General features: G+C 71.0%; 47 protein-coding genes and 2 pseudogenes (1 of these 49 only partly in view). 18 read left to right on the top strand and 31 right to left on the bottom strand.

The window, feature by feature from the left end:
• A pseudogene (locus ACZ3OF_RS32415) lies at positions 1-167 on the top strand (2-oxoacid:ferredoxin oxidoreductase subunit beta); the annotation flags it as partial.
• Positions 168-215: 48 nt separating this feature from the next.
• Here the strand turns inward: ACZ3OF_RS32415 and ACZ3OF_RS32410 are convergent.
• The 4 genes from ACZ3OF_RS32410 to ACZ3OF_RS32395 all read right to left on the bottom strand — a co-directional run bounded on the left by ACZ3OF_RS32410 (position 216) and on the right by ACZ3OF_RS32395 (position 6,010).
• Positions 216-2,417 carry a bifunctional serine/threonine-protein kinase/ABC transporter substrate-binding protein gene (locus ACZ3OF_RS32410; RefSeq protein WP_361677575.1) on the bottom strand — a complete coding sequence of 734 codons (2,202 nt, stop codon included), beginning with the start codon at positions 2,415-2,417 and terminating at the stop codon, positions 216-218.
• Between the two features lie 3 nt (positions 2,418-2,420).
• Complete coding sequence (locus ACZ3OF_RS32405) at positions 2,421-4,691, bottom strand: bifunctional serine/threonine-protein kinase/ABC transporter substrate-binding protein (RefSeq protein ID WP_361677572.1); 2,271 nt, start codon at positions 4,689-4,691, stop codon at positions 2,421-2,423.
• On the bottom strand, positions 4,688-5,461 hold the full coding sequence (locus ACZ3OF_RS32400) for a hypothetical protein (protein ID WP_467308343.1): 774 nt from the start codon (positions 5,459-5,461) through the stop codon (positions 4,688-4,690). Before ACZ3OF_RS32400 ends, ACZ3OF_RS32405 begins: the two co-directional genes overlap by 4 nt.
• A 141-nt stretch (positions 5,462-5,602) precedes the next feature.
• Positions 5,603-6,010, bottom strand: a complete 408-nt coding sequence (locus ACZ3OF_RS32395; protein WP_361677566.1) for a winged helix-turn-helix transcriptional regulator — start codon at positions 6,008-6,010, stop codon at positions 5,603-5,605.
• A gap of 96 nt (positions 6,011-6,106) precedes the next feature.
• Here ACZ3OF_RS32395 and ACZ3OF_RS32390 point away from each other — a divergent pair, with 96 nt between their 5' ends.
• Together ACZ3OF_RS32390 and rarD are read left to right on the top strand one after the other, a co-directional pair.
• Positions 6,107-6,967 carry an NAD(P)H-binding protein gene (locus ACZ3OF_RS32390; RefSeq protein WP_467308341.1) on the top strand — a complete coding sequence of 287 codons (861 nt, stop codon included), beginning with the start codon at positions 6,107-6,109 and terminating at the stop codon, positions 6,965-6,967.
• A gap of 148 nt (positions 6,968-7,115) precedes the next feature.
• Positions 7,116-8,174, top strand: a complete 1,059-nt coding sequence (gene rarD / locus ACZ3OF_RS32385) for an EamA family transporter RarD (protein WP_467308339.1) — start codon at positions 7,116-7,118, stop codon at positions 8,172-8,174.
• A gap of 25 nt (positions 8,175-8,199) precedes the next feature.
• Here the strand turns inward: rarD and ACZ3OF_RS32380 are convergent, their stop codons facing one another.
• Positions 8,200-8,535 carry a DUF6401 family natural product biosynthesis protein gene (locus ACZ3OF_RS32380; protein WP_361677557.1) on the bottom strand — a complete coding sequence of 112 codons (336 nt, stop codon included), beginning with the start codon at positions 8,533-8,535 and terminating at the stop codon, positions 8,200-8,202.
• Between the two features lie 26 nt (positions 8,536-8,561).
• Positions 8,562-9,974 carry an MFS transporter gene (locus ACZ3OF_RS32375; protein WP_467308350.1) on the bottom strand — a complete coding sequence of 471 codons (1,413 nt, stop codon included), beginning with the start codon at positions 9,972-9,974 and terminating at the stop codon, positions 8,562-8,564.
• Between the two features lie 108 nt (positions 9,975-10,082).
• Between ACZ3OF_RS32375 and ACZ3OF_RS32370 the strand changes: the two genes are divergently transcribed.
• Both ACZ3OF_RS32370 and ACZ3OF_RS32365 read left to right on the top strand, forming a co-directional pair.
• Positions 10,083-10,541 (top strand): winged helix-turn-helix transcriptional regulator, encoded by a 459-nt coding sequence (locus ACZ3OF_RS32370; protein ID WP_361677555.1) that lies wholly within the window; start codon positions 10,083-10,085, stop codon positions 10,539-10,541.
• Positions 10,542-10,630: 89 nt separating this feature from the next.
• Positions 10,631-11,086, top strand: a complete 456-nt coding sequence (locus ACZ3OF_RS32365; RefSeq protein ID WP_361677552.1) for a VOC family protein — start codon at positions 10,631-10,633, stop codon at positions 11,084-11,086.
• A 117-nt stretch (positions 11,087-11,203) separates the two neighbouring features.
• Here the strand turns inward: ACZ3OF_RS32365 and ACZ3OF_RS32360 are convergent, their stop codons facing one another.
• Positions 11,204-11,704 carry a DUF1203 domain-containing protein gene (locus ACZ3OF_RS32360; RefSeq protein ID WP_361677549.1) on the bottom strand — a complete coding sequence of 167 codons (501 nt, stop codon included), beginning with the start codon at positions 11,702-11,704 and terminating at the stop codon, positions 11,204-11,206.
• A gap of 280 nt (positions 11,705-11,984) precedes the next feature.
• Here ACZ3OF_RS32360 and ACZ3OF_RS32355 point away from each other — a divergent pair, with 280 nt between their 5' ends.
• Positions 11,985-13,298, top strand: a complete 1,314-nt coding sequence (locus tag ACZ3OF_RS32355) for a M28 family metallopeptidase (RefSeq protein ID WP_361677546.1) — start codon at positions 11,985-11,987, stop codon at positions 13,296-13,298.
• Positions 13,299-13,377: 79 nt separating this feature from the next.
• Here the strand turns inward: ACZ3OF_RS32355 and ACZ3OF_RS32350 are convergent, their stop codons facing one another.
• Together ACZ3OF_RS32350 and ACZ3OF_RS32345 are read right to left on the bottom strand one after the other, a co-directional pair.
• A complete protein-coding gene (locus ACZ3OF_RS32350) occupies positions 13,378-14,583 on the bottom strand; it encodes a LolA family protein (RefSeq protein WP_467308335.1) in 1,206 nt (401 codons plus the stop codon).
• A gap of 220 nt (positions 14,584-14,803) precedes the next feature.
• The gene (locus ACZ3OF_RS32345) at positions 14,804-15,814 is read right to left on the bottom strand and encodes a polyprenyl synthetase family protein (RefSeq protein WP_361677540.1); all 1,011 of its coding nucleotides are present in this window, start codon (positions 15,812-15,814) and stop codon (positions 14,804-14,806) included.
• Between the two features lie 187 nt (positions 15,815-16,001).
• Between ACZ3OF_RS32345 and ACZ3OF_RS32340 the strand changes: the two are divergent.
• Both ACZ3OF_RS32340 and ACZ3OF_RS32335 read left to right on the top strand, forming a co-directional pair.
• Positions 16,002-16,385: pseudogene (locus ACZ3OF_RS32340) on the top strand (POT-type proton-dependent oligopeptide transporter); the annotation flags it as partial.
• A 60-nt stretch (positions 16,386-16,445) separates the two neighbouring features.
• Positions 16,446-18,446 carry a CocE/NonD family hydrolase gene (locus tag ACZ3OF_RS32335; protein WP_361677537.1) on the top strand — a complete coding sequence of 667 codons (2,001 nt, stop codon included), beginning with the start codon at positions 16,446-16,448 and terminating at the stop codon, positions 18,444-18,446.
• Positions 18,447-18,507: 61 nt separating this feature from the next.
• Here the strand turns inward: ACZ3OF_RS32335 and ACZ3OF_RS32330 are convergent, their stop codons facing one another.
• Positions 18,508-19,773, bottom strand: a complete 1,266-nt coding sequence (locus tag ACZ3OF_RS32330; RefSeq protein WP_467308332.1) for an LPXTG cell wall anchor domain-containing protein — start codon at positions 19,771-19,773, stop codon at positions 18,508-18,510.
• 301 nt (positions 19,774-20,074) lie between these two features.
• Here ACZ3OF_RS32330 and fahA point away from each other — a divergent pair, with 301 nt between their 5' ends.
• Complete coding sequence (gene fahA / locus ACZ3OF_RS32325) at positions 20,075-21,301, top strand: fumarylacetoacetase (protein WP_361677530.1); 1,227 nt, start codon at positions 20,075-20,077, stop codon at positions 21,299-21,301.
• 75 nt (positions 21,302-21,376) lie between these two features.
• Here fahA and nuoN read toward each other — a convergent pair whose 3' ends face one another.
• From nuoN to ACZ3OF_RS32255, 14 genes are all read right to left on the bottom strand, one after another.
• Positions 21,377-23,026: an NADH-quinone oxidoreductase subunit NuoN gene (gene nuoN / locus ACZ3OF_RS32320; protein ID WP_361677527.1), complete on the bottom strand. Its 1,650-nt coding sequence runs from the start codon at positions 23,024-23,026 to the stop codon at positions 21,377-21,379.
• Positions 23,023-24,627, bottom strand: coding sequence for an NADH-quinone oxidoreductase subunit M (locus tag ACZ3OF_RS32315; protein WP_361677524.1), 1,605 nt, complete (start codon positions 24,625-24,627; stop codon positions 23,023-23,025). Before ACZ3OF_RS32315 ends, nuoN begins: the two co-directional genes overlap by 4 nt.
• A 3-nt stretch (positions 24,628-24,630) precedes the next feature.
• Positions 24,631-26,526 (bottom strand): NADH-quinone oxidoreductase subunit L, encoded by a 1,896-nt coding sequence (gene nuoL, locus ACZ3OF_RS32310; protein ID WP_361677522.1) that lies wholly within the window; start codon positions 26,524-26,526, stop codon positions 24,631-24,633.
• An 11-nt stretch (positions 26,527-26,537) separates the two neighbouring features.
• Complete coding sequence (gene nuoK / locus ACZ3OF_RS32305; RefSeq protein ID WP_260229523.1) at positions 26,538-26,837, bottom strand: NADH-quinone oxidoreductase subunit NuoK; 300 nt, start codon at positions 26,835-26,837, stop codon at positions 26,538-26,540.
• On the bottom strand, positions 26,834-27,661 hold the full coding sequence (locus tag ACZ3OF_RS32300; protein WP_361677520.1) for an NADH-quinone oxidoreductase subunit J: 828 nt from the start codon (positions 27,659-27,661) through the stop codon (positions 26,834-26,836). The genes nuoK and ACZ3OF_RS32300 overlap by 4 nt, the downstream gene beginning before the upstream one ends.
• The gene (gene nuoI, locus ACZ3OF_RS32295; RefSeq protein ID WP_352188842.1) at positions 27,658-28,254 is read right to left on the bottom strand and encodes an NADH-quinone oxidoreductase subunit NuoI; all 597 of its coding nucleotides are present in this window, start codon (positions 28,252-28,254) and stop codon (positions 27,658-27,660) included. The genes ACZ3OF_RS32300 and nuoI overlap by 4 nt, the downstream gene beginning before the upstream one ends.
• A complete protein-coding gene (gene nuoH / locus ACZ3OF_RS32290; protein ID WP_361677517.1) occupies positions 28,229-29,620 on the bottom strand; it encodes an NADH-quinone oxidoreductase subunit NuoH in 1,392 nt (463 codons plus the stop codon). Before nuoH ends, nuoI begins: the two co-directional genes overlap by 26 nt.
• Positions 29,621-29,696: 76 nt before the next feature.
• The gene (locus tag ACZ3OF_RS32285; protein WP_467308329.1) at positions 29,697-32,183 is read right to left on the bottom strand and encodes an NADH-quinone oxidoreductase subunit G; all 2,487 of its coding nucleotides are present in this window, start codon (positions 32,181-32,183) and stop codon (positions 29,697-29,699) included.
• Positions 32,180-33,532, bottom strand: a complete 1,353-nt coding sequence (gene nuoF / locus ACZ3OF_RS32280; protein ID WP_361677511.1) for an NADH-quinone oxidoreductase subunit NuoF — start codon at positions 33,530-33,532, stop codon at positions 32,180-32,182. Before nuoF ends, ACZ3OF_RS32285 begins: the two co-directional genes overlap by 4 nt.
• Positions 33,529-34,272 carry an NADH-quinone oxidoreductase subunit NuoE gene (gene nuoE, locus ACZ3OF_RS32275; RefSeq protein ID WP_361437381.1) on the bottom strand — a complete coding sequence of 248 codons (744 nt, stop codon included), beginning with the start codon at positions 34,270-34,272 and terminating at the stop codon, positions 33,529-33,531. Before nuoE ends, nuoF begins: the two co-directional genes overlap by 4 nt.
• A complete protein-coding gene (locus ACZ3OF_RS32270; protein WP_361598455.1) occupies positions 34,269-35,600 on the bottom strand; it encodes an NADH-quinone oxidoreductase subunit D in 1,332 nt (443 codons plus the stop codon). Before ACZ3OF_RS32270 ends, nuoE begins: the two co-directional genes overlap by 4 nt.
• Entirely contained in the window at positions 35,600-36,331 is a 732-nt protein-coding gene (locus ACZ3OF_RS32265) for an NADH-quinone oxidoreductase subunit C (RefSeq protein WP_361677508.1), read from the bottom strand. The genes ACZ3OF_RS32270 and ACZ3OF_RS32265 overlap by 1 nt, the downstream gene beginning before the upstream one ends.
• Complete coding sequence (locus ACZ3OF_RS32260) at positions 36,328-36,882, bottom strand: NuoB/complex I 20 kDa subunit family protein (RefSeq protein WP_056552623.1); 555 nt, start codon at positions 36,880-36,882, stop codon at positions 36,328-36,330. The genes ACZ3OF_RS32265 and ACZ3OF_RS32260 overlap by 4 nt, the downstream gene beginning before the upstream one ends.
• A gap of 17 nt (positions 36,883-36,899) precedes the next feature.
• Entirely contained in the window at positions 36,900-37,259 is a 360-nt protein-coding gene (locus ACZ3OF_RS32255) for an NADH-quinone oxidoreductase subunit A (RefSeq protein ID WP_030494815.1), read from the bottom strand.
• Positions 37,260-37,939: 680 nt separating this feature from the next.
• On the opposite strand from ACZ3OF_RS32255, the gene ACZ3OF_RS32250 reads away from it, so the two are divergent.
• A complete protein-coding gene (locus ACZ3OF_RS32250; RefSeq protein WP_361677505.1) occupies positions 37,940-38,764 on the top strand; it encodes a C40 family peptidase in 825 nt (274 codons plus the stop codon).
• Between the two features lie 61 nt (positions 38,765-38,825).
• Here the strand turns inward: ACZ3OF_RS32250 and ACZ3OF_RS32245 are convergent, their stop codons facing one another.
• On the bottom strand, positions 38,826-39,689 hold the full coding sequence (locus tag ACZ3OF_RS32245; protein ID WP_361677502.1) for an NAD(P)-dependent oxidoreductase: 864 nt from the start codon (positions 39,687-39,689) through the stop codon (positions 38,826-38,828).
• 85 nt (positions 39,690-39,774) lie between these two features.
• On the opposite strand from ACZ3OF_RS32245, the gene ACZ3OF_RS32240 reads away from it, so the two are divergent.
• Positions 39,775-40,770, top strand: coding sequence for a helix-turn-helix domain-containing protein (locus ACZ3OF_RS32240; protein ID WP_361677500.1), 996 nt, complete (start codon positions 39,775-39,777; stop codon positions 40,768-40,770).
• Here the strand turns inward: ACZ3OF_RS32240 and ACZ3OF_RS32235 are convergent.
• Complete coding sequence (locus ACZ3OF_RS32235; protein ID WP_361437368.1) at positions 40,736-42,019, bottom strand: geranylgeranyl reductase family protein; 1,284 nt, start codon at positions 42,017-42,019, stop codon at positions 40,736-40,738. The genes ACZ3OF_RS32240 and ACZ3OF_RS32235 overlap by 35 nt on opposite strands.
• Before the next feature lie 185 nt (positions 42,020-42,204).
• Positions 42,205-42,900 carry a demethylmenaquinone methyltransferase gene (locus ACZ3OF_RS32230; protein ID WP_361437366.1) on the bottom strand — a complete coding sequence of 232 codons (696 nt, stop codon included), beginning with the start codon at positions 42,898-42,900 and terminating at the stop codon, positions 42,205-42,207.
• 200 nt (positions 42,901-43,100) lie between these two features.
• Between ACZ3OF_RS32230 and ACZ3OF_RS32225 the strand changes: the two genes are divergently transcribed.
• Both ACZ3OF_RS32225 and ACZ3OF_RS32220 read left to right on the top strand, forming a co-directional pair.
• On the top strand, positions 43,101-43,541 hold the full coding sequence (locus tag ACZ3OF_RS32225) for a sigma factor (protein WP_467308323.1): 441 nt from the start codon (positions 43,101-43,103) through the stop codon (positions 43,539-43,541).
• Positions 43,538-44,194 (top strand): hypothetical protein, encoded by a 657-nt coding sequence (locus ACZ3OF_RS32220; RefSeq protein WP_467308322.1) that lies wholly within the window; start codon positions 43,538-43,540, stop codon positions 44,192-44,194. The genes ACZ3OF_RS32225 and ACZ3OF_RS32220 overlap by 4 nt, the downstream gene beginning before the upstream one ends.
• A gap of 83 nt (positions 44,195-44,277) precedes the next feature.
• Here ACZ3OF_RS32220 and ACZ3OF_RS32215 read toward each other — a convergent pair whose 3' ends face one another.
• From ACZ3OF_RS32215 to ACZ3OF_RS32205, 3 genes are read right to left on the bottom strand one after another with little or no spacing between them, the layout of a single operon-like run.
• Positions 44,278-44,928 (bottom strand): amidohydrolase family protein, encoded by a 651-nt coding sequence (locus ACZ3OF_RS32215; protein WP_361677494.1) that lies wholly within the window; start codon positions 44,926-44,928, stop codon positions 44,278-44,280.
• 7 nt (positions 44,929-44,935) lie between these two features.
• Positions 44,936-46,135: a cyclic dehypoxanthinyl futalosine synthase gene (gene mqnC / locus ACZ3OF_RS32210; protein ID WP_361437361.1), complete on the bottom strand. Its 1,200-nt coding sequence runs from the start codon at positions 46,133-46,135 to the stop codon at positions 44,936-44,938.
• A 60-nt stretch (positions 46,136-46,195) separates the two neighbouring features.
• Positions 46,196-48,034: a serine/threonine-protein kinase gene (locus ACZ3OF_RS32205; RefSeq protein WP_467308318.1), complete on the bottom strand. Its 1,839-nt coding sequence runs from the start codon at positions 48,032-48,034 to the stop codon at positions 46,196-46,198.
• Between the two features lie 199 nt (positions 48,035-48,233).
• Here ACZ3OF_RS32205 and ACZ3OF_RS32200 point away from each other — a divergent pair, with 199 nt between their 5' ends.
• A complete protein-coding gene (locus ACZ3OF_RS32200; RefSeq protein ID WP_467308316.1) occupies positions 48,234-49,274 on the top strand; it encodes an alpha/beta hydrolase in 1,041 nt (346 codons plus the stop codon).
• A gap of 4 nt (positions 49,275-49,278) precedes the next feature.
• Here ACZ3OF_RS32200 and ACZ3OF_RS32195 read toward each other — a convergent pair whose 3' ends face one another.
• On the bottom strand, positions 49,279-50,151 hold the full coding sequence (locus ACZ3OF_RS32195) for a menaquinone biosynthetic enzyme MqnA/MqnD family protein (protein ID WP_467308314.1): 873 nt from the start codon (positions 50,149-50,151) through the stop codon (positions 49,279-49,281).
• A 271-nt stretch (positions 50,152-50,422) separates the two neighbouring features.
• On the opposite strand from ACZ3OF_RS32195, the gene ACZ3OF_RS32190 reads away from it, so the two are divergent.
• The 4 genes from ACZ3OF_RS32190 to ACZ3OF_RS32175 all read left to right on the top strand — a co-directional run.
• A complete protein-coding gene (locus ACZ3OF_RS32190; protein WP_003967102.1) occupies positions 50,423-50,626 on the top strand; it encodes a cold-shock protein in 204 nt (67 codons plus the stop codon).
• 117 nt (positions 50,627-50,743) lie between these two features.
• Complete coding sequence (locus ACZ3OF_RS32185; protein WP_361677482.1) at positions 50,744-51,199, top strand: DnaJ family domain-containing protein; 456 nt, start codon at positions 50,744-50,746, stop codon at positions 51,197-51,199.
• A gap of 150 nt (positions 51,200-51,349) precedes the next feature.
• Positions 51,350-51,865 carry a mycothiol transferase gene (locus ACZ3OF_RS32180; RefSeq protein ID WP_467308311.1) on the top strand — a complete coding sequence of 172 codons (516 nt, stop codon included), beginning with the start codon at positions 51,350-51,352 and terminating at the stop codon, positions 51,863-51,865.
• Between the two features lie 156 nt (positions 51,866-52,021).
• Positions 52,022-52,082: the beginning of an FG-GAP repeat domain-containing protein gene (locus ACZ3OF_RS32175; RefSeq protein ID WP_467308310.1), read on the top strand. It continues 2,195 nt past the right edge of the window; the window shows 61 of its 2,256 coding nt (coding positions 1-61); it begins with the start codon at positions 52,022-52,024; its stop codon lies beyond the right edge, outside the window.

The following is a 52,082-nucleotide window of genomic DNA, read 5'->3' as shown; positions in this document are numbered from 1 at the left end:
ACCCGGACACCCTCCACCAGACCCCCATCGGCGTCTTCCGCTCGGTGAAGCGGCCGGTCTACGACACGCTCATGGCCGACCAGCTCGACACGGCCATCGAACAGCACGGCAAGGGCGACCTGGGGCAGCTGCTCGCGGGGAACGACACCTGGACCGTCGTCGGCTGACACAGGAATGACGGATGAGGGGCGCGGCCGCACGAAGGGCCGCGCCCCTCACCCCTTCCGCCGGCGCTTCTCCTCGTCCGCCGCCTTCTCGAACTGCCCGAGGTAGCGCGGGACCCCCTGCTCGATCCGGTACAGGAACAGCTCCTTGTTGTACCTGAACATCATCACGTTCTGTTCCTCGAAGCCGTACTTCTTCGCGAGGCCCTGGAACGAGAACGTCCGCATCGCCCCCCGCACGGCCACTCGTGTGATCGCCAGCTTCTGGCTCGACACCAGGTCCCTCATGCGCTCGGCGACGCCCGTCACCGCGTCGTACGCCTCCACCGCGAACCGGTCGACCGGAGCCGTGGCCGACAGGCCCCAGCGCGTGCGGTAGGCGGCCGTGAACCCCTCGGCCGCGGGCACGAGCGCCGGATCGACGTAGGTGGTGCCGAAGTACCAGCCCTCGGCAGCCTCCTGGCCGGCGGCGGCGAGGAACTCCGGTGCCAGCGCGTACTCGACGCCTCCGCACAGACCGTCGTAGCCCTGCTGCTTCAGCGCCTTGGCGCACAGTCCGGCGCGGCGCGGGGAGACGCCGGCGTAGAGCACGGCGTCGGGCCGGGCGGCGACCACCTCACGCGCCACGGCGCTGAAGTCCTCCTCGTCCGAGGCGACCTGATGCACGGTCACCGGAGCGTCGATCGCACTCATGGTGCTCCGTGTGGAGTTGGCCGTACGCCAGGCGTAGTCGCCCGCCGCCCGGTCCTGCACGACGGCCGTCCGCTTGGCCCCGCGTACCAGGGCGATGCTGGTGAAGGGCAGTTGCAGCATGTCGTGGTGGACGCGCAGCTCGCGGTAGACGGGGTTGACGGTCGGAAAGGTCAGGTCGCCCTGGTCGATGCCGACGGCGACGGTCGCGAGGACCAGCATGCTCGCGTGGTACGTGGTGGCGGCCGCGACCACCGTCTCGCGGGTCGTGGGGCCGATCACGGCCATGACGGCCGCGTCGTTCGCGAACTCCCGCGCCACGGTGCCCGCCCGGGGCGGGTGGCCCTCGTCGTCCCGTACCTTCACGGCCAGGTCGAAGGGCCGGTCGGGACGGGCGTTGAACGTCTCGGCGGCCAGCCTCGCCCCGCGCTCCTGGGCGCGTCCGTCCGCCGCGTGGGGGCCGCTCAGATCCGTCTGGATCCCGATCGCGTACGTGGGCAGGGACGCGGGCGGGCCGCCCGCCGCAGGGCTCGCGGGGGCGCGGTTCACGAGCCAGGCCGTGAGCCCGCCGGCCCCGGCGACGGCCGCCGCGGACCCGAGGGCGAGGAAGCGGCGCCGGGACGGCGAGGTGCGGGCCGGTGGGGCGGAGGGCACCACGACGGTCGGCTCGGCCACGGGCAGGTCCAGGACCCGTGCGGAGCGTTCGGCGATCAGCGCGGGCAGTCCGGGCGGCAGCCAGTCGCCCGCCGGCCCCTCGGCGGGCCCCAGCCGCGCCCGTACATCCACGGCCGTCGGCCGGTCCGCGGGGTCCTTGGCGAGACACGCGGTCACCAGCGGCAGCAGCGCCTCCGGTAGGCCGTCGAGGTCGGGCTCCTCGTGGACCGTGCGGTACACGACCGCGGCCACTCCGCCCGTACCGAAGGGGCGTTGCCCGGTGGTCGCGTACGCGAGCACGCACCCCAGCGAGAAGACGTCGCTCGGCGGGCCGACCTCGCCCGCACCGGCGGCGCGGGCCTGCTCGGGGGCGAGGAAGCCGGGTGTGCCGATCATCGCGTCGGTGGCGGTGAGGGCGGTGGCCCCGGCCGACCGGGCGATGCCGAAGTCGATCAGGCGCGGGCCGTCGAGGGCGAGGAGGACGTTGCCCGGTTTGACGTCCCGGTGGACGAGTCCCGCCTCGTGCATGTCCGCGAGCGCGTCGGCGAGCCGGGCGCCCAGGGCCCGTACGCTCGCTTCGGGCAGGGCGCCGTGGAGGGCGACGGCCTCGGCGAGCGAGGGTCCCGGCACGAACTCGGTGGCGAGCCAGGGCTCGCGGGCCTCCGGGTCGGAGCCGAGGACGCGGACCACCCAGCGGCCGGTGATCCGCTCGGCGACGAGGGCCTCCCGCCGGAACCGCTCGCGGAAGCCGGGGTCGGCGGCGTGCTCGGCCTGGATCAGCTTGAGCGCGGCGAGCGCGCCGCCGGCGGACCGGGCGAGGTAGACCACGCCCATGCCGCCGGCGCCGAGCCGGCCGAGCAGGCGGTATCCGGCGATCGCCGAGGGATCGGCGGTACGGAGGGGCCGCACGGCTCAGACCCGTCTGTTCTTCGGCGGCCCGGCGGGGGCGAACTCCAGGGGTTTGTACCGGCCGTTCTCGACGGCGTACATGAACGTGCCGACCGCCGTCAGGCGCCCGTCCTCGGGATCGAAGACGTAGCCGCCCATGACGCCGGTGTACTTCACCTTGCGCAGCAGGGCCGCGAGCGACGTGCGGTCGGGGCGCTTCCCGCCCTTGGCCGCCTTCTCCACCTCCTGGGCCAGGAGGTTGACCATGTCGAAGTACTCGCCCGTGTAGAAGGCGGGGGTCGCGCCGTACCGCTTGCGGTGCGCGGCGATGAGTGCGGACGCCTCCTTGCGGGTCGTGGGATCGACGACCGGTGCGCCGATGATCCAGCCCTCCGCCGCCTCCCCCGCCTCCGCGAGGAAGCGCGGCTCGAAGACGTGCTGTCCGGTGATCCTCATACCGGTGAAGCCGAGTTCGTCGAGCGCGCGGGCGGCGAGGACCGCGCTCGGGGTGAGGCCGCAGTGGACGTAGGCGTCCATGCCCTCGGCCATCATGGAGCCGAGCACCCGCTTGTAGTCGGTGGTGGGCCCGGGGACGACACGGGGAACGGGGACGACCTTCCCCTGCCGGAAGCCGAAGTTGGCGCCGCCGATGTACTGCCAGGCGTAGGTGTCGTCGGTCCGCTCCTGAAGGATGCCCGGCCGGACGCTCCGGGTCTTCGTCATGACGTAGTAGGCGAGGCACATGCCCGCGAAGGCGTGCTGCGGACAGGCCTGCACCATCGAGAGCCCCTGGCCGCCCGCCTGGTTGGACAGCATGTTCAGCCCGGCGGAGACCGTGATCACGGGCAGGAGGGCCTCGTCGTACGCGGGGAGGGCGGCCAGGCCCGTGTAGTCGGAGGTGGGCCCGATGACGCCGAGGACGTCGGGGTCGCCGGTGAGGACGCGGGCGGCGGCCAGGGCCTTGTTGTTGTCGCCGCCGTCGTCGGAGACCTTGAGTTCGAGGGTGAAGGGCTTGTTCTCACGGGCGTTGAACTGCTCGACCGCGAGCCGGGCACCGCGCTCCTGCGCGCGGCCGACGGCCTTGGCGGGGCCGGTCAGATCGGCGTGGACGCCGATGACCCAGCGGCGCTTCTTCGGCCCGGGGGCGGCCTTGCGGTCCTTGCCGTCGTCCCGGAGCGCGGCCCAGGCGGCGATGCCGCCTCCGGCGGCGAGGACGGCGCCGCCGGAGGCCAGGAGCAGGAACTTCCGTCTGCTGCTCGCCGGCTGCGCGTCCTTGTCCGACGTCCCGAGCTGTGTGGACTCGATCTCGGGCAGGGCGAGCATGGCGGCGGAGCGTTCGGCGATGGTCCGTACGACGGGGGCGGGCAGCCAGTCGTTCCCGGCGCCCGGGGCGTCCTCCGTGAGGCGGTCGGCGATCTCCTCGGCGGTGGGCCGCCGGGCCGGGTCCTTGGCCAGACAGGCGCGCAGCAGGTCCAGGAGCCCGTCCGGTACGCCGGCGAGGTCGGGCTCGTCGTGGACCGTGCGGTACAGCAGGGCGTCGACGGCCCCCGTGCCGAAGGGCGGGCGGCCGGTCGCCGCGTGGGCGAGGAGGCAGCCGAGCGCGAAGATGTCGCTGGGCGGGCCGATCTCGGCGGCGCGGGCCTCGGCCTGTTCGGGCGCGAGGAAGCCGGGGGTGCCGACGACCATGTCGGTGGAGGTGAGCGCGGTCTCCCCGGTGGTCCGGGCGATACCGAAGTCGATCAGGCGCGGGCCGTCGACGGCGAGGAGGACGTTGCCGGGTTTGACGTCCCGGTGGACGAGTCCGGCCTCGTGCACGGCGGCCAGCGCGCGGGCGAGCGCGCCGCCGAGGATCCGTACGCTCCGCTCCGGCAGCGGGCCGTGCGCGGCGACGGCCTCGCCGAGCGAGGGCCCGGGGACGAAGGCGGTCGCCATCCACGGCTCGGGTGCGTCCGGGTCGGCGCCCGTCACGGGGACGGCCCAGGGGCTGGCGACCCGGCGCGCGGCCTCGACCTCGCGGCGGAAGCGGGCTCGGAAGTCGGCCTGGTCGGCCTGGTCGGCGTGGGTGACCTTCACGGCGGCGAGTTCGCCGTTGTCGGTACGGCCGAGGTAGACGACGCCCATGCCACCGGCACCGAGCCGGCCGAGGAGGCGGTATCCGGCGATCGCCGACGGGTCGGAGGTCCGGAGCGGCTGAAGGGCTGCGGGCCGGGCGGCAGCCGACGCGGGAGCCGAGGGCTCGGGCTGGTGAGCCGCCGGCTGGGGCTCGGGAGCCGAAGGCTCGGGTGCGGGGCTCATGACTGGACCTCCAGCTCGTCCTCGGCGCGCCCGACCATGGCGACAAGGGCCTGGACCTGCGCGCTGTCGACCTCCTTGGCGACATGACCGGGTGCGCCCTTGACGACGGCGGCGACGGTGACCTGCCCCACGCGGGACTGGTACCAGGAGTACGTCTGCTCCCCCCGGACCGCGTCGTTGACGTACGTCCCCGCCTCTCTCAGCGAGTCCACGGCGGTGAAGTTGCCCCCGACGCCGAAAGGGCTGCCGAGGGACATCAGGCCACCGATCCGCTCCCCGTCGCGCAGTCGCTGGTCGGGGCAGCGGAGCGCCTCCTCCAGCGTCTCGGCCATCTCCCAGTCGGCGTCCGTCTCGGTGCGGTGCACGGTGACGGTCGCGGAGACCCGTAGCGTCCCCCTCCCGCCCTGGGCGGGGACCTCGCTGTAGGCGGTGACGCTGTGGAGCACGGTCCGCGGGCGGGTTCCGGTCTCCCAGGTGCACTGCGCGGAGAGGACCGGCCAGTAGTCGTCGGCGCTGAGGTGCGGGGTGCGTTTCACGTAGTCCGCCCCCCAGGATTCGGGACCCGCGACGACCGCGAGGGCGAGCCGCTTGGCCTCGGCCTCGTTCTTGGGGGCCCTCTTCGGGTCCGCGGTGAAGCCGAGCCCCGTGGGCGTCGGCGAGGGTGTCGGCGTGGGCGGCGCGGTCGCGGTTCCGGACGCCCCCGAGGACGTACTCCCCTTGTCGTCGCGTTTGCCGTCCTCGCCCGAACCGGAGCAGCCCGTCAGGATCATGCCGCAGGCCAGTAGACCCCCGCAGGCGCGCAGCACTCTTCGGTACCCGTATGTCACGTATCCCCCACGCACGCTCACACTTGCCCCGAGTGGTGAGCAGATCGTACGACGCGTCGGCACCAACTCGCCCCGATTACAACATCATTGAGGCGAACCCGTGGCCTTCTCGCGACGTGCCGCGTCATACCGGGCGCGGGACTCCTGGACCGCCGGGACCCGGGCGTCGGTCCAGCGGGCCAGCTCCCAGACCCGGCCGGCGGCCTCTTCGCCGAGTTCGGTGAGGCTGTAGTCGACGCGGGGCGGGATGACCGGCTTGGCGTCGCGGTGGACGAAGCCGTCGCGCTCCAGTGTCTGGAGCGTCTGCGTCAGCATCTTCTCGCTGACCCCGCCGACCTGCCGGCGCAGCTCGCTGAAGCGGTACGAGCGCTCCCGCAGCGCGATCAGGATCAGGACGCCCCACCGGCTGGTGACGTGCTCCAGGACGAGCCGCGCCGGGCACATCGCGCCGTCGACGTCGGCGAGCAGACTCTTCGGATCACTTACTCCCATGCCAGTACCTTACTTCAAAGTGGGTACTTTCTCATGGTTAGCGCACCCCGTACGGTGAGTGCATCGCCCACCGCACTCCCGGAGAAGGAACCACTCATGAGCATCGTCGTCACCGGAGCCACCGGACAGCTCGGCCGTCTCGTCATCGACGAGCTCCTGGCCCGCGTCCCCGCCGAGGCCGTCGTCGCCGTCGTCCGCGACAAGGCGAAGGCCGCCGGCCTCGCCGAGCGCGGCGTCGAGCTCCGGATCGCCGACTACGGCAGGCCGGAGACCCTCGCGGGCGCCTTCGAGCCGGGCGACCGCGTCCTGCTGATCTCCGGCAGCGAGGTCGGGCAGCGCGTGGCCCAGCACGCGGCCGTGATCGACGCGGCCAGGGCCGCGGGCGTCGCCCAGCTCGCGTACACCGGCGTCCTCGGCGGGCCCGAGGCCGACTTCGACCTGGCCGCCGAGCACAAGGCCACGGAGACACTGATCCTCGACTCGGGCCTGCCGTACACGTTCCTGCGCAACGGCTGGTACACCGAGAACTACACCGCGAACCTCGCCCCCGTCCTCGCCCACGGCGCCGTCGTCGCCAACGCCGGTGAGGGCCGCGTCGCCTCCGCCACGCGCGCCGACTACGCCGCCGCGGCCGCCGCCGTCCTGACCGGGCCGACCGAGGAGCACGTGAACAGGGCGTACGAGCTGAGCGGCGACGTCGCCTGGTCGCTGGCCGAGTACGCGGCCGAGGTCGCCCGCCAGACCGGCAAGGAGATCGCGTACAGCGACGTCCCGGCCGAGACGCACGAGGCGATCCTGACCGGCGCCGGCGTCCCGGCGGGCTTCGCCGCGATCCTCGTGGACGTCGACGAGGCCATCGGGCGCGGGGCGCTCGCCCGGCGGACCGGTGACCTGTCCCGCCTCATCGGCCGCCCGACCACCCCGCTCGCCGAGACGGTCGCGAAGGCCCTCGCGTAAGGCCTGGAAACCCCCGCCGAGGGCCCCGCACCGGCCCCCGGCCGAGCCCTCGCCCGAAAGTCATGACCGTATCGCGGTACGGACATGACAGCCTGGCCTGTGCGGCGCTACCTTCATCAGGACGGCGTGGCGCAGGGCAGGAGGTTCGGTGAAGACGGACAACGAGGGACGAGCGGGTCTCCTCTACGGGATCGGTGCCTACGGAATGTGGGGCCTGGTCCCGCTCTTCTGGCCGCTCCTGAAGCCCGCCGGGGCGGTCGAGATCCTCGCCCACCGGATGGTGTGGTCCCTGGCCTTCGTCGTCGTCGCGCTGCTCGCCGTCCGCCGCTGGGGCTGGATACGCGAGCTGGTGCGCAGCCCGCGCAAGCTCGGTCTGATCACGCTGGCCGCGGCGGTGATCACCGTCAACTGGGGCGTCTACATCTGGGCGGTCAACGCCGGCCAGGTCGTCGAGGCGTCCCTCGGCTACTTCATCAACCCGCTCGTCACGATCGCCCTGGGCGTCCTCCTCCTGAAGGAGCGGCTGCGGCCCGCGCAGTGGGCGGCGGTCGGCGTCGCCGCCACGGCCGTCCTGGTCCTCTCCGTCGGGTACGGGCAGCCGCCGTGGATCTCGCTGATCCTGGCCTTCTCCTTCGGCATCTACGGCCTGGTGAAGAAGAAGGTCAACATCGGCGGTCTGGAGTCGCTCGCGGCCGAGACCGCGGTCCAGTTCCTGCCGGCCCTCGCCTACCTGGTGTGGCTCGGCTCGCAGGGTTCGGCCACCTTCGGCAGCGAGGGCGCGGGGCACGCGGCCCTGCTCGCCGCGACCGGCATCGTGACCGCCGTGCCGCTGGTCTGCTTCGGAGCGGCGGCGATCCGCGTACCGCTGTCGACGCTGGGGCTGCTCCAGTACCTGGCGCCGATGTTCCAGTTCGTGCTGGGGATCGCGTACTTCCACGAGGCGATGCCGCCGGAGCGCTGGGCGGGCTTCTCGCTGGTGTGGCTGGCGCTGACGATCCTGACGTGGGACGCGCTGCGGACGGCACGGCGGAGCAGGGCGGCGCTGGCGGCTGCGGCGCGCGCGGCCGCCGCGGCGGCGACGACCGAGGCCGGGCCCGGACTGGCCGGGCCCGCAGGGGCCGGGTCCGCAGGGGCCGGGTCCGCAGGGGCCGGGTCCGCAGGGACCGACGTCCCCTCCGCCTCGACCAGGACCCCTGCCGTCTCCTGACCTCCCGCCCGGTAGCGGGGGGGGCTCAGGCCGCCAGGAGGTCGTACTCCCGGATGAGCCAGCACACGGCCGTCAGGCGCAGTGTCGCGAAGTCGTGGCCGACCGGCTCGGTCCAGTCGGCCTCCGCCAGCGAGTCCGTGAAGCCGAGGACGTAGTCGGCGAGGTCCTCCCGGCGCACGGTCCGCCGACGCGTGAGGGTGGTCTCGTCCGGGCGGCGCGGGGCCGGGATCAGGGCGTCGCACACGGCCGCCGCGTGCTGGTCGACGGCGGCCACGAGCCCCGGCTCGAAGGCGAGCTCCGAGAGCCGGGGCATGTACGTGGCGGCCACTCCGACCAGCGGACAGTCGGAGGAATTGTTCATTCCTCCAGCCTAAGGGCGCCTCCCGTTCACCCCGCGGCGACCTTGGTCGCAGCCTCCGGTGCCTCCAGGCCCTCCGGGATCTCGTTCACGGCCTCGGCGCCCCGCAGCCCCGTCGCCGAGACCAGCGCCCCGAGCGCCACCATCGCCACCGGCACGATCAGCGCGGCCCGGAAGCCGTCGAGTCCGCCGCCGACGATCCCGTACACCGCCGTCACCAGCGAGATGCCCACCGCCGAGCCGAACTGCGTCGCCGTCGTCAGGAGCCCGCTCGCCAGCCCCTGCTCCTCCTCCTCGATCCCGTCCGTCGCGGCGATCGTCAGCGGCCCGTACGCCAGCGAGAACGCGAGCCCGGTCAGCAGCAGGGTCGGGAACATCGCCGCGTACGACCAGTCCGGCCCGACCGGCAGGAACAGCGCGTACGAGAGGATCGCGAGCACGAAGCCGCCGAGGATCACCCGTCCGTTGCCGAACCGCGCCACGAGCCTCGGCGTGAGCGTCGGGGCGAGGATCGCGTCGACGCCCATGACCATCAGCGCCAGCGCCGTCTCCAGGGAGGACCAGCCGCGCAGCTCCTGGAGATAGAGCGTGGCGACGAACTGGAAGCCGAAGAAGGACCCGACGAAGAGCAGCGCCCCGAGGTCGGCCCGGACGGTCGACGCCTTGCGCAGCAGCCCGAGGCGGACGAGCGGGGAGGCGGCGCGCCGCTCCACGGCGACGAACAGGCCGGCGAGGGCCACTCCGGCGGCGGCCACGAGCGCGGTCAGCGGCCATCCGTCGAGGCCGTGCTCCAGTCGTACGATCCCGTACGCGAGCAGCAGCATCGCCCCGGCCGCGGTCAGCGCGCCGGCCAGGTCGAAGCCGCCCGCCGACGGCTCCGGCCGCGTCTCCCCGGGGATCAGCCGCAGCGCGGCGAGCAGGATCGCCGCGGCCAGCAGGACGGGCGCGAAGAAGACCCAGCGCCAGCCGAGCTGAGTGAGCAGTCCGCCGATGACCAGGCCGAGGGAGAAGCCTCCGGCGGCCGTACCGGCGAAGACCAGCAGCGCCTGGTTGCGCTGCGGGCCCTCCTCGTACGACGTCGTGATGATCGACATCGCGGCGGGGGTCATGAACGCGGCGGCGACACCCGTCATGAAGCGGGCGGTGATCAGCATCCAGCCCTCGGTCGCGAAGCCGCCGAGGCCGGAGAAGAGCAGAAAGACGGTGAGCCAGCCGAGGAACATCCGGCGGCGGCCGAGCAGGTCGGCGGCGCGTCCGCCGAGGAGGGTGAAGCCGGCGTATCCGAGGACGTACGCGGACATCACCCAGGCCGCGCTCGCGGTGGACAGGTCCAGATCGGATCTGATGCTTGGCACCGCCACGGCGAGCATGGCGACATCGATGCCTTCGAGGAAGATCGTTCCGCAGAGGACGAGGAGAAGGGCCCAGGCGCGTGCGGGCAGGGATGTGGACACAGCTGTCTCCAAGGCAGGGAAGGGGAAGGGTGGTTACCGGCCATGGGGTCGGTTCTCTCTTGTAACCACCTCGATCCTGCGGCAGGATCCGATGCCATGGAAGAAGGCACTTTGAAGTCACCGAGTCACTGCGAAGTGACCTACGCCGACGGCGCGTCGGGAGACCGGGACCCCTTCCAGTGGGACACCCGGGAGGACTGCGAGGTCCGGCAGATCCTCGACCGGGTCGCCGACAAGTGGTCCCTGCTGGTCATCGCCCTGCTCGACCGCCGCAAGCTGCGCTTCTCCGAGCTGCGGCGGGAGATCGACGGCATCAGCCAGCGCATGCTGACGGTGACCCTGCGCCAGTTGGAGCGGGACGGCCTGGTGAAGCGGACGGTGCACCCGGTGGTCCCGCCGCGCGTGGACTACGAACTCACGCCGCTGGGCGGCACGTTGCACACGACGATCCGCTCACTGGTGCTCTGGACGGAGCTCCACCAGAACGAGATCGCGGCGGCACGGCAGGCGTACGACGCGAAGGAGGCGGCCGAGGCCGAAGCGGCCCCCGTCTGACCCGAGCACGGCCGGCGCGCCTCTCCATCGGGGTGAACGAGGGTCATGCCTGACGCGACCGGGGTCGCGCGCCCAGTACGACTGGGGGCATGACTCCGCTCCATTGGAAGCTCGTGATCGACACCGCCGACCCGCACGCCCAGGCCGCCTTCTGGGCCGCCGCCCTCGGCTACGTGGAGGAGGACCACAACGCTCTCGTCGAGCGCCTCCTCGACGCCGGGGCTGCCCCGCCCCAGCTGACGGTCATGCTCCCGGACGGCCGCCACGGCTGGCGAGATCTGGCCGCTGTCCGGCATCCGGACGATCCTTTCGACGAGGAGTCGGGTGCCGGGCGCGGCCGCCGCATCCTCTTCCAGCGCGTCCCGGAGCCGAAGACCGTCAAGAACCGCGTCCACCTCGACCTCCACCCCGCCGAGCGCACCCGGGAGGCGGAGGTCGAGCGCCTGACGTCCCTGGGCGCCTCGGTCCTGCACCGGGTCTCGGAGCAGGGCGGCACCTGGGTGGTCATGACGGACCCCGAGGGCAACGAGTTCTGCGTGCAGTGACGTTCGGGCCCCGCGCGCGGTTCAGGTGCCGCGTGGTCCCGGCCCCGCGCGGGGGTTCAGGTGCCGCGTGGTCCCGGCCCTGCGTGCCGGGACGTCCAGGTGCGCCGCGCAGGGACGTCAGGCGCGCCGTACCTCGAACTGGAAGCAGCCGTACTCGACGGCGCGGACGTGCACGAGAGCGACCTGCGGGTCGGCGAAGGCCTCCGCGAAGGCCTTGTCGAAGCCCGCGGTCGCCTCGTCCGGGATCTCCAGGAGCCGTCCGCCGACGATGCGGCCCTCGTCGTCGTAGCGGCGCAGGGTGCGCAGGGCGCCGGGCCGGTCGAAGGGGTACGACTCCGGGCCCTCGACCGGCCCCGCGCACGGGTCGGCGTGGATGAAGACCGGGCCCTGCTCGTCGTACGCCCCCGGGGCGGCCCCGGTCGCTGCCGCCCAGCGGCGCAGCGGCGCGTACGAGACGAGGGCGATCCGCTCCCCCGGCTCGAACGTGCGCAGACAGCAGCGCAGCGGGCTGCCCCCTTCGGTGGCGGTGTACGGGACGCAGGGCTGTCCGGCGTCGTCGCCGGCGCGGAGCTCGGCGAGGACGGCGGGGTCGATGGCGCGTGCGGTGTAGGTCGTCATGGCTCCAGCGTCACGCGCGCGCGGCCCACCCGCTGGCGGGATTCGGACGTGGCGTTCCGGGCGCCCCGCGGCCACCCTTCCTCGCACGCCTATCCGATGAGCGAACACGTGTGACCGGTTTCCGCTCTTGACGCTCAGTCAAACTCTCGTTGAACATTCACCACGCACATCACGCACCACCCCGCACCGACACGCACAGCTCCAACGCCCCGCGACTTCACAGCCGTCGGGGCGCTCGCACGTTCCGTTCCCATCCCCGTTCGGAATCCGGAGCCCCCACATGAACCTCTCCGTTCCCAGACGTGCCGCCGCGCTCGCGGCCGTGACCGCCATGGCCCTCGCCGGGTTCACCGGCGCCACGGCGAACGCCGCGCCCACAGCACCCGCTGCTGCCGCCGCCGCGCCCGACATACCGCTCGCCAACGTCAAGCAGCACCTCACCGACCTCCAGGCCATCGCCACCGCCAACGGCGGCAACCGCGCGCACGGCCGCACCGGCTACAAGGCGTCCATCGACTTCGTGAAGGCCAAGCTGGACGCGGCCGGATTCACCACCACCGTCCAGCAGTTCACCTCCAGCGGCGCCACCGGCTACAACCTGATAGCCGACTGGCCCGGCGGTGACCCCAACCAGGTCCTCATGGCCGGCGCGCACCTCGACTCCGTCTCCTCCGGTGCCGGTATCAACGACAACGGCTCCGGTTCCGCCGCCGTCCTGGAGACCGCGCTCGCCGTCTCCCGCGCCAACCTCCAGCCCACGAAGCACCTGCGCTTCGGCTGGTGGGGCGCCGAGGAGCTGGGGCTCGTCGGGTCGAAGTACTACGTCAACCAGCTGCCCAGCACGGAGCGTTCGAAGTTCTCCGGGTATCTGAACTTCGACATGATCGGGTCGCCCAACCCCGGCTACTTCGTCTACGACGACGACCCCACCATCGAGCAGACCTTCAAGAGCTACTTCGCCGGCATCGGCGTGCCCACCGAGATCGAGACCGAGGGCGACGGCCGCTCCGACCACGCCTCGTTCAAGAACGTCGGCATCCCGGTCGGCGGTCTGTTCACCGGCGCCAGCCGCGTGAAGAGCAGCGCCCAGGTCCAGAAGTGGGGCGGTACGGCCACGGCCTTCGACCGCTGCTATCACTCCTCGTGCGACAACACCTCGAACATCAACGACACGGCCCTCGACCGCAACAGCGACGCCGTCGCCCACGCGATCTGGACCCTGTCGGCCGGTACGACCACGCCCCCCGGCACGGTCTTCGAGAACACCGCCGACGTGTCCATCCCGGACAACGGCGCCGCGGTGACCTCCACGGTCAACGTCACCGGTATCACCGGCAACGCGCCCTCCACCCTCAAGGTGGACGTGAACATCGTCCACACCTACCGCGGTGACCTCGTCGTCGACCTCGTCGCCCCCGACGGCTCGGTCTACAACCTGCACAACCGCTCCGGCGGCAGCGCCGACAACCTCGTCCAGACCTACACCGTGAACGCCTCCTCGGAGGTCGCCAACGGCGCCTGGAAGCTCCGCGCCCAGGACCGGGCCTCGGCCGACACCGGCTACATCAACAGCTTCAAGCTCACGTTCCCGTAAGGCACCAGCCCTACGGCGCAGAAACTCCCGGGTGGGTCGGTGACCATCGCCCCCGACCCGCCCGGGGTCCCATCGCGCCCTACTTCCCGGCGTTCGCCGCGTCCACCAGCGCCTGCTTCGTCACGGCGCCGACGTAGACCTTGCCGTCGTCCGTCATCAGCGCGTTGACGAGCTTCGTCTTGAAGACGGTGCCCGAGCCGAACTTCCCGCTGACCTTGTCCCCGAGCGCGTCCAGGAAGCCCTGGACCTCCTTCGGGGCCTCGCCCGTCTTCGGGGCCGGGGCACCGGTGTCGATCCTCGCGATCGAGGTCCAGCCCTCGCCGATGACGTTCATGCCCTCGGCGCCCGCGCCGCCGGCGCCGGGAGCCATGCCTCCGAAGAGTCCGTCGAGGCCGCCGAGCTCCTTCTCCAGCTCCTTCTCGAGGTCCTCGGGGGACTTGCCGTGCGCCGCCCCGTCCGGGCCCTCGGAGCCCTCCGTCACCTTCGCGCCCTTCGGCGCCTCGAAGTCGAACGTCGAGGCCGCCGGCCTGGCGAAGTCGACCTTCGTGAAGCCCGCGTCGAGGACCGGCTTGCCACCCTCGACCGACGCCAGCGTGAACTTCAGCGGCGTCCCGGTCCTCGCGTCCACCGCGATCTTGATCGACTCGACCGTCGAGCCGCTCTGCTTGGGCTTGATCACGAGCTGGTACGCGTCCCGGCCGGCCACCTTCGCCGTACCGCCCACCGTGATGGACGTGGTGTCGCCCGCCGCCTTCAGGACCTCGTCCGCGAGCTCCTTCGGGGTGCCCGGGACCTCCTTCTCGCCGGCGGGGCGGTCCGAGGCGTCGCCCTTCTCGTGGAACACCTCGTTCGACTTGCTGTCGTACGCCCACACGTCGTCGCCGTTGTGGATCAGGCTGTACTCGTCCGAGCCGTCCACGATCGTCAGCTTCTGCTTCTCCGGGCCGTCCGCCGCCACCCGCAGCGTGTGCGAGCCCGAGACCAGCTGCGTCAGCCGCTCCTGCGGGTCCACGGACGACGAGCCGCCGGACGACGAGCCGCCCGCGAAGCTGTCGGCCAGGCCCGCCACCGACGGCAGGCCCAGGTCCGTGCTCACCTTGAACGTGCCGGACAGGGTCTGCGTGTCCGACGCCGCGATCTTCTCGATCAGCTGCTGTGCCGTGATCTCCGGCAGGTCGGGGTCGCCGGACGCCGCCAGCGCCGGTACGAGTCCGATGGTCGCCGCGGCCACTCCGGCCACCGCGAACGGGACGACGTAGCGGCTCGCCTTACGGGTCTCTGCCATGGTCTGTCCTACCTCCGTGGTCGATGACTCCATCTGACCAAAGCGGCGGCCCGGAATCGTCAGACTGCGGCATCAACCTGACGTACTGCTGAAGGATGACAACCCGTAGGGGCCGTAGCCCGTCCGGGCTGCCCGCCGGGTCGACACGGCCCGTCGGCCCGCCCGGTGGACAGCGTCAACCCGCCCGGTGGACAAGGTCAAGCCCGCCCGGTGGACAGGGTCAGCCCGCCCGGTGGACCACCGCGTCGCACAGCTCCTCCAGAGCCGACTTCGCGTATCCGTCGGGCAGCGGCGCCAGCATCGCCCGCGCCTCCTCCGCGTACCGCACGGTGTCCCGCCGGGCCTGCTCCAGGGCCGGGTGGACGCGCAGCCGCCGCAGGACCTCCGCGTGCCGCTCGTCGTCCGTCAGGTCGCCGTCGACGAGCTCGACCAGCTCCACGTCCTCGGGACGGCCGAAAGTCGCCGCCGCGGCCCGCAGGCGGAGCACCGGAAGGGTCGGGATGCCCTCCCTGAGGTCCGTCCCCGGGGTCTTGCCGGACTCGTGGGAGTCGGAGGCGATGTCGAGGACGTCGTCGGCGAGCTGGAAGGCGACGCCGAGCCGCTCGCCGTACTGGGTGAGGATGTCGACGACGGTCTCGTCCGCGCCGGACATCATCGCGCCGAAGCGGCAGGAGACGGCGACGAGCGAGCCGGTCTTGCCGGCGAGGACGTCGAGGTAGTGGTCGACGGGGTCGCGGTCGCCCTGCGGTCCGGCGGTCTCCAGGATCTGGCCGGTGACCAGACGTTCGAACGCCTCGGACTGGATGCGTACGGCCTCGGGCCCGAGGTCCGCCAGCGTGTGCGAGGCGCGGGCGAACAGGAAGTCACCCGTCAGGACGGCGATGGAGTTCCCCCATCGGGTGTTCGCGCTGTCGACGCCGCGCCGCACGTCCGCCTCGTCCATGACGTCGTCGTGGTAGAGCGTGGCCAGGTGGGTGAGCTCGACGACGACGGCCGAGGGCACGACGCCCGGCGCGTAGGGGTCGCCGAACTGGGCGGCGAGCATCACGAGCAGCGGCCTGAAGCGCTTGCCGCCGGCCAGCACGAGATGCTGGGCGGCCTCCGTGATGAACGGGATCTCGCTCTTGGTGGCGTCGAGGAGCCCTGCCTCCACGGCCGCCAATCCGGTCTGGACATCGGCCTCAAGAGCCTGGTCCCGCACGCTAAGACCGAACGGCCCGACGACGGTCACGAGAGGGTCTCCTGTCTGCTGACGCCTGCTTCTGCTGCCGACGATCACACGGATTGTCGATGTGTCGCTCGATTCACTCAAGTCAGCGTATCCGGTCGCCTTTCGATCACCATGGGCGCCTTCCCGCCACCCCCGGTATGTTCTTGATCAGCTCATACGACCAGGAGTAGGCGATTTGTCCCGAACAGTGATCGATACCGACGCGGGCGACGAGCGGCCGCCACCCGAAGACGATCATGCCTTCTTCGGCCGGCCCAAGGGGCTTCTCACCCTCTCGGGTCTGGAGGGGTCTGGGAGCGCTTCTCGTTCCTCGGCATGCAGGCGATCCTGGTCCTCTACTGCGCCGACAGTGTGGCGGACGAGGGTCTCGGCATGGACGCGGGCACCGCCGCCTCCGTCGCCCGCGTACGGCACCCTCGTCCATCTGGTGTCCGTCGCGGGCGGCCGGCATGACCTGGCCGGCCTCGGCCTGATCAGTGCCGGTACGGGCCTGCTGAAGCCGAACGTCGCCACCATGGTCGGCAAGCTCTACGCCACCGACGACGGCCGCCGCGACGCGGGCCTCGTCGTGATCGCCAGGGCGCCCTGGCTGCGCCGCACCATGCACCCCGTCCACTGAGGTTGGTCCGCCATGCGCATCCGTACCGAGTTCCCGTACGAGACGACCCACGAAGATGTCCGGATCCCGCTCCCCGGGACAGGGACAAGGCTCTACGCCCGGATCTGGCGGCCGGTCACCGACGAGCCCGTCCCCGCCCTCCTGGAGTACCTCCCGTACCGCCTGACCGACTGGACGGCGCCCCGGGACCGGCAGCGCCACCCCTGGTACGCCGGGCACGGCTACGCCTCCGTACGGGTCGATGTGCGCGGCCACGGGAACAGCGAGGGGCTGCCGGGTGACGAGTACGACCCCGTGGAGCTTGCGGACGGCGTGGCGGTGGTGAACTGGCTCGCCGAGCAGCCCTGGTGCACGGGGAAGGTCGGCATGTTCGGGATCTCCTGGGGCGGCTTCAACGCGCTCCAGATCGCCGCGCTCGCGCCCGAGCCGCTGAAGGCGATCGTCACCGTCTGCTCGACCGACGACCGCTACGACAACGACGTCCACTACATGGGCGGATCCGTCCTCGCGGTCGACATGCACGCCTGGGCGGCGACGATGCTGGCCTTCGTCTGCCGTCCGCCCGATCCGATGCACGTGGGCGAGGAGTGGCGGGAGATGTGGCTGCGGCGCCTGGAGGCCGTGGACCCCTTCATTCACACGTGGCTCGCCCACCAGACCCGGGACGCGTACTGGCGGCACGGCAGCGTCTGCGAGGACTACGGGGCGATCGGTGCGGCCGTCCTGGCGGTGGGCGGCTGGCACGACCCGTACCGGGACACCGTGCTGCGCCTGGTGGAGCACCTCCCGCAGGACCGGGTCCGCGGGATCATCGGGCCGTGGTCGCACCAGTACCCCGACCGCGGCCTGCCGCCCGGCCCGGCGATCGGCTTCCTCCAGGAGACGCTGCGCTGGTGGGACCACCACCTCAAGGGCGCCGACAACGATGTGATGGCCGAGCCGCTGCTGCGCTCCTGGATCAGCGCGTCCCACCCGCCGGCCACCGTCTACGACCGGCTGCCGGGCCGCTGGGTCGCCGACCCGGCCTGGCCGTCCCCGAACGTCACGCCCGTGACGTACGCCTTCCAGGGCGAACCGGTCGTGGTCGACTCCCCGCAGCAGACCGGCCTCGACGCGGGGCGCTTCTTCCCCTTCGGCAACGACGCCGACCTGCCTCCCGACCAGCGCGAGGAGGACGCCCACTCGGCCTGCTTCGACTTCCCCGTGCCGGAGGACGGCGAGCCGATCGAGATCCTGGGCCGGCCGCGGGTGAGCCTGAACCTCCGGGCCGACGCCCCCACGGGGCAGGTGATCGCCCGCCTCTGCGACATCGCCCCGGACGGCTCCTCGACCCTGGTCACCCGGGGCGTGCTGAACCTCTCCGCCCGCTACGGCCGCGACCGGGCGGTGGAGGCGCAGGTCGGCGAGGCGGAGGACGTCGTCTTCGAGCTGAACGGCATCGGCCACACCTTCCCGCCCGGCCACCGGGTCCGCCTCGCCGTCTCGTCCGCGTACTGGCCGTGGATCTGGCCCCAGCCGGACGCGGCGGGCTTCACCCTCGACCCGGTCACCTCGCACCTGACGCTCCCGGTCCGCCGCCCCACGGCCGACGCGGTCGAGTGGCAGGAGCCGGAACAGTCCGAACCGCTGGTCGTGAGCGTCCCGGCGACGCTGGAGGAGCCCCGTCCCGAGCGTCTGGTGGTACGGGACGTGGCCAAGGGCGAATGGCGCCTCGAGGTGGACCCCCGGTACGGCGGTACGCGGGTCTATCCGGACGGCCTGGAATTCACCGAGGACGCCCTGGAGACGTACACGATCGTCGAGGACGATCCGCTCTCGGCCCGTACCCGCTCGGACTGGTCGATCCGGCTGCACCGGCCGGAGAGCGCGTGGGACGTGACGATCGAATCGCGCTCGGAGATCTGCTGCGACGCGGACGCGTTCCTCACGTCGAACGAAGTGGTGTGCAAGGAGGGCGGAGAGGTCGCCTTCCACCGGACGTGGGAGAAAAGGATTCCGCGTACGGCGGGGTGAGCGGAAAGGGAAAGGGCCCGCATTCCCCGGGGAATGCGGGCCCCTTGCTCAAAGGCGCGGATCAGGCGTCGGCGCCGGCCTTGCGGCGGCGGACGACGAACATCGCGCCGGCACCGAGGGCCACGGCCGCGGCACCCGCGAGGGCGAACTGCGGCATGACGTCACTCGAACCGGTCTTGGCGAGCTGGCCGGTGGACGTCACGGACGTGGTGGAGGTGCCGCCCTGCTGGGTGGTACCGGTGTTGCCACCGCCCGTGGAGCCGGTGCCGCCCGTGGAGCCCGAGGAGGACGGGTCCTTGGGCTTGGCGGTGACGTCGAACTCCGCGTAGGCGCCATCCTGGACGTAGCCGCAGGACCCGTCCACGTTGTCGTAGCCGGCGTGGATGAGGAGGCCGGACTCGGCGGCCGGCGCCTTCTTGTCGACCGTGATCCGCACCAGGGCGGTGATCTCCTGGCCCGGCTTCACCAAGCCGATCTCGGTGTAGCCGCCACCCTGGCTGGGCTCCTCCCACTCGCTGTCCGGGTAGCCCCACTCGACGTCCACGTGGTCGTACAGGTCGCCCTCGCCGAAGGCGACGTCGGTCTCCGCGTACACCTGGTCGAGCTTGTGACCCGTGCCGTTGGTGAGCTTGACGGTGAAGGTGGCGCTGGTACCGGCGGCGATCTTCGCCGGACCGCTCAGGTCGACGGTCAGCTGGTCGCTGACGTCCTTGCAGTCGACGTGCGGCGGCTCGGCGTCCGCGAGCGCCTTCTTGGCCGCGTCGAGGGTCTTGAGGGCGGCCTCCTTGGCGAGCCGCAGACGCTCGGCCTCGGCAGAGGCGGCGCCGCGCGCGTCCTCGATGTCCTTCTTGGCCTTGGTCAGCTTCTCACCGGCGGCCTTGCGGTCGGCGGTGGCGGTCGTCAGGCCGGTCTTGGCGGCCTCGACGGCCTGCTCCGCGGCCGCCTTCTGCTCGGGGGTGGCGTCGACGGGCAGGGCCTTCAGGTCGGCCTCGGCCTTGGACAGCTTCTCGTTGGCGGCGGACACCGCGGTGTCGGCCGCCGCGACGGCCTTCTCCGCGTCGGTGACGGCGAGCTTCAGCTTGCTGTCGGCGGCGTCGACGGCGGCGAGCGCCTTCGCGGCGTCGTTGTACGCGACCAGGGCGTCGTCGTACGCCTTCTGCGCCTCGGTGACCTTCTTCTGCAGCTCCTCGATCGTCGGCTGCTGCTCCTGCGTCTGCGACGGCGCGGACGGCTTGGTGTCGGCGAACGCCGGGGCGGCCGACAGGAGGACGACGGGAGTCGTCACGGCGGCGGCCACGGCCGTCGCGAGAATACGGCGAATCTTCAAGATGGACCTTCTGGTCAGGATCGGTCGGAGAAGAGAAAGAAAAGGTGGGTCGCGCCTGCGGGGAAACTCACGCGGTGCGACTTCTCCAAGATCGTATGACCCTGATTAGGCCCGGGGAAGGGGGAATTGAACGCGCTCAGTCGCATGGCCGACGCACACCCCACGCACAGGACGCATAAAGCACGCGAACATGGACAGTTGTGCACGGAGGCCACAGTTTCTCTGTGATCCATGTCATCCGCGCCGAGCGGCCCGCCCCGTAACGTGTCCCCCACACCCGTGGAAAGCGAGGCAAGCACCGATGCCCGAGCAGTCCCCGCTCGACCTGGCCGAGGGCGATCCCTTCGGCCCGCACAACCTTCCGTACGGCGTCTTCTCCCCCGCCGACGAGCCCGACCGGCGGAGGGTCGGCGTCCGCATCGGCGGTCATGTCCTCGACGCGGGAGCCGCGGCGCAGGCGCTCGGCTCGCCCTACGCCGCGCTGCTCGCGCAGCCGAGCCTCAACCCGCTGCTCGCCGCCGGCCGCACCGCCTGGCGCGACGTACGCCGGGCGCTCACCGGCTGGGTGACGGTGCCCGCGCACCGGCCCGCCATAGAGCCGCTGCTCCACCCGCTGGACGCCGTGACGCTGCACCTGCCGTTCGAGGTCGCGGACTACGTCGACTTCTACGCGAGCGAGCACCACGCCACCAACGTGGGCCGGATCTTCCGCCCCGACGGCGACGCGCTCACCCCCAACTGGAAGCACCTGCCCATCGGTTACCACGGCCGCGCGGGCACGGTCGTGGTCTCCGGCACCGATGTCGTACGCCCCGCGGGCCAGCGCAAGGCACCCACGGACCCGGCGCCGGTCTTCGGCCCCTCGGTGAAGCTGGACATCGAGGCGGAGGTCGGCTTCGTCGTCGGCACCCCCTCGGCGCTGGGCACGCCGGTCCCGCTGGCCGACTTCCGCGAACACGTCTTCGGTCTGACGCTCCTCAACGACTGGTCGGCACGGGACATCCAGGCCTGGGAGTACGTGCCGCTCGGCCCGTTCCTCGGCAAGTCGTTCACGACGTCCGTCTCGGCCTGGGTGACCCCCCTGGAGGCCCTGGACGCGGCCCGTACGGCCCCGCCGGCCCGGGACTTCGATCTGCTGCCGTATCTGGACGACTCCGCCGACGAGGAGCCCGGCGGCTTCGATCTGCGGATCACGGTCGAGATCAACGGCGAGGTGGTCTCCGAGCCGCCGTTCGCCACGATGTACTGGACGGCCGCCCAGCAGCTCGCCCACATGACGGTCAACGGCGCCTCGCTGCGGACCGGTGATCTGTACGGCTCCGGCACGGTCTCCGGGCCCGAGACGCACCAGCGCGGCTCGCTGCTCGAACTGACCTGGAACGGCCGCGACCCGCTCGAACTGCCCACCGGGAAGCGGACGTTCCTGGAGGACGGCGACGTGGTCACGCTCACCGCGTGGGCCCCGGGTCCGGACGGTACGCAGGTCGCGCTCGGCGAGGTGACGGGCCGGATCGTTCCGGCGCCGTAGCGCCCCGCACCCATACGTCAGGGCCCGGCCCCCGCGCGAGCGGGGACCGGGCCCTGAGGGCGCTCAGGCTCTCGACTACCGCACGAACACGCTCGCCTGGCCCGCCAGGTCCAGGAAGTACTGCGGCGCGAGGCCGAGCACCAGCGTGACCGCGACGCCCACCGCGATGGTGACCGCCGTGAAGGCCGACGGCACCGCGACCGTGGGGCCGTCCGCCTTCGGCTCGCTGAAGAACATCAGCACGATCACCCGGATGTAGAAGAACGCGGCGATCGCCGACGAGACGACACCGACGACGACCAGCGCGCCCGCGCCGCCCTCCGCCGCCGCCGTGAAGACCGCGAACTTGCCGGTGAAGCCCGACGTCAGCGGGATGCCGGCGAAGGCGAGCAGGAACACCGCGAAGACCGCCGCCACCAGCGGCGAACGGCGCCCGAGACCCGCCCACTTGGACAGGTGCGTCGCCTCGCCGCCCGCGTCCCGCACCAGCGTGACGACCGCGAAGGCACCGATCGTCACGAAGGAGTACGCGCCCAGGTAGAAGAGCACGGACGAGATGCCGCTGGGCGTCGCGGCGATGACACCGGCCAGCAGGAAGCCCGCGTGCGCGATGGAGGAGTACGCGAGGAGCCGCTTGATGTCGGTCTGGGTGATCGCGACGATCGCGCCGCCCAGCATGGTGACGATCGCGACGCCCCACATGACCGGCCGCCAGTCCCAGGTGAGGCCCGGCAGCACCACGTACAGCAGGCGCAGCAGGGCGCCGAACGCCGCCACCTTCGTCGCGGCCGCCATGAAGCCGGTGACGGGAGTCGGCGCGCCCTGGTAGACGTCCGGGGTCCACATGTGGAACGGCACGGCGCCGACCTTGAAGAGGAGCCCCATGAGGACCATGGCGAAGCCGATGAGCAGCAGGGCGTCGTTGCCCATCGTGTCGGCGAGCGCCGGGTCGATGGCGCCGACCGAGCCGTCGACGACGTTCGCGATGGTGGCGTACGAGACGGAGCCCGCGTAGCCGTAGAGCAGCGCGATGCCGAAGAGCAGGAACGCCGAGGAGAAGGCGCCGAGGAGGAAGTACTTGACCGCGGCCTCCTGCGACATGAGCCGCTTGCGGCGGGCGACGGCGCAGAGCAGGTACAGCGGGAGGGAGAAGACCTCCAGGGCGACGAAGAGCGTCAGGAGGTCGTTGGCCGCGGGGAAGACCAGCATGCCGGCGATGGCGAACAGCGCCAGCGGGAACACCTCGGTGGTGGTGAACCCGGCCTTGACCGCCGCCTTCTCCTGGTCGCTGCCGGGGACGGCGGCGGCCTCGGCGGCGAAGGAGTCGACCCGGTGGCCGTGGTCGGCGGGGTCGAGCCTGCGCTCGGCGAAGGTGAAGACGGCGACGAGCGAGGCCAGCAGGATCGTGCCCTGGAGGAAGAGCGCCGGGCCGTCGACGGCGATGGCGCCCATGGCGGCGATGTGCGCCTTGGTGGAGCCGTAGCCGCCGGCGGCGAGGCCGACGATCGCGGCGAAGGCGGCCACCAGGGCGAGCACGCTGAGGAACACCTGGCTGAGCCAGCGTCCCCTGCGCGGCACGAAGGCCTCGACCAGGACGCTGAGGACCGCGGCGCCGACCACGATGAGGACGGGCGAGAGCTGCACGTACTCGATGTGGGGTGCCGGGATCTTGGTCAACGGCTCGGCGGCCGTCGTCCACAGGCTGTGGACAGCCGTCGCACTCACTTGGCCTCCACGGTTTGGAGAGGAACGGTGGGCTGGGGGTCACTCTGCTGGACGTCGGACATGGTGTGCGTGACGGCGGGGTTCACGATGTCCGTCAGCGGCTTCGGGAACACCCCGAGGAAGATCAGCAGGGCGATCAGCGGGGCGACCACGACCAGCTCCCGCACCCGCAGGTCCGGCATCGTCCGGACCTCCTCCGTCTTCACCGGGCCGGTCATCGTCCGCTGGTAGAGGACGAGGGTGTAGAGCGCGGCGAGGACGATGCCGGTGGTGGCGATGATGCCGGCCACCGGATAGCGGGCGAACGTGCCGACCAGGACCAGGAACTCACTGACGAAGGGCGCGAGTCCCGGCAGCGAGAGGGTGGCAAGGCCGCCGATCAGGAACGTGCCGGCAAGCACCGGGGCGACCTTCTGCACACCGCCGTAGTCGGCGATGAGCCGCGAGCCGCGCCGGGTGATCAGGAAGCCGGCCACCAGCATCAGGGCGGCCGTCGAGATCCCGTGGTTGACCATGTACAGCGTCGCGCCGCTCTGGCCCTGGCTGGTCATCGCGAAGATGCCCATGATGATGAAGCCGAAGTGCGAGATCGAGGCGTACGCCACCAGGCGCTTGATGTCCCGCTGGCCGACCGCGACCAGCGCCCCGTAGACGATGCTCACCAGGGCGAGCGCGATGATCACCGGGGTCGCCCACTTCGACGCCTCGGGGAAGAGCTGGAGGCAGAAGCGGAGCATCGCGAACGTGCCGACCTTGTCGACGACCGCGGTGATGAGCACGGCGACCGGTGCGGTCGCCTCCCCCATCGCGTTCGGCAGCCAGGTGTGCAGCGGCCAGAGCGGCGCCTTCACCGCGAAGGCGAAGAAGAAGCCGAGGAACAGCAGCCGTTCGGTGTTGGTCGCCATCTCCAGCCGGCCGGACGCCCGCGCCTCGGCGATCTCCGTGAGCGAGAAGTTCCCCGCGACGACGTAGAGCCCGATGACGGCGGCCAGCATGATCAGTCCGCCGACCAGGTTGTACAGCAGGAACTTCACGGCCGCGTACGAACGCTGGGCCGCCGCGTTCTCGTCCGAGCCCGCGTGGGCCCGGTCGCCGAAGCCGCCGATGAGGAAGTACATCGGGATGAGCATGGCTTCGAACAGGATGTAGAAGAGGAAGACGTCGGTGGCCTCGAAGGAGAGGATCACCATCGCCTCGACCATCAGGATCAGGGCGAAGAAGCCCTGCGTCGGCCGCCAGCGGCTGGACTTCGTCTCCAGGGGGTCGGCGTCGTGCCATCCGGCCAGGATGATGAAGGGGATCAGCAGCGCGGTGAGCGCGATCAGCGCCACCGCGATGCCGTCCACACCCAGCTCGTAGCGGACCCCGAAGTCCTTGATCCAGGAGTAGGACTCGACGAACTGGTACCGGTCGCCGCCGGGCTCGAAGTCGACGAGCACGACCACGGCGAGGACGAGGGTGACGAGTGAGACGAGCAGCGCCAGCCACTTGGCGGCGGTGCGACGGGCGGCGGGGACGGCGGCGGTCAGGATCGCGCCCACCGCCGGCACCGCTGCCGTCGCCGTCAGGATCGGAAAGCCCGCGTTGACTGCTTGCGACATCGGTTACACCGCCCTCATCAGCAGGGTCGCGGCGATCAGCACCGCAGTACCTCCGAACATGGAGACCGCATAGGAGCGGGCGTAGCCGTTCTGCAGCTTGCGCAGCCGGCCGGACAGACCGCCGACCGAGGCGGCGGTGCCGTTGACGACCCCGTCGACCAGGCTGTGGTCGACGTAGACGAGCGAGCGGGTGAGGTGCGTGCCGCCCGTCACGAAGACGGCGTGGTTGAAGTCGTCCTGGAGCAGGTCGCGGCGGGCGGCCCGGGTGAGCAGCGAGCCGCGCGGGGCGGTGACCGGGACGGGCCTGCGACCGTACTGGACGTAGGCGATCGCGACGCCGATCACCATGACCGCGACCGTGGCCGAGGTGATGGCTCCGGCACTGATCGGCGGGTGCCCGTGCTCGAACGAGGTCACCGGCTCCAGCCAGCTGATGAACCGGTCGCCGATGGAGAAGAAGCCACCCGCGAAGACGGAGCCGACGGCCAGCAGGACCATCGGGATCGTCATCACCTTCGGCGACTCGTGCGGGTGCGGCATCTCGCCCTTCTCGTCGGCCTGCCAGCGCTTCTCGCCGAAGAAGGTCATCAGCATCACGCGCGTCATGTAGTACGCGGTGATGGCCGCGCCGAGCAGGGTGACGGCGCCGAGGATCCAGCCCTCGGTGCCCCCCTTGGCGAAGGCCGCCTCGATGATCTTGTCCTTGGAGAAGAAGCCGGACAGGCCCGGGAAGCCGATGATCGCGAGATAGCCGAGGCCGAAGGTGACGAAGGTGACCGGCATGTACTTCCGCAGGCCGCCGTAACGGCGCATGTCCACCTCGTCGTTCATGCCGTGCATGACCGAACCGGCGCCGAGGAAGAGCCCGGCCTTGAAGAAGCCGTGCGTGACCAGGTGCATGATCGCGAAGACGTAGCCGATGGGGCCGAGGCCCGCCGCCAGGATCATGTAGCCGATCTGCGACATCGTCGAGCCGGCCAGCGCCTTCTTGATGTCGTCCTTCGCGCAACCGACGATCGCACCGAAGAGGAGCGTGACCGCGCCGACCACGACGACGACGAGCTGGGCGTCCGGAGCGGCGTTGAAGATGTCGGCGGAGCGGACGATCAGATAGACACCGGCGGTGACCATCGTGGCCGCGTGGATGAGGGCCGAGACCGGGGTCGGGCCCTCCATCGCGTCCCCGAGCCAGGACTGCAGCGGCACCTGGGCCGACTTGCCGCACGCGGCGAGGAGCAGCATCAGGGCGATCGCCGTCAGCGTGCCCTCGCTCGCCTCACCGGTCGCCGCCAGGACCGGCCCGAAGGCGAAGGTCCCGAAGGTGGTGAACATGAGCATGATCGCGATCGACAGGCCCATGTCGCCGACCCGGTTGACCAGGAAGGCCTTCTTGGCGGCGGTGGCCGCGCTCGGCTTGTGCTGCCAGAAGCCGATCAGGAGGTACGAGGCTAGGCCGACGCCCTCCCAGCCGAAGTACAGCAGCAGGTAGTTGTCGGCGAGGACGAGCAGCAGCATCGCCGCGAGGAACAGGTTCAGATAGCCGAAGAAGCGGCGCTTGCGCTCGTCGTGCTCCATGTACCCGATCGAGTACACGTGGATCAGCGAGCCCACGCCGGTGATCAGCAGGACGAACGTCACCGACAGCTGGTCGAGCTGGAAGGCGATGTCCGCCTGGAACCCCTCGACCGGGATCCAGGTCCACAGGTTCTGGTACATGGCACGGTCGTCGGCGCTCCTGCCGAGCATGTCGGCGAAGAGGACGAGACCGATGACGAAGGAGGCGGCCGCGAGCAGCGTGCCGAGCAAGGGCCCGGCCTTGTCGAGGCGCCGCCCGCCGCACAGCAGGACGGCCGCTCCCAGCAGGGGCGCCGCGACGAGCAGCGCAATCAGGTTCTCCACGATTCAGCCCCTCACAGCTTCATCAGGCTGGCGTCGTCGACCGAGGCCGAGTGGCGGGAACGGAACAGCGACACGATGATCGCGAGCCCGACCACGACCTCCGCGGCGGCGACGACCATCGTGAAGAAGGCGATGATCTGGCCGTCGAGGTTGCCGTGCATCCGGGAGAAGGTGACGAGCGCGAGGTTGCAGGCGTTGAGCATCAGCTCGACGCACATGAAGACCACGATCGCGTTGCGCCGGATCAGCACCCCGGCCGCACCGATCGTGAACAACAGGGCGGCGAGATAGAGATAGTTCACGGGATTCATCGGGTGGCCTCCTCGTCGTCCCGGTCCCGGCCGAGCCGCTCCTCCGAGCGCTGTTCCAGCGCCTTCAGATCGGCCAGCGCCTCGCCGGACACGTCACGGACCTGTCCGCGCTTGCGCAGCGTCTGCATCACGGTCAGCTCGGCGGGGGTGCCGTCGGGCAGCAGACCGGCGATGTCCACCGCGTTGTGCCGGGCGTACACACCCGGCGCGGGAAGCGGCGGAACGTGCCTGCCCTCGCGGACGCGCTGCTCGGACATCTCACGCTGGGTGCGGGCCCGTTCGGTCCGCTCGCGGTGCGTGAGGACCATCGCGCCGACGGCCGCGGTGATGAGCAGCGCGCCGGTGATCTCGAAGGCGAAGACGTACTTGGTGAAGATGAGGGCGGCGAGGCCCTCGACGTTCCCGCCGTACGCGCCGTTCGCCGCGCCGAGCCCGTTGAACTCCGTCAGGGAGGCCTGGCCGATCCCGCCGATCAGCAGGATGCCGAAGCCGAGCCCGCAGGCGGCGGCCCACCAGCGCTGGCCCTTGAGGGTCTCCTTCAGGGAGTCCGCGGCCGTGACACCGACGAGCATGACGATGAAGAGGAACAGCATCATGATCGCGCCGGTGTAGACGACGATCTGGACGATGCCCAGGAAGTACGCGCCGTTGGCGAGGTAGAAGACCGCCAGGACGATCATCGTGCCGGCCAGACAGAGAGCACTGTGCATGGCCTTCCTCATCAGGACCGTGCACAGGGCGCCGATGACGGCGACCGTGCCGAGGACCCAGAACTGGAAGGCCTCTCCGCCGGAGGTGGCGTAGGCGGCGAGGTGGGCGTTCATGCGTCCACCTCTTCCGGCTCGCCCTTCTCTCCCTTGGAGGTGGCGACCTGCTGGACGGTGCCCGGCGCGGCCTCGGTGACCAGACCCCGGTAGTAGTCCTGCTCGTCCGTCCCCGGGAAGATCGAGTGCGGGGAGTCGACCATGCCCTCCTCCAGGCCCGCGAGGAGCTGCTCCTTGGTGTAGATCAGGTTCTCGCGGGAGGAGTCGGCCAGTTCGAACTCGTTCGTCATCGTCAGCGCCCGCGTGGGGCAGGCCTCGATGCACAGTCCGCACAGGATGCAGCGGGCGTAGTTGATCTGGTAGACGCGGCCGTAGCGCTCGCCCGGGGAGTAGCGCTCCTCCTCGGTGTTGTCCGCGCCCTCCACATAGATGGCGTCCGCGGGGCAGGCCCAGGCGCACAGCTCGCAGCCCACACACTTCTCAAGTCCGTCCGGATGACGGTTGAGCTGGTGCCGGCCGTGGAAGCGCGGCGCCGTCGTCTTGCGCTCCTCCGGGTACTGCTCGGTCAGCCGCTTCTTGAACATGGCCTTGAAGGTCACGCCGAAGCCGGCCACCGGATTCTGGAAATCAGACACCGTCCGTCTCCTTTCCATCACTCGCAGTAGCAGTATCGGGGGCGCCACTGACGACCAGGTCGCGATCGGCTCGCGGCCTGCGCCGCGGCACGGGCGGCAGGGACTGTCCGGGCTTGGGCGGCACGGGGAAGCCGCCGGCCATCGGGTCGAAGGCGCGCTCGTCCTCGGCCGGGCCCTCGGCCCCCTTCGCCTGCCGGTCGCGGAACATGTCCGCCACGAAGGAGATGAGCAGGACGGCGATCACGGCTCCGGCGACGTACAGCACGATCGTCTGGAACTCGAAGTTCTCGTTGCGCAGGGCCCGGACGGTGGCGACCAGCATCAGCCAGAGCACCGAGACCGGGATGAGGACCTTCCAGCCGAGCTTCATCAGCTGGTCGTAGCGGACCCGGGGCAGGGTGCCGCGCAGCCAGATGAAGAAGAAGAGCAGCAGCTGCACCTTGAGGATGAACCAGAGCATCGGCCACCAGCCGTGGTTCGCGCCCTCCCAGAAGGTGGAGACCGGGTACGGGGCGCGCCAGCCGCCGAGGAAGAGCGTCACGGAGACGGCGGAGACCGTCACCATGTTCACGTACTCGGCGAGCATGAACATCGCGAACTTGATGGAGGAGTACTCGGTGTTGAAGCCGCCGACGAGGTCGCCCTCGGACTCGGGCATGTCGAACGGGGCCCGGTTGGTCTCGCCGACCATCGTGACGACGTAGATGATGAACGAGACCGGCAGCAGGATGATGAACCAGCGGTCCGCCTGCGCCTCGACGATCGCCGAGGTCGACATCGACCCGGAGTAGAGGAAGACGGAGGCGAACGCGGCGCCCATGGCGATCTCGTAGGAGATCATCTGGGCGCAGGAGCGCAGGCCGCCGAGGAGCGGGTACGTGGAGCCGGAGGACCAGCCGGCGAGCACGATGCCGTAGATGCCGACCGAGGCGATCGCGAGGACGTACAGCATCGCGATCGGCAGGTCGGTGAGCTGCATCGTGGTGCGATGGCCGAAGATCGAGACCTCGTTGCCCGCCGGGCCGAACGGGATCACGGCGATGGCCATGAACGCGGGGGCGGCGGCGATGATCGGCGCGAGGATGTAGACGACCTTGTCGGCGCGCTTGACGACGACGTCCTCCTTCAGCATCAGCTTGATGCCGTCCGCGAGGGACTGGAGGAAACCCCAGGGTCCGTGCCGGTTCGGCCCGATGCGCAGCTGCATCCAGGCGACGACCTTGCGCTCCCACACGATGGAGAAGAGCACGGTGACCATGAGGAAGGCGAAGCAGAAGACGGCCTTGATCGCGACGAGCCACCAGGGGTCCGTCCCGAACATGGAGAGGTCTTCCGCGGCGATGACGCTGCGCTGGGCGTCCGCGAGTTGAGCGAGGGCGGTCATGCGCGCACCTCCCGTGCGGGGGCTGCCGGGGCTTCGCCCGGGCGGACGGCGTGGCTGCGGCGGTCGACGGTGCCGGTCATGACCGGACCTCCGCCGCGTCGGCGGCGCCCGCGGCGCCGATGCGGACCAGGTCGCCCGGGTGGGCGCCCGTGTCGGAGAGGACGCCGCCCGCGGTCGAGTTGAGCGGGAGCCAGACCACGCGGTCGGGCATCTCGGTGACCTGGAGCGGGAGTCGGGTCGAGCCCGCCGGTCCGGTGACGGCGAGGAGGTCGCCGTCCTTGACGCCCGTCTCCTCGGCGGTCGTGGGCGAGAGGCGGGCGACCGCCGCGTGGCGGGTGCCGGCCAGCGCCGTGTCGCCCTCCTGGAGCCGGCCGAGGTCGAGCAGGAGCCGGTGCCCCGCGAGGACCGCCTCGCCCTCGCCCGGGCGGGGCGCGGCCTGTGCGGGCTCTGTGGGCTCGGAGGCCCGCTCGCCGTCCCAGCCGCCGAGCCGGTCCAGCTCGCGGCGGACCGAGCGCAGGTCGGGCAGGGCCAGGTGCGCGTCGAGGGCGTCGGCGAGCATGTGGAGCACGCGCGCGTCCGCCGGCGGCAGCGTCCGGGTCATCTGCTCGGGCTTTAGGGCGGCCTCGAAGAGGCGTGCCCTGCCCTCCCAGTTGAGGAAGGTGCCGGACTTCTCGGCGACCGCGGCGACCGGCAGGACCACGTCGGCCCGCTCGGTGACCTCGCTCGGCCGCAGCTCCAGGGAGACCACGAACGCCGCGTCGAGCGCCTCACGCGCGCGTGCCGGGTCCGGCAGGTCACGGACCTCGACACCGCCGACGAGCAGCGCGCCCAGCTCGCCGGTGGCCGCGGCCTCGACGATCTGACCGGTGTCGCGGCCGTAGCCGTGCGGGAGTTCGCGTACGCCCCAGGCGGCCGCGACCTCCTCACGCGCGCGTGGGTCGGTCGCGGGACGGCCGCCGGGCAGCAGCGTCGGGATCGCGCCGGCCTCGAGCGCGCCGCGCTCTCCGGCCCGGCGCGGGATCCACACCAGCTTCGCGCCGGTCGCCGTCGCCGTCCGCACGGCCGCGGTCAGCCCGCCGGGCACGGCGGCCAGCCGCTCGCCGACCACGATGACGGCGCCGTCCCGGCGCAGCGCCTCCGCGGCTCGTGCACCGGCCTCGTCGAGGCCGACGCGGGAGGTGAGCGCGTCCAGCCACTCGGTCTCGGTGCCGGGCGCGGCCGCGAGCAGCGTGCCGCCCGCCTTCACCAGGCCCCGGGTCGCGTGGGAGGCCAGCGCGTACGTCTTCTGGCCGCTCTTGCGCCACGCCTTGCGCAGCCGCAGGAAGACGCCGGGCGCCTCCTCCTCGGACTCGAAGCCGACGAGCAGCACCGCCGGGGCGGCTTCCAGGGAGGTGTACGTGACACCCGAGCCGTCCAGGTCACGTCCGCGTCCGGCGACGGTCGAGGCCAGGAAGTCGCCCTCCTCGCTGGAGTGGACCCGGGCCCGGAAGTCGACGTCGTTGGTGTCGAGGGCGACCCGGGCGAACTTGGCGTACGCGTAGGAGTCCTCGACGGTCAGCCGCCCGCCGGCCAGGACGCCGGTACGGCCCCGCACCAGTCCGCGGGCCGCCGCCTCCAGGGCCTCCGGCCAGGAGGCCGGTTCAAGAACCCCTGCCTCGTTCCGTACCAGCGGGGTCGTCAGCCGGTCACGCTGCTGGGCGTAGCGGAACGCGAACCGCCCCTTGTCGCACACCCACTCCTCGTTGACCTCCGGGTCCTCCGCCGCGAGCCGCCGCATGACCTTGCCGCGCCGGTGGTCGGTGCGCGTGGCGCAGCCGCCCGCGCAGTGCTCGCAGACGCTCGGCGAGGAGACGAGGTCGAAGGGGCGGGAGCGGAACCGGTACGCCGCCGAGGTCAGCGCGCCGACCGGGCAGATCTGGATCGTGTTCCCGGAGAAGTACGACTCGAAGGGGTCGCCCTCGCCGGTGCCGACCTGCTGGAGCGCACCGCGCTCGAGCAGCTCGATCATCGGGTCGCCGGCGATCTGGTTCGAGAACCGGGTGCAGCGCGCGCAGAGCACGCACCGCTCACGGTCGAGCAGCACCTGGGTCGAGATCGGTACCGGCTTCTCGAAGGTCCGCTTGTGACCCTCGAAGCGGGACTCCGCCTGCCCGTGCGACATCGCCTGGTTCTGCAAGGGGCACTCGCCGCCCTTGTCGCAGACCGGGCAGTCCAGGGGGTGGTTGATGAGCAGCAGCTCCATCACGCCGTGCTGCGCCTTCTCGGCGACCTGCGAGGTCAGCTGGCTCTTCACCACCATGCCGTCGGTGCAGGTGATGGTGCAGGACGCCATCGGCTTGCGCTGGCCCTCGACCTCGACGATGCACTGCCGGCAGGCGCCGGCCGGGTCGAGGAGCGGGTGGTCACAGAACCGCGGGATCTCGATGCCGAGCTGCTCGGCGGCGCGGATGACCAGGGTCCCCTTGGGAACGGAGATCTCGGCGCCGTCGATGGTCAGCGTGACGAGGTCCTCCGGCGGAACCGCCGGGGAACCGCCGGCCGGGCCGGCCGTGGTGACCGTCATGCCGTCACCTCCTTGTGGTTGTCCGCCCAGGCGGTCGACTTGGCCGGGTCGAAGGGGCAGCCCCGGCCGGTGATGTGCTGCTCGTACTCCTCGCGGAAGTACTTCAGCGAGGAGAAGATCGGGGAGGCCGCGCCGTCGCCGAGTGCGCAGAACGACTTGCCGTTGATGTTGTCGGCGATGTCGTTCAGCTTGTCGAGGTCGGACATCACGCCCTTGCCGGCCTCGATGTCACGCAGCAACTGCACCAGCCAGTAAGTGCCTTCACGGCAGGGCGTGCACTTGCCGCAGGACTCGTGCGCGTAGAACTCGGTCCACCGGGTCACCGCGCGGACCACGCACGTCGTCTCGTCGAAGCACTGGAGCGCCTTGGTGCCGAGCATGGACCCGGCCGCGCCCACGCCCTCGTAGTCGAGCGGGACGTCGAGGTGCTCGTCGGTGAACATCGGGGTGGAGGAGCCGCCCGGGGTCCAGAACTTCAGCCGGTGGCCCGGCCGCATCCCGCCGCTCATGTCGAGGAGCTGGCGCAGGGTGATCCCGAGCGGCGCCTCGTACTGGCCCGGCGAGACGACGTGCCCGCTGAGCGAGTAGAGCGTGAAGCCCGGGGACTTCTCGCTGCCCATCGACTTGAACCAGTCCTTGCCCCGGTTGAGGATCGCGGGAACGGACGCGATGGACTCGACGTTGTTCACCACGGTGGGGCAGGCGTACAGACCGGCGACCGCGGGGAAGGGGGGACGTAGCCGGGGCTGGCCGCGCCGTCCTTCGAGCGAGTCGAGCAGCGCGGTCTCCTCGCCGCAGATGTACGCGCCGGCGCCGGCGTGCACGGTGATGTCGAGGTTCAGGCCGCTGCCGAGGATGTTCCGGCCGAGGAAGCCGGCGTCGTACGCCTCGCGCACCGCCTCGTGCAGACGGCGCAGGACGGGCACGACCTCGCCGCGCAGATAGATGAACGCGTGCTCGGAGCGGATCGCGTAGCAGGCGATGATCATTCCCTCGATGAGGGAGTGCGGGTTGGCGAAGAGGAGCGGGATGTCCTTGCAGGTGCCCGGCTCGGACTCGTCGGCGTTGACGACGAGGTAGTGCGGCTTGCCGTCGCCCTGCGGGATGAACTGCCACTTCATCCCGGTCGGGAAGCCGGCGCCGCCACGGCCGCGCAGACCGGAGTCCTTGACGTACGCGATGAGGTCGTCGGGCGACATCGCGAGGGCCTTCCGCAGGCCCTCGTACCCCTCGTGCCTCTTGTACGTCTCCAGGGTCCAGGAGTCGGGCTGGTCCCAGAACGCCGAAAGGACCGGCGCCAGAAGCTTCTCGGGGCTGCTGTTGTTGATCTCGGCTGCCAAGGTCATCACTCCCCCTCCCCACTGGCCGATTCGCCGCGCGGGTGGACGATCTTGTGGTGCGGGGTCTCGCCCTTGGCCAGCCGCAGCCCGACGAGCGAGGCCGGGCCGGCCCCACCGGTGGCCTCGACGGCCCCCTCGCGCTCGTCGGGGAAACCGGCCAGGATGCGGGCGGTCTCCTTGTACGTGCAGAGCGGCGCGCCGCGCGTCGGCTCGACCGGACGGCCGGCCCTCAGGTCGTCGACGATCTTCTTGGCGGACGCGGGCGTCTGGTTGTCGAAGAACTCCCAGTTGACCATCACCACCGGGGCGAAGTCGCAGGCCGCGTTGCACTCGATGTGCTCCAGCGTGACCTTGCCGTCCTCGGTCGTCTCGTTGTTTCCGACGCCGAGGTGCTCCTTGAGCTCCTCGAAGATGGCGTCGCCGCCCATGACCGCGCAGAGCGTGTTGGTGCAGACGCCGACCTGGTAGTCGCCGGAGGGCTTGCGCCGGTACATCGTGTAGAAGGTCGCGACCGCGGTGACCTCGGCGGTCGTCAGGCCGAGGACCTCGGCGCAGAACTTCATGCCGGTACGGGTCACATGGCCCTCCTCCGCCTGCACGAGGTGCAGCAGCGGCAGAAGCGCGGAGCGGGACCCCGGGTAACGGGCGATGATCTCCTGGGCGTCCGCCTCCAGCCGGGCGCGTACCTCGGCCGGGTAGTCGGGGGCGGGGAGCTGGGGCATCCCGAGACTGGTCTGTCCGTCCGTCATCGGTCGACGCCTCCCATCACGGGGTCGATGGACGCGACGGCGACGATGACGTCGGCGACCTGGCCGCCCTCGCACATCGCCGCCATGGCCTGCAGGTTGGTGAACGACGGGTCGCGGAAGTGGACCCGGTAGGGGCGGGTGCCGCCGTCGGAGACGACGTGCACGCCCAGCTCGCCCTTGGGTGATTCGACGGCCGCGTAGGCCTGTCCGGCGGGGACGCGGAAGCCCTCGGTCACCAGCTTGAAGTGGTGGATCAGGGCCTCCATGGAGGTGCCCATGATCTTCTTGATGTGGTCGAGGGAGTTGCCGAGCCCGTCCGGGCCGAGCGCGAGCTGCGCGGGCCAGGCGATCTTCTTGTCGGCGACCATGACCGCGCCGGGGGCCAGGCGGTCGAGGCACTGCTCGACGATCCGCAGCGACTGGCGCATCTCCTCCAGGCGGACGAGGAAGCGTCCGTAGGAGTCGCAGGTGTCGGCGGTCGGGATGTCGAACTCGTAGTTCTCGTAGCCGCAGTACGGGTCGGTCTTGCGCAGGTCGTGCGGGAGGCCCGCGGAGCGCAGGATCGGTCCGGTGGCGCCGAGTGCCATGCAGCCGGTGAGGTCGAGGTAGCCGACGTCCTGCATGCGGGCCTTGAAGATGGGGTTGCCGGTGGCGAGCTTGTCGTACTCCGGCAGGTTCTTCTTCATGGTCTTCACGAACTCGCGCACGGCGTCGACGGCACCGGGCGGGAGGTCCTGGGCGAGGCCGCCGGGGCGGATGAACGCGTGGTTCATCCGGAGCCCGGTGATCAGCTCGTACAGGTCCAGGATCATCTCGCGGTCCCGGAAGCCGTAGATCATGATCGTGGTGGCGCCCAGCTCCATGCCGCCGGTGGCGATGCACACCAGGTGGGAGGAGAGCCGGTTGAGCTCCATCAGGAGGACGCGGATGACGCTGGCCCGGTCCGGGATCTGGTCGGTGATGCCGAGCAGCTTCTCGACGCCCAGGCAGTACGCCGTCTCGTTGTAGAACGAGGTGAGGTAGTCCATGCGCGTGACGAAGGTGGTGCCCTGCGTCCAGTTCCGGAACTCGAGGTTCTTCTCGATGCCGGTGTGGAGGTAGCCGATGCCGCAGCGGGCCTCGGTGACGGTCTCGCCGTCGATCTCCAGGATCAGCCGCAGCACGCCGTGCGTGGACGGGTGCTGGGGCCCCATGTTGACGATGATCCGCTCGTCGTCGGCCTTGGCGGCGGACTCGACGACCTCCTCCCAGTCGCCACCGGTGACCGTGTAGACGGTGCCTTCGGTGGTCTCCCGGGCGGAGGCGGCGGAGGCGTTCTCGGTACTCATCAGCTGTACGACCTCCGCTGGTCAGGAGCCGGGATCTGGGCGCCCTTGTACTCGACGGCGATGCCGCCGAGGGGGTAGTCCTTGCGCTGCGGGAAGCCCTGCCAGTCGTCCGGCATCATGATCCGGGTGAGGGCGGGGTGGCCGTCGAAGACGATGCCGAAGAAGTCGTACGTCTCGCGCTCGTGCCAGTCGTTCGTCGGGTAGACGGCGGTGAGCGACGGGATGTGCGGGTCGGCGTCCGGGGCGGACACCTCCAGGCGGATCAGCCGCCCGTGGGTGAGCGAGCGCAGGTGGTAGACGGCGTGCAGCTCGCGGCCCTTGTCTCCGAGGTAGTGGACGCCGGAGACGCCCGTACAGAGCTCGAAGCGCAGGGCCGGGTCGTCGCGCAGGGTGCGGGCGACGCGGACGAGGTGCTCGCGGGCGATGTGGAAGGTGATCTCGTCGCGGTCGACGACCGTCTTCTCGATGGCGTTCTCCGGGAGGAGTCCCTGCTCGTCGAGCGCGCCCTCGAGTTCGTCGGCGACCTCGTCGAACCAGCCGCCGTAGGGGCGGGAGGCCGCCCCGGGCAGGCGTACGGAGCGGACGAGGCCGCCGTAGCCGGAGGTGTCGCCGCCGTTGTTGGCGCCGAACATCCCGCGCTGGACGCGGACCTCCTCGCCGTGCTCCCCGCGCTGCCCGGGCAGGTTCTGCTCGGAGAGCTCCTTCTCGGGGTTCGGTGTCTCGTCACTCACCGGAGAAGACCCTTCATCTCGATCGTCGGCAGGGCCTTGAGCGCCGCTTCCTCCGCCTCGCGGGCCGCCTCCTCGGCGTTCACGCCGAGCTTGGAGGTCTGGATCTTCTGGTGGAGCTTGAGAATCGCGTCCAACAGCATCTCCGGGCGCGGCGGGCAACCCGGCAAATAGATGTCGACCGGCACAATGTGGTCGACGCCCTGCACAATCGCGTAATTGTTGAACATTCCGCCCGACGAGGCGCAAACCCCCATCGAGATGACCCACTTGGGGTTCGGCATCTGGTCGTAGACCTGCCGCAGGACGGGCGCCATCTTCTGGCTGACGCGGCCCGCCACGATCATCAGGTCGGCCTGGCGCGGCGAGCCGCGGAAGACCTCCATGCCGAAGCGCGCCAGGTCGTAGCGGCCGGCTCCGGTCGTCATCATCTCGATGGCGCAGCAGGCGAGGCCGAAGGTCGCGGGGAAGACGGACGCCTTGCGCACCCAGCCCGCGGCCTGTTCGACCGTCGTCAGCAGAAAGCCGCTCGGCAGCTTCTCTTCGAGTCCCATAGGTGCCCCTCAGCCCCTCAGTCCCATTCCAGGCCGCCGCGCCGCCACACGTAGGCGTAGGCGACGAAGACGGTGAGCACGAAGAGCAGCATCTCCACGAGCCCGAAAAGCCCCAGGGCGTCGAAGGTGACCGCCCAGGGGTAGAGGAAGACGATCTCGATGTCGAAGACGATGAAGAGCATCGCCGTCAGGTAGTACTTGATGGGGAAGCGGCCGCCTCCGGCCGGAGTGGGCGTCGGTTCGATGCCGCACTCGTATGCCTCAAGCTTTGCCCTGTTGTACCGCTTTGGGCCGATTAGCGTGGCCATGACCACGGAGAAGATCGCAAACCCCGCACCCAGGGCACCGAGCACGAGGATGGGCGCGTACGCATTCACGCTCCTCGCTCCTTCCAGTCGTCCTTGACCGTTGGACCGCACGGTCGGGCCGTGGAAGATCGCCCCCATGTGAGGCAGTTCACAAGCCCGACTGCCCCGCATCTTATGCCTGCCCCTCTGTGATCTGCGACACGGGGTACACCAACGGCTTTGTGATCTCCACCACCTGACGAAGGATCATGAAGTCGGATGAGCGGTGATCTTGGCACTCGAAGCGCCCAGGTGATCACCAGTTGTGACATCCGGACCGGAAACCGCTGGTCGGAGGGGTGGTGCACTATCAAGAGGTGCCATCTACAGGCAAATTGGCGATGGACCCGGGCGGGTGATAAAGGACCGGCCCGTCGCCCGGTCGGGGGTCTCGCCGGAGCGAAGTGGACGTGTGCACCGATTCACGAGCGACCCGACCGCCTGATGGACTCCACACTGTGACCTGCGCCACACCAATTCGATCCGAAGAAAACGGGGCTTGGCCATCGGTGTGAAGAGGTGGTAAGCGGCGGTCAATTCGGACGTTTCACTGAAAACCCGTGATCAAGGCCCTGATGGGGCGTGCCCGTATTGTCCGTTACGGCGTCAATAAGGGCGCCAGATAAGCGGATTAGGTGGTTCCGAACGTAACTGTGGCGCAACCCACGTTTCTTGAAGGGAACCGTGAAGCCCTGATAGCGGTTGTACTCATGTCCCACACCGCTCACATACCCAGCCACCGGAAGCCCCGCCGCAGCGCCTCCAAGCTCGCGCTCCGCGCCGGAGTTGCCGGTGGCGTCCTCAGCACCATCGCGGTGGCCGGTGCTGCCGGACCGGCGAATGCCGAGCCGGTGACCGAGACCATCGAGATGCCCACGCTCGGCTCGCTCGACGCCGACCTCGCGAGCGCCGTCTCCGCCTCCGCCGAAGCCTCCCAGCAGGAAGCCCTCGACCTGAGCCTCCAGGCGCAGGAGACGGCCGCCCTGGAGAAGGCCGCCAAGGAAGCCAAGAAGGCCAAGGCCGAGGCCGACCGCAAGGCGGAGGCCGAGAAGGCCGAGAGGGCCGAGAAGGCCCGCGCCGAGGCCCGCGAGCGCGCCTCCCGCACCCAGGAGCGCACCAAGCTCTCCACGACCTCCTCCTCGTCCGACAGCGGCTCCTCGTACAGCAGCGACGCCCCCTCCGGCTCCGCCGCCGCCATCGTGGCCTTCGCCCGCGCCCAGATCGGCGACGCCTACATCTCCGGCGGCACCGGCCCCAACTCCTGGGACTGCTCCGGGCTCGTCCAGGCCGCCTACCGCCAGGCCGGCGTCGACCTGCCGCGCATCTCGAACCAGCAGTCGTCCATGGGCACGTCCGTCTCGCTGAGCAACCTGCAGCCGGGCGACATCCTGTACTGGGGCAGCCGCAGCGGCTCGTACCACGTGGCGATCTACGTGGGCGGCGGCAAGTACGTCGGTGCGCAGAACCCGTCGACCGGTGTCGTCGAGCGCTCCCTGGACTGGGACATGCCCTCCGGCGCGGTCCGCATCCTCTGATCACCCGAAGCACGGAAAAGCCGTCACTCCTCGGGGGAGTGACGGCTTTTTCCTTTTCGTCCTACTTTCGGAAGCCCTCGATGATCCGGGCGTAGCTGTCCCCGCCGTGACCGGCGTCGACGGCCGCGCGCATCAGCTCCAGGTGCAGCCGCGGCAGCCGGTCGTCGATGCCCCGCTCCTCCCCCGCGTGCAGCAGGTGCCCGATCGCCGCCACCTGGACGTCGATGGTGGCGTCCGCGCCCGGGTACTCTCCCGCGTCGATCTGTTCGGCGTACCCGCTCATGAACCAGGAGACGGTCTTCAGCCAGCGGTTCGCGACCGCGGTGAACTCCTTGGCCGTGACCCCGTCCGCGCCCGCGAGGGCGGTCGCGTGCAGCCAGCCGCCGAAGACCGACCACATGAGGCCGAGGAGACCGGCGTCGTACAGCGAGGCGAGCCCCGCGTCCGGACCAAGGTCCACCGGGTCGCCCAGCACGGCCAGGGTCGCGCGGTGCGCGGCCAGCAGCTCGGGCGAGCCGGCGTAGAGGATCATGTTGGCGCTGTCGCCGACGCCCGGCGGGGTCGTCATGATGCCGCCGTCCAGGTATCCGATGCCGTGCGCCGCCGCCCACTCCGCCTCCGCGCGGGCCTGCTCGGGCGAGCCGCTGGTGAGGTTGACCAGGACCCGGCCCCGCAACGATCCGGCCACCGGGGCGAGGAGTTCGCGTACGGCCGGGTGGTCGAGGACGCAGACCACGACCAGCTCGCTCGCGGCGACGGCCTCGGCGACGGTGGCGGCGCGGACGGCCCCACGGGCGACGAGGGTGTCGGCCTTTCCGGGGGTGCGGTTCCAGACGGTGGTGGGGTGTCCCCCGGTGAGGAAGGCGTCGGCGAGGGCGGCGCCCATCTGCCCGAGGCCGATGACGGTGACGTTCGGCTTGTTCATGACGTCCACGCTCGCAGCGGCGGAATCCGGCCGACAGTGGCAGGACCGACGGCGATCGCACGATTCCTGCCGTACGTTCGGGATCATGAGTACGGGAGTCGTCGCCATCGCCGTCGTACCGGACCGGCGGACCGGAACGTCGCTGTGGGAGCTGTACGAACTCTCCCTGGCGTGCGGCGTCTTCGGCATCCCGCACCCCGACCTGGCCGACCCCTGGTACGAGCTGCGGCTCTGCGGGGACTCCGGCGACGGCGGGATCTTCTCGCTGCGCACCGACCACGGTCTCGACGGCCTCGTGGGCGCCGACACCGTCATCGTGCCCTCCGTGCCCGACGCGGTCGTGGAGGACGGCGAGGAGGTGCCGGCCGAACTCGTCGAGGCGCTGCGCGCGGCAGCCGCCTCCGGCGCCCGGATGGTCTCGCTGTGCACCGGCGCCTTCGCGCTCGCCGCCGCCGGGCTGCTCGACGGCCGCCGGGCCACCGCCCACTGGCAGCACACCGCGCAACTGGCCGCCCGCCACCCCGAGGTGATCGTCGACGACTCGGTCCTCTACACCGACGAGGGATCCGTCCTCACCAGCGCCGGCGCCACCGCCGCGCTCGACCTCTGTCTGCACCTGGTCCGCACCGACCTCGGCGCGGCCGTCGCCGGGCAGCTCGCCCGCCGGCTCGTCGTCCCGGCCCACCGCCCCGGTGGGCAGGCCCAGTTCATCGAGGCGCCGCTCCCGCCGAGCGACGACGACAGCCTGGGCCCCGTGCTGCAGTGGGCGACCGAGCACCTGGCCGAGCCGCTGACCGTGGAGGAGCTGGCACGGCGGGCCCGGATGAGCCCGCGCACCTTCCACCGGAGGGTGCGCGAGGAGTACGGAACCACCCCGCTGCAGTGGCTGCTCCAGCAGCGCGTGGCCCGGGCCCAGTCCCTTCTGGAGTGCACCGACCTGCCCGTGGAGCTGGTCGGTGACCACAGCGGCCTGGGCTCGGCGGCCAATCTGCGCCGCCACTTCACCCGCGCCGTCGGGGTGTCCCCCTCCGGGTACCGGAAGGCGTTCAGGCCTTCGGGGCCACCTTCGAGAGACCGTTGATGATGCGGTCCATCGCGTCGCCGCCCGTCGGGTCGGTCAGGTTCGCCAGCATCTTCAGCGTGAACTTCATCAGGACCGGGTGCGTCAGCCCGCGCTGGGTCGCGATCTTCATGATCTTCGGGTTGCCGATGATCTTCACGAAGGCGCGGCCGAGCGTGTAGTACCCGCCGTAGGTGTCCTTGAGGATCTTCGGGTAGTTGTGCAGGGCCAGTTCGCGCTGGGCCGGGGTCGCGCGGGCGTGCGCCTGGACGATGACGTCGGCCGCGATCTGGCCCGACTCCATCGCGTACGCGATGCCCTCACCGTTGAACGGGTTGACCAGGCCGCCCGCGTCACCGACGAGCAGCAGCCCCTTGGTGTAGTGCGGCTGGCGGTTGAAGGCCATCGGCAGCGCGGCCCCGCGGATCGGGGTCGTCATGTTGTCCGGGGTGAAGCCCCAGTCCTCCGGCATCGAGGCGCACCAGGCCTTGAGGACCTCGCGCCAGTCCAGCTCCTTGAAGGCGGAGGAGGAGTTGAGGATGCCGAGGCCGACGTTGGAGGTGCCGTCACCCATGCCGAAGATCCAGCCGTAGCCCGGCAGGAGACGGTCCTGCGGGCCGCGGCGGTCCCACAGCTCCAGCCAGGACTCCAGGTAGTCGTCGTCGTGGCGGGGGCTCGTGAAGTACGTCCGTACGGCCACGCCCATCGGACGGTCCTCGCGCCGGTGCAGACCCATGGCGAGGGAGATCCGGGTCGAGTTGCCGTCGGCGGCGACGACGAGCGGCGCGTGGAAGGTGACCTCGCGCTTCTCCTCGCCGAGCTTGGCGTGCACGCCGGTGATCCGGCCGGTGCGGTCGTCGATGATCGGGGCGCCGACGTTGCAGCGCTCGTACAGCCGCGCGCCGGCCTTCTGCGCCTGACGGGCGAGCTGCTCGTCGAAGTCGTCGCGCTTACGGACGAGTCCGTAGTCGGGGTACGAGGCGAGGTCCGGCCAGTCCAGCTGGAGGCGGACGCCGCCGCCGATGATGCGCAGGCCCTTGTTGCGCAGCCAGCCGGCCTCCTCGGAGATGTCGATCCCCATGGAGACGAGCTGCTTGGTGGCGCGGGGCGTGAGCCCGTCGCCGCAGACCTTCTCGCGGGGGAACGCGGTCTTCTCCAGGAGCAGGACGTCGAGTCCGGCCTTGGCGAGGTAGTAGGCCGTCGTGGATCCGGCCGGGCCCGCCCCGACGACGATCACGTCTGCGCTGTGCTCGGAGAGGGGCTCGGTCACGGCGGGGTCTCCCGAAGACTCGACGGTAGTGCGTACCGGGGCAGTCTATGGGGGCGCCCCGCGGCCCGTTCGGAGGGCCACCGCGGAGACCGGAGCCGCGCGGAAATCCGCAGGTGGATTCGATCGGTGACGGCGGGATCGCGATCCCTGACCGTCACCGGAGCGCGGCGTGACCCGTCACCTCGTCAGGGGGTCTTGAAGCCCCGGTGCAGGGCGACGATGCCGCCCGACAGGTTCCGCCAGGCCACCTTCGACCAGCCCGCCTTCTGGAGCAGGCCCGCGAGCGACGCCTGGTCGGGCCAGGACCTGATGGACTCGGCCAGGTAGACGTACGCGTCCGGGTTGGAGGAGATCGCGCGGGCCACCGGCGGCAGGGCGCGCATCAGGTACTCCTCGTACACCGTGCGGAACGGCGCCCAGGTCGCGTGCGAGAACTCGCAGATCACGACCCGTCCGCCGGGCTTCGTCACCCGGTACAGCTCGCGCAGCGCCGCCTCGGTGTCCTGGATGTTGCGCAGGCCGAAGGAGATCGTCACGGCGTCGAAGACGTCGTCGCGGAACGGGAGATTCATCCCGTCGCCGGCCGTGAACGGCATCCACGGGTGCCGCTTCTTGCCGACCTGGAGCATGCCGAGGGAGAAGTCGCACGGCACGACGTACGCCCCCGCGCGGGCGAACGGCTGCGAGGAGGTCGCCGTCCCGGCCGCCAGGTCCAGGATCCGCTGCGCCGGGCGGGCGTCGACGGCCTTGGCGACCTCCTTGCGCCAGCGCCGGTCCTGACCGAGCGAGAGCACGTCGTTGGTGAGGTCGTAGTTCGCCGCCACGTCGTCGAACATCGAGGCGACTTCGTGCGGCTGCTTGTCCAGGGAAGCTCGGGTCACCCGGCCATTGTGGCAGCCCGTGCTGCCCGTACCTCGGGAGCCCCTCCGGCCCCGCCGCGATCCGCCGCGATACGACCGGATCCCCTGGGACGCGCCGGGAAATCGTCGCGTCCCCTCGTTCAACCTTTTCCGGGGTCGCGCGCTCAGGGAAGGGTGACAGTCGGGCAACCGGGGGCGGACCCCACGGACGAAGGAGCGCGATGCAGGCATCGCAGGGCTCGGACCAGGCGTTCGAGGAGTTCGCCCGCGCCGGGCAGACACGGCTGTACCGCACGGCCTATCTGCTCTGCGGCGACGCGGAGACCGCCCGCGATCTCACCCAGACCACCCTCGCCAAGCTCTTCCAGCACTGGCGCAAGGCCGGCGCCGCCGAGTACCCGCACGCCTACGCCAAGACCGTACTGACCCGCACCTTCCTCGCCGAGCGGCGTCGCCGGGTGCGCGACCTGCTCGCCTTCACCAGGTCCGGCGGGCTCGTCCCCGCTCCCGCGGCCGAGCACGCCGACCTCCGGGTCACTCTCCTCGCCGCGCTCGCCGAACTCCCGCCGAGGGCCCGCGCCATGGTCGTCCTGCGGCCCAGGGCCGCAGGCGGCGCACCCGGGCCCGCCTCGCCGCCGTCGGCGGGGTCTTCGGCACGGTGACCGCCGCCTCGCTCGGCCTGACGCTCCTCCCGGGACCGGACACCGGGGTGGCCGTGCCCGCCGCGCCCCCGGCCGCCTCCCCCTCGGTGTACCGCACGCCCGTGCGGGTGGAGGAGACCCCCGGCGTGCCGCCGCCGGACAACCCCGAAGGCCTCCCGGCCGCCGAACGGGAGCGGCGCGCGGGCTACCAGCAACAGGTGGCGGCACTGCTCGACGAGCTGCTGCCGGCCGCGGTGACCGACGTCCGCCCGGTGAAGGACACGGTGTACGCGTACCGGATCACGTCGGGCGGCGCGGCCTTCGACCTGACCCTTTCGGTGCGGCCGTCCGACGATCTGACCCTGCGGCCGTGCCCGAGCCCCGCGGACGAGCGGGTGCGGTGCGAGACGGCCGAGCTCGACGGGGCGCGGGAGCAGCGGGCCAGGCTCCGGTCGCTGATGGCCGAGCGGCCCGACACCTGGACGTCGTGGGTCGACTTCTCGTACGGCCGGAGCCTCGTCCGGCTCTCCGTCGCAGCCGCCGACGTCTCGGCGCCGGTGACGCCCGAACAGCTCGTCGCCGTGGCACGCGACACGCGCCTCATGGACCTGGTGCGGTACGCGGACGAGAACCCGGTCGAGAAGAAGGAGGCGCCCCCGGTCCGGGCCGGCTGATCCGCGGCGGTCGCGCGGGCCCGGCAACGCGGCGAGGTGCGGCACCAGGGCACGCGAGCCCGGCGGGATCCGAACGAGATGTCCTAGCGGCGGCGGAACACCAGGCGGCCGCCGAGGACGGTCGCGACGCAGGTGCGGGCGCCGCGCGCGAGCAGGTCGGCCTCGTCGGTCACGTCGAAGACGGCCAGGTCCGCGGGTTCACCCACCGCCAGCGGGCCGTGCACGGTGCCGGGCAGGTCGTGGCCCTCCACGAAGGGGTCGAGGTCCGGGCCGTCCCAGACCGGCGGGGCCAGACGCGACGCGTTCGGCACCTCGCGCAACCCGGCCCGCGCCACCGCCTGTCGGACGCCCGACCGGGGCCCGAGCCCCACGTGCGTCGTCCCGTGGGCCAGCATCCGCTGGATGCCGCGCCGCGCGCTGCCCGCCATCCGGGCCGCGTCCGGCGCGAGGGCTTCGAAGGCCGGGCCAACGAGCGGCTCGGTGCCCAGCTCGTCCGCCTCGCGCGGGTCCGGGTGGTAGACCCGCGTGAGCAGCCAGTGCCCGTGCCACTGCCGGAGCCCCGGTGTCAGGACACCCGGCCAGCGGCGGACCCGCGCCGACGGGTGGGCGGCGGAGACCTCGTCGTACGGGCCGACGGCCGCGATCTCCGCGTCCCGTACGGCGACCGCACCGCCGGGCACCGGGGCCTGGCCGCCGCCCGGCAGCACCAGGTCCGCCGCGTGGATCGTCAGCACGGACGCGTCAGTTGGCGTTCAGGAGCTTCAGCTCCGGGTGCGCCGTGCCGCCCTCGATCGCCGTGGAGGAGATGTGCGAGGCGACCCGCTCGTCGACCGGGTCGTTCGCCGGGTCGTCGTGGACGACGAGGTGCTCGTACGTCGTGGAGCGCTGCGCCGGCACGCGGTCCGCGGTCCGGATCATGTCGATCATCTCGCGCAGGTTGGAGCGGTGCTTGGCGCCCGCCGAGGAGACGACGTTCTCCTCCAGCATGATCGAGCCGAGGTCGTCCGCGCCGTAGTGCAGCGTCAGCTGGCCGATCTCCTTGCCCGTGGTCAGCCACGAGCCCTGGATGTGGGCGATGTTGTCCATGAAGAGCCGGGAGATCGCGATCATCCGCAGGTACTCGAAGAGCGTGGCCTGCGTCCGGCCCTTCAGGTGGTTGTTCTCGGGCTGGTACGTGTACGGGATGAAGGCCCGGAATCCACCCGTCCGGTCCTGCACGTCGCGGATCATCCGCAGGTGCTCGATACGCTCGGCGTTCGTCTCGCCCGTGCCCATCAGCATCGTGGACGTCGACTCCACGCCCAGCCCGTGCGCGATCTCCATGATCTCCAGCCACCGCTCACCGCTCTCCTTGAGCGGGGCGATCGCCTTGCGCGGGCGCTCCGGCAGCAGCTCGGCGCCGGCGCCGGCGAAGGAGTCGAGACCGGCCTTGTGGATACGGGTGATCGCCTCCTCGACGGAGACGCCCGAGATGCGGGCCATGTGCTCGACCTCGGACGCGCCGAGGGAGTGGATGACCAGCTGCGGGAAGTCCTTCTTGATGGCCGCGAAGTGCTTCTCGTAGTACTCGACGCCGAAGTCGGGGTGGTGGCCGCCCTGGAACATGATCTGGGTGCCGCCGAGCTCCACGGTCTCCGCGCAGCGGCGCAGGATGTCGTCGAGGTCGCGGGTCCAGCCCTTGGCGGTGTCCTTCGGCGGAGCGTAGAAGGCGCAGAACTTGCACGCCGTCACACAGACGTTCGTGTAGTTGATGTTCCGCTCGATGATGTACGTCGCGATGTGCTCCGTACCGGCGTAGCGGCGGCGGCGCACGGCGTCGGCGGCCGCGCCCAGCGCGTGCAGCGGCGCCGAGCGGTAGAGGTCGAGCGCCTCCTCGGGGGTGATCCTGCCACCCTCTGCGGCGCGGTCGAGGACGGACTGAAGGTCGGCCTTCTCGGTCACCGGCTGAGTCCCTTTCGGAGGGTGGAATCGAAGGACTGAACCAGCCTACGCCAGCGCTTCTCAGGACTTCCGCAGGGTGCCGCTCGGGCGGCCCGCGGCCTCCTCGTGGGAGCGGTAGGCGAGGGTCCCGTCGGTGGCCAGGGTGAGGGTGAACGAGGACTCGCCGGTGGTGCACAGACCCGCGGTGCCGGGGCGGTCGGGGTCGGTGCGGTCCGCGACACGGAGTTCGGTGGCGGTGGCGGCGGTGAGCCTGCCGATGCCGTGGCACTGGACGGTGGTGCCGAGGAGGCTGATGGTGTGGGTGGTGCGGACGACGTCCTCGCCGGTGCCGCCCTTGGTGACGACGGCGGTGAGCTCGCCGTGCGGGGAGCCGTTGCGCTCGGTGGTGGGCCCCGTCCAGGTGCCGAGGAACGCGGCGGGGACCGAGCCGGCGGCCGGGGTGGGCGCGGTGGTGGGCGTCGGCCCGGTGGTGGGGGTCTTCTTCGTGGGCTCCGTGTCGGCCGGAGGGCTCGCCGTGCTCCCGCCGGTCCCGCCGGCGTCGGCGCCGCGCCGACCGCCGGGCATCAGGTCGAAGAGGTACCCCGCCCCGAGGGTCACGGCGGCGAGCGCACCGGCGACGGCCAGCGCGACCGTACAGCTGACGCGCCGGCCCGCGGCGAGCGAGAGCGTGGCCTGCCGCCACCGGGGGGCTTCGCCCGGGGCGGTGGAGTCCTGGCCCCCGGCCGGAGTGATCGGCCCGTGCGGGGACATCGGTCCGTGCGGGGACATCGAGGAGATCGGGGCGCCCAGGGTGGCCGGCGCGAACGGCGGTCCGAAGACGCCGGGCTCCGGCACGGACAGACCCGGCCGGCCGTCCGCGCCGTCGGGCGCCAGAACCGCCGGAGGGCCGAAGACACCCGACGGCGGACCGGTCGTGGGCCCCTCGGGTGCGGGCTCCCACACCGAAGGGGCCGTGAAGGGCACCGGGCCCGAGGCGTTGGGATCGGCCCCGATCCCTCCCGTACCGGCGTCGAGTTCCAGGAGCTGTACGGCCGTTCGGCTGATCTGCTCCACCAGCGGGGTCGGCAGCCAGCCCGCCGACACCAGGGCCGCCGCACCCGCCGGGGCCAGCGCGGCCGCGAGCGCGGCCGGGGTCGGGCGGGTGGCCGGGTCCTTCCCGAGGCAGGACGCCACCAGCTCGCGCAACTCCCCCTCCAGCGCGCCCAGCTCGGGCTCCTCGTGGACCACCTTGTAGAGCAGGGCCGCCGAGGTGTCTCCGGGGAAGGGCGGTGCGCCGGTCGCCGCGTACGCCAGGACCGCGCCGAGCGAGAAGACGTCCGACGCGCCCGTCGCGCCCTGCCCGACGATCTGCTCGGGCGCCATGTAGCCGGGTGAGCCGATCGAGACCCCGCTCGCGGTGAGCGACGCCGTGCCGTCCGTGGCCCGCGCGATGCCGAAGTCGATGAGCCGGGGGCCCTCCAGGGTGGCCAGCACGTTGGAGGGCTTCACGTCGCGGTGCACGAGACCGAGCGCGTGCACGCCCGCCAGCGCCTCGGCGAGGCCGGCGCCCAGCGTCCGTACCGTGTGCTCGGGCAGCGGACCGACCGTCTCCACGGCCCGGGCGAGCGTCGGCCCGGCGACGTACCCGGTCGCGACCCACGGGACGGGCGCCTCGGGGTCCGCGTCCAGGACGGGCGCGGTCCACCGGCCCCCGACCCGGCGGGCGGCATCCACCTCGCGGCGGAACCGTGCCCGGAACTGCTCGTCCAGGGCGAAGTGCGGGTGCACGATCTTGACGGCGACGGTCCTGCCGCCCTCGTTGCGGGCCAGATAGACGCGTCCCATCCCACCGGAACCGAGTCGGCCGAGGAGCCGGTAGGCGCCGATGGTCCTCGGCTCCCCTGCGTCGAGCGGCTGCATCTCTCCCCCTACGTGGACCGAAGCGTGGACCGGGCCGGGTCATGGGCCGACTGTTCACCGAACCCCGTAGGCCGACTGTGTCACCGAACCGTGGGCCGGATCACCACGATTCGGAACCGTACCCAGCCAACCGATCACCCACCACGCCCCTCCTCCCTTCCGTAATCACCCGCCATGTCCGAAAGACCCGGAGTCGCCCATGCCTCGCCTCCCCAGGTTCCTCGCCGCCGTCCTCGCCCTCGGTACGGCCGCCGCACTGGTGACCGGCTGCTCGGAGGAGGGCGCGCCGGTCACGTTCGACACCCCGCAGTCGACATCGGGCGTGCGGGGCGGCGGCACGAAGGAGAGCCCGAAGAACGGCGACGGGAAGGGCCCCGAGACGGTTCTCCCGACCGGCCCCAAGGCGACGTTCACGACGGCCAACACCCTGGAGGACGGCACCAAGATCGGCGTGACCACGCTCGCGGGGGCGAAGTCCGGTTTCACGGGCAAGGTGTGGGTGTGGGCGCCGAAGCAGTATTTCGACCCGAAGTACGCCGACAGCGGCTTCCCGGTCCTCGTGGCACTGCCGGGCGGAAACGGTTATCCGATGAATTACTGGATGGGCACGGATCTCAAACTCCAGTCGAGCATCAGCGCGTGGGCGCAGCAGGGAAAGAGCCTGCCGTTCATTGTCGTGATGCCCGTCCTCAACCCCGACGACACGTTCTACTACGACGGCAGCGATATACCCGGGCAGCCGAAAATGGGCACCTGGCTCGCCGAGGACGTGCCCGATTTCGTCCGGGCGAATTTCCGTACCTTCGCGTCCCGTGACGGCTGGGCTTTCATGGGCTCGTCCTCGGGCGGCTTCGCCGGGCTCAAGGCGGTGCTCCAGCGGCCGGACCGGTTCAAGGCCGTGATCGCCTCGGGCCCCGACACCGTCCCCGACTCCCCGCTGTGGGCGGGACACGAGACCGAGCGGCAGGCGAACAACCCGGAGAGGCTGGCGAAGGCGCTCGGTGCGAAGCCGGACACCGAGGAGAACCGGGTGTACCTCGCGTTCCAGATCGGGACCGAGGAGTCCGGCATGGGCCGCCTGACATCCTTCATGAGGAGTTACACCAAGGGCCCGGTGAAGACCCGTCTGGAGGTCATCCAGGGCGGCGGGCACAACGCGAAGAGCTATGTGCGGGGCATGGGGGACGGTTCGATCGCGTGGATCAGCCGGCAGATGCAGGGCCCGGTCCCGTCCCCCTGACCCGTCAGTGCCGCAGCGCGCCGAGCAGCTCGACCCGTACGTCCGCCGGGAAGCCGGTCGTCGGACCGGTCCGACGGGCGAACTCACGTACCCCCGCCAGCTGCTCGGGGCCGAACCGGAAGTCAAGGGTCCGGAAGTACCGCTCCAGGAGCTCGGCGTCGAAGGACTCCCAGCGGGCGGCCTGCTCGGCGACCTTGGCGACCTCCACCAGCGACAGGTCCCGCGAGGCCAGGAACGCCTCGTGGACCTCGCGCACGGTCTCCGGCTCGCGGGCCAGGAAGTCCTTGCGCGCCGCCCAGACCGCGAAGACGAACGGCAGACCCGTCCACTCCTTCCACATCAGCCCCAGGTCATGGACCCGGAGCCCGAGCCGCGGGGCGTCGTGCAGGGATGCCCGCAGCGCGGCGTCGCCGATGAGCACGGCGGCATCCGCCTCCTGCATCATCAGGCCGAGGTCGGGCGGGCACGTGTAGTAGTCGGGCCGTACGCCGAACTGCTCGGCGAGCAGCAGCTGCGCGAGCCGTACGGAGGTACGGGAGGTGGACCCGAGCGCCACCCGCGCGCCGTCGAGCCGCTCCAGGGGCCGCTGGGAGACGATCACGCAGGACATGACGGGGCCGTCGCAGCCAACGGCGATGTCCGGCAGGGCGACAAGATCGTCCGCGTTGCGGAGGTATTCGACGAGGGTGATGGGGCCGATATCGAGCCCTCCGCCCACCAGCCGCTCGCTGAGCTTCTCCGGGGTGTCCTTGGTCAGCTCCAGATCGAGCAGCGTTCCGGTGCGGGCCAGGCCCCAGTAGAGGGGCAGACAGTTCAGGAACTGGATGTGTCCGACGCGGGGCCGGCTGCGCTGGTGGTCATCGGTTGCATTGTCCACATCGCGAGGCTAGACCCGTCTCGCACGGTGGACATCGCCGGGGCCGCTCGTGGCGCCGACGTCAGCACATCAGAAGGTCGTCAAACGTGTGGGTGACGTGATCTTTCCCTCTAGTGCCACGCACACCCTGCGTGCTACGCTCATCGCAAGTTGCAGTTTGGTTTCCCTTGCAGTACAGAGCCTGCGGAGCATGTGACCCGCAGGCTTTTGTAGTTTTCAGACTTGTTTGCAGGTTCTGGAGCAGGGCAACCCTTTGGCCCAAGGAGGGCTTATGGCTACCGGAACCGTCAAGTGGTTCAACGCTGAAAAGGGCTTCGGCTTCATCGCCCAGGACGGCGGCGGCCCGGATGTCTTCGTCCACTACTCCGCGATCAACGCGTCCGGGTTCCGCTCCCTCGAGGAGAACCAGGTCGTGAACTTCGACGTCACCCAGGGCCCGAAGGGCCCGCAGGCGGAGAACGTCACCCCGGCCTAAGTTGCCCGGGTCGGCGATCGCGCACGGCTAGAGAAGTACCCAAGGAGCCCCGCTCCGTGCCTTCGGGCACGAGCGGGGCTCCTGCCTTCTGGTCCGGGCACCTTTTAGTCTGAACGTATGACCGAACGCAAACCGCCCGGGGTCAGCTTCGAGTCGTTCGTGGACAAGCAGATCCGCGAGGCGACGGAGCGGGGTGAGTTCCGGAGCCTGCCCGGCTTCGGCAAGCCGCTCGACGACGACAACGCCCCGTACGACGCACTGTGGTGGATCAAGGGCAAGATGCACCGCGAGGGCGCGGCCGTCCTCCCGCCCTCGCTGGCGCTGCGCAAGGAGGCCGAGGACGCGAGGGAGGCGGTCGACCGGGCCGTCTCGGAGTCGCAGGTGCGCCGGATCCTCGGCGAGATCAACACCAAGATCGCCGCAGCCCTCCTCCGCCCACCGGCGGGTCCGCCGCTGAACCTGAAGCCGTTCGACGTGGACACGGTGCTGGCCCAGTGGCGAGCGGCGCGGGCGGCTCGCGCCGAGCGGGACGGGCAGGATCGGCAGGGCGGGCGGGGCGACGCGCCGGCGTAGGCCGGCGGATCCCACGGGTCCCGGCCCGGGCAGCCCACCACCGACCAGGTGAACTCCCCCGGCTCCCCGCCGCCACCCCGGCCTTTCTGACCTCCCCCGCGCCTCCTCGATGGCCCACTGGGTGAAACACCGAGCGAGGAGTTGAGGGACATGAGGAGCGCCGACCTGTTGCTGGACGCGTTCGGGCGCGTCCAGGAGGCCGTGCACGGGGCCGTCGAAGGGCTGTCGGAGGACGAGCTGGCGGAGCGGATCGACGAGGAGGCGAACTCGATCGCCTGGCTGGTCTGGCATCTGACCCGTATCCAGGACGACCACGTCGCGGGCGTGTTCGGCACCGAGCAGGCTTGGACGGAGGACGGCTGGAAGGACCGCTTCGGCCTCCCCTTCTCCGCCCGCGCCACCGGTTACGGCCACTCCAGCAGCCAGGTCGCCAAGGTCAGGGCCTCGGCGGAGCTGCTGCTCGGCTACTACGACGCCGTGCACCAACGGTCCCTGGTACACCTCGGGACCCTGACCGACGCGGACCTCGACCGCGTCGTCGACGAGGCCTGGGACCCGCCGGTCACGCTGGGCGTGCGCCTGGTGAGCGTGGTCGCGGAGGACAACCAGCACGCGGGGCAGGCGGCTTACGTACGGGGTGTGGTGGAGCGGCGGGAATCCGAGTGACGCCTGTCGGCCCGGATTGCTATCCTCCGGCGATCAGATCACGTGAGGCGATGATCCGGATGGGGGGAAACCTCCGGCCGCCTCCGTTGCTTCCGACCGTTCGCGCGCCCGCTCTTCGCCGCGCCGTGCGGTCGCCTCAGGGGAGGGCCACCGTCCATGCGTCACCAGTCCCATGCCGTAAGCCGCAGACTCACCGTGTCGGTCGCCGTCGCGCTCG

It is taken from the genome of Streptomyces sp. NPDC022552 (assembly GCF_055561875.1).
This window is presented reverse-complemented; position numbering and strand designations above follow the sequence as displayed.

Bases quoted from the DNA above. Each gene is read 5' to 3' on its own strand.
- ACZ3OF_RS32405 (WP_361677572.1), bottom strand. From the start codon at position 4,691: ATGAGCCCCGCACCCGAGCCTTCGGCTCCCGAGCCCCAGCCGGCGGCT.
- ACZ3OF_RS32240 (WP_361677500.1), top strand. From the start codon at position 39,775: ATGAGTACGGGAGTCGTCGCCATCGCCGTCGTACCGGACCGGCGGACC.
- ACZ3OF_RS32250 (WP_361677505.1), top strand. From the start codon at position 37,940: ATGTCCCACACCGCTCACATACCCAGCCACCGGAAGCCCCGCCGCAGC.
- ACZ3OF_RS32225 (WP_467308323.1), top strand. From the start codon at position 43,101: ATGCAGGCATCGCAGGGCTCGGACCAGGCGTTCGAGGAGTTCGCCCGC.
- ACZ3OF_RS32245 (WP_361677502.1), bottom strand. From the start codon at position 39,689: ATGAACAAGCCGAACGTCACCGTCATCGGCCTCGGGCAGATGGGCGCC.
- ACZ3OF_RS32190 (WP_003967102.1), top strand. From the start codon at position 50,423: ATGGCTACCGGAACCGTCAAGTGGTTCAACGCTGAAAAGGGCTTCGGC.
- ACZ3OF_RS32315 (WP_361677524.1), bottom strand. From the start codon at position 24,627: ATGTCGCAAGCAGTCAACGCGGGCTTTCCGATCCTGACGGCGACGGCA.
- fahA (WP_361677530.1), top strand. From the start codon at position 20,075: ATGCCCGAGCAGTCCCCGCTCGACCTGGCCGAGGGCGATCCCTTCGGC.
- nuoH (WP_361677517.1), bottom strand. From the start codon at position 29,620: ATGACCGCCCTCGCTCAACTCGCGGACGCCCAGCGCAGCGTCATCGCC.
- ACZ3OF_RS32180 (WP_467308311.1), top strand. From the start codon at position 51,350: ATGAGGAGCGCCGACCTGTTGCTGGACGCGTTCGGGCGCGTCCAGGAG.
- nuoI (WP_352188842.1), bottom strand. From the start codon at position 28,254: ATGGAAAGGAGACGGACGGTGTCTGATTTCCAGAATCCGGTGGCCGGC.
- ACZ3OF_RS32360 (WP_361677549.1), bottom strand. From the start codon at position 11,704: ATGACGACCTACACCGCACGCGCCATCGACCCCGCCGTCCTCGCCGAG.
- ACZ3OF_RS32365 (WP_361677552.1), top strand. From the start codon at position 10,631: ATGACTCCGCTCCATTGGAAGCTCGTGATCGACACCGCCGACCCGCAC.
- ACZ3OF_RS32270 (WP_361598455.1), bottom strand. From the start codon at position 35,600: ATGAGTACCGAGAACGCCTCCGCCGCCTCCGCCCGGGAGACCACCGAA.
- ACZ3OF_RS32390 (WP_467308341.1), top strand. From the start codon at position 6,107: ATGAGCATCGTCGTCACCGGAGCCACCGGACAGCTCGGCCGTCTCGTC.
- ACZ3OF_RS32395 (WP_361677566.1), bottom strand. From the start codon at position 6,010: ATGGGAGTAAGTGATCCGAAGAGTCTGCTCGCCGACGTCGACGGCGCG.
- ACZ3OF_RS32380 (WP_361677557.1), bottom strand. From the start codon at position 8,535: ATGAACAATTCCTCCGACTGTCCGCTGGTCGGAGTGGCCGCCACGTAC.
- ACZ3OF_RS32205 (WP_467308318.1), bottom strand. From the start codon at position 48,034: ATGCAGCCGCTCGACGCAGGGGAGCCGAGGACCATCGGCGCCTACCGG.
- nuoK (WP_260229523.1), bottom strand. From the start codon at position 26,837: ATGAATCCCGTGAACTATCTCTATCTCGCCGCCCTGTTGTTCACGATC.
- ACZ3OF_RS32185 (WP_361677482.1), top strand. From the start codon at position 50,744: ATGACCGAACGCAAACCGCCCGGGGTCAGCTTCGAGTCGTTCGTGGAC.
- ACZ3OF_RS32355 (WP_361677546.1), top strand. From the start codon at position 11,985: ATGAACCTCTCCGTTCCCAGACGTGCCGCCGCGCTCGCGGCCGTGACC.
- ACZ3OF_RS32260 (WP_056552623.1), bottom strand. From the start codon at position 36,882: ATGGGACTCGAAGAGAAGCTGCCGAGCGGCTTTCTGCTGACGACGGTC.
- ACZ3OF_RS32285 (WP_467308329.1), bottom strand. From the start codon at position 32,183: ATGACGGTCACCACGGCCGGCCCGGCCGGCGGTTCCCCGGCGGTTCCG.
- ACZ3OF_RS32335 (WP_361677537.1), top strand. From the start codon at position 16,446: ATGCGCATCCGTACCGAGTTCCCGTACGAGACGACCCACGAAGATGTC.
- ACZ3OF_RS32370 (WP_361677555.1), top strand. From the start codon at position 10,083: ATGGAAGAAGGCACTTTGAAGTCACCGAGTCACTGCGAAGTGACCTAC.
- ACZ3OF_RS32350 (WP_467308335.1), bottom strand. From the start codon at position 14,583: ATGGCAGAGACCCGTAAGGCGAGCCGCTACGTCGTCCCGTTCGCGGTG.
- ACZ3OF_RS32300 (WP_361677520.1), bottom strand. From the start codon at position 27,661: ATGAACGCCCACCTCGCCGCCTACGCCACCTCCGGCGGAGAGGCCTTC.
- nuoE (WP_361437381.1), bottom strand. From the start codon at position 34,272: ATGACGGACGGACAGACCAGTCTCGGGATGCCCCAGCTCCCCGCCCCC.
- ACZ3OF_RS32200 (WP_467308316.1), top strand. From the start codon at position 48,234: ATGCCTCGCCTCCCCAGGTTCCTCGCCGCCGTCCTCGCCCTCGGTACG.
- ACZ3OF_RS32400 (WP_467308343.1), bottom strand. From the start codon at position 5,461: ATGATCCTGACGGGCTGCTCCGGTTCGGGCGAGGACGGCAAACGCGAC.